The organism is Micromonospora tarensis (genome assembly GCF_016803395.1).
GTDB classification, from domain to species: Bacteria; Actinomycetota; Actinomycetes; order Mycobacteriales; family Micromonosporaceae; genus Micromonospora; species Micromonospora tarensis.
In genome coordinates this window covers 54,598-109,526 of the sequence record NZ_JAEVHL010000002.1, presented here as the reverse complement: position 1 = coordinate 109,526, position 54,929 = coordinate 54,598, and the positions used below count along the sequence as shown (strand labels likewise).

Sequence of the window (54,929 nt, the reverse complement as noted above, 5' to 3'; positions counted from 1 at the left end):
TGGTGGCGGAGAGCCCGGCGAGCATGGCCACCCGGGCGGCGGCCGCGACCGGGTCGGCCGCCGGTGCCGCGTTCGCCACGGGGGTGACGACCGGGGCGGTGGCGAGAAGCATTCCGGCGAGCGCGCCGGCGAGTATCCGACGGCGCGTGCGGGCGGTGCGGGGGACGGTGCTGGGCGCGCCGGTTGGCGGCGTGCCTCGTCTGGTGCCGGTCCTGGACATGGGGTCGCTACACCTCTTTCGGGGGTGGGTGTGGGTGCGTTGCCCGGCGACGGGTGCAGGGGTACGCCCGCCGTTCCGCGACAGGTGGGGGCTAGCTGGAATAGACCTCGAACTCGCTGAGCTGGCCGGCCGGCCAGCCGCTGTTGCCGGTGACGGTCAGCCGGAGGTACCGCTGGGTGGTCGCCGTGAAGGTCACGGTGACCGTGTTGCCGCTGGCCGGATTGAAGGTGTAGCCGGCGGACGCCTTGAGCGTGGTGAAGGTCGAGCCGGTGGTGGAGCCGAGCACCGCCAGCGTCTGGGTACGCGTCTGCCAGGCCGATGACGGTGGGAGCTTCAGCACGACCCGGGACACCGAGCGGTCGGCGCCCAGGTCCACTGTCAGCGACTGCGGGAAGGCGTTGTTGGCGCTCTCCCAGTAGGTGTTCGGGTTGCCGTCCACCACGTTGGGGGCGGCGTACACGTCGGAGTGGCTGGTCTCGGTGATGGACCGCCCGGCCGCCAGGTTGCCGCTCGGCGGCGGGGTGGTCGGCGGTGGGGTGGTCGGGGGCGGCGTGGTCGTCGTGCCGCCGTACACCTCGACCTCGGAGAGCTGCGCGGCCGGCCAGCCGGTGTTGCCGGTGACGGTGACCCGGAGGTAGCGGCGGTCACCGGAGGGCAGCCCGATCGACACCGCGTTGCCCGTGCCGGGGGCGAAGACCCGACCGGCGGACGACGCCAGGGTGCTGTACGACGAACCGTCGGTGGAGCCGAGCACCGACAACGTCTGGGTGCGTTGCTCCCAACCGCTGGGCAGCTTCAGCACCACCCGGTCGACGGATCGGGACGCGCCCAGGTCGATGGTGACCGACTGCGGGAACGCGTTGTTGGCGCTCTCCCAGTAGCTGGCCGCGTTGCCGTCCACGACGTTCGCCGCCGTGTAGCTCTGGTTGGTGCTGGTCGCGGTCGTCGACGGCCCAGCGCCAGATTTCCGCTGGTGGGAGGCGGCGTGGTCGGCGGCGGCGTGGTGGGCGGCGGGGTGGTCGGCGGCGGCGAGGTGGGCCCGCCGCCCCACTGCGGGTTCGGCCACGGGCCGCAGTACGGGGTCGGGGTGTACCAGCCGGAGTTACCGGAGCCCTGGGTGATCTGGAAGCCGGCACCGACGCAGTTGTGCATCGGGTTGCTCTGCGCGATGTTCGTGGCCCGCACGTTGGTGAACGACACCTGGCTGTTCGCCTGCACCTGGAGCGCGTACGTGCCGGCGCCGTCGATCCGGACGTTGTTGAGGTTGATCCCGTTGGTCTGACCCTCGATCCAGTGCAGCGCCGCGTAGGAGCTGTCCAGGATGTCGGTGTCGGTGATGTTGATGGTGGGGTTCTGGAACGCCTCGTTCAGCGCGGAGAACCAGATCGCGCCGACGCCGAAGTTCCAGTTGTAGTCCGAGTTGCCGTTGCGGATCAGGGTGTTCCGGGCGATCGTCCAGGTGCCCTGGACCCCGGTGGCGCCCTGCACACCGGGGTAGCGGTTCGCGACGTGGATGCCACCGCCGTTGGTGAGCGAGTCGGCGGTCACGTTGTCGGTGATCTTGATGTCCCGACCGCCGTAGCTGACCAGGTGGTTCGCCAGCAGGGTCACCCCGATGGTGTTGTGGGTGAACGAGTTGTTGACGTTCGGGACGTTCTGCGCCCACATCGCCAACGCGTCGTCACCGGTGTTGCGGACGAAGGTGTTGGTCACCGTCGAGTTGGTCACCCCGGTGTGGAAGTTCACCCCGTCCGCGGTCTGGTCCAGAATCCGGCTGTTGCGGATGGTGAAGTTGTCCATCGGGCCGTCCATCCACGCCCCGACCTTGGTGTTCTCCAGCCACAGGTTGTCGACCACCGAGTTGGTCATCGCGCCGCCCAGCGCGTTGACCTGGTCGTCGTCGACCCGCTCGCGGATGTCGCCGATGATGGCGAAGTCCCGCAGGGTGACGTTGCGGCTCGGCCCGTTCGCCTCGTGCGCCCGGACCGGGCCGGTGTAACCCCCACCGGGGACGTACTTGCCGTAGATGCCGACGGACCTGTTCCGCTCGGTGGGGTGCCGGCCACCGAGCACCGAGTACCAGGGCCCGGCGCCGCGCACTGTCACCCCGTCGACCACCACGTGGTCCCAGAGGGTGAACGTGCCGGTCGGAATCCAGACCGCTCGGCCCTGGGCCTTGCCGGCGTCGATCGCCGCCTGGAACTTCGCCGTCGAGTCGGTCGCGCCGGTCGGGTCGGCGCCGAAGTCGGTGACCACGTCGATGACACCGGAGGGCTTGGCGATCGGTGCGACCAGCTCGAAGTCGGCCAGATCGATGGTGAAGGTGGGCGACTGGGCGGTCGAGGAGACCTGCAACCGGATCTTCGTACCGGCCGGCTGGGTGCTGCCGAACAACGCCCGGGTCTCGTCGAAGAAGTGGTGCGGGTTGGTGTCGCCCGGGTTGTTGTTGAACGGGTAACCGCCGTAGTACCAGCCGTACCTCGACGTCACCGGTACCGACTTCAGCAGGTTTCCGTTGGCTCGCAGGTCGATGGCGGCGTCCCGGCCGGTACCGGCCGGGCTGTCCGGCAGGCTGTACCGGAAGGTGACCGCGTTGGCCGGGGCGGTGAGGGTGAACTCGACGTACTCGCCGACGGCGTCGAGGGTGACCGCCTCCCGGCCGGACGCCTCGGACGGCAGGGTGCCGTAGCGCCGGTCCGGGCCGATCTTCGTGCCGTTGTGGGCGGTCTTCTCCGCCTCGTGCTCCACGAACGGGACTGTCGCTCCCCGGCCGGGGATGTCGAAGGGGGACAGGCCGGCCGCCGCCGCAGGGGTGGCGTTGCCGGTGACCGCGAGGGCGGTCAGTGTCGTCGCCGCGAGCACTGTGGCGGCGATGGCGGCCAACAGTGCCCGGGTCGGGTGTCGAAGGTGGTGCGGGGTGCCGGTGGTGTGGTTGGCCATGAGCTGCGCTCTCCCTTTCGTCAGGCAGGCCAGGTCCCCCCGTGTCGGTGCGGTGTCGCGCGTCCCCCCTCGGTTCTCCCTTCTTGGTGGTGTGGGGCCGGCGGCCGGGACGGGCCGCCGGCACCACGGCGAGCAGAGTCAGGTCAGGCCGGGTCCGTCCGCCGCGCGCGGCCCGTCCGCCGATTCGGTGGTACGAAGCCAGACCGCGGTGTCGGACGGCAGCAACCCGTCGTCGAGCGGCCCGCTGGCCAGCAGCAACTCCCCCTGAGCTGGCATCGGCACCGGTACGGCGGAGAGGTTGACCAGGCAGCTGAAGCCACCGCCGCGGCTGAACGCGAGCACCCCGTCCGGGGCGGGCAGCCAGGTCAACTCGCCGTCGCCGAGCGCCGGGTCGGCCCGCCGGACCTGGATCGCCGCCCGGTACAGCTCCAGCATCGAGGCCGAGTCGCCGGTCTGCGTGCTGGCCGTCCGGTCCTTCCAGTCGGCTGGCTGTGGCAGCCAGGGCGCGGCGGCGCCCTCGGGACTGAACTCGAACGGCGGCTCGTCCCCGGCCCAGGGCAGCGGTACCCGGCAGCCGTCCCGACCGGGGTCGATCCGGCCGGACCGTTCCCACATCGGGTCCTGACGCATCGCGTACGGGATGTCCTCGACCTCGTAGAGGCCCAGCTCCTCGCCCTGGTAGACGTAGGCGGCACCGGGCAGCGACAGCGAGAGCAGCGCGGCGGCGCGGGCCCGACGGGTGCCCAACTCCAGGTCCGTGGGGATCCCCTCGCGCTTGGCGGCGAAGCTGAACCGGGTGTCCGCCCGACCGTAGCGGGTGACGTGCCGGGTGACGTCGTGGTTCGAGAGCACCCAGGTGGCCGGCGCGTTGACCGGCGCGTGCGCGCTCAGCGTCCCGTCGATGCTCTCCCGCAGCGCCGAGGCGTCCCACGCGCAGCCGAGGAAGTCGAAGTTGAACGCGGCGTGCAGCTCGTCCGGGCGCAGGTAGTTGGCGAACCGCTGCCGGTCCGGCAGCCACACCTCGCCGATCAGCGCCCGGTCGGGGTACTCGTCGGCGACCCGACGCCAGCCCCGGTAGATGTCGTGCACTCCGTCGAGATCGTGGAACGGGTGCGGCTGGTCGGGCTGCACCTCGGGCAACGTCCCGTCCTTGACCAGCAGCCCGGCCGAGTCGATCCGGATGCCGTCCACGCCCCGGTCGAACCAGAACCGCAGGATGTCCTCGAACTCCGCCCGCACCCGGGGGTGGTCCCAGTTGAAGTCCGGCTGCTGCGGGGCGAAGAGGTGCAGGTACCAGTCGCCGGGGGTGCCGTCCGGGTTGGTGGTCCGGGTCCAGGTCTCGCCGCCGAACTCGCCGACCCAGTCGGTGGGCCGCTGGTCGCCGTTCGGGCCCCGGCCGGGACGGAACCAGAACAGGTCCCGCTCCGGTGCGCCGGGCCCGCCGGCGAGCGCGGCCTGGAACCACGGGTGCGCGTCCGAGCAGTGGTTGGGCACCACGTCGACGATGGTCCGGATGCCGAGCTCGTGCGCCTCGGCGATCAGCGCCTCCGCCTCGACGAGAGAGCCGAAGACCGGATCGATGTCGCGGTAGTCGGACACGTCGTAGCCGGCGTCCGCCATCGGCGAGGGATACCACGGACTGAACCAGATCGCGTCGACGCCGAGCGCGGACAGGTGATTCAGCCGGGACCGGATGCCGGCGATGTCGCCGATGCCGTCGCCGTTGCCGTCGGCGAAGCTACGCGGATACACCTGGTAGATCACCGCTCCACGCCACCACGGACTGCTGTCTGCTGTGGACACGAGCACCTGCTTTCTGGGTCAGTACGTCGGCGGGTTCGCCGGACCTGAAGGTGTGTCGGGCGAACGCCAGTCGCTCGCCACGGGACGTTGCGCTGGCGGCTACCCCTTGAGGCTGCCGGTGGTCAGCCCGGACATGATGTTCCGTTGGAAGATCAGGAAGATGATGACGGTCGGGATCGCGGCGATCACCGACGCGGCGATGACCACGTTCATGGGGGTGCCACCGGCGAAGGCGTAGATGCCGACGCTCACCGTCCGGGTCTCGGGCGAGGGCATGACCAGCTTCGGCCAGAGGAAGTCCTTCCAGACCGCCGTCACGGCGAAGATCGAGACCACGCCGAGGATGGGGCGCGACAGCGGCAGGATGATGGACCAGAGCGTGCGCAGCGCGGTTGCCCCGTCCATCAGGGCGGCCGCCATCAGCTCCTCGGGGATCGAGTCGAAGAACCGCTTCAGCAGGAAGATGTTGAACGCGTTGGCGACCAGCGGCAGCCAGATGGCGAACGGCGAGTCGAGCAGGTTGATGTGCAGGATCGGCAGGTCGATCACTGTCACGTACTGCGGGACGATGAGCACCATCGCCGGGATCATCAGCGTGGCGAGCATCAGGCTGAGGATCACGTTGCCGAAGATCGGCCGTAGCTTCGACATCGAGTACGCGGCGGCGGTGTCGAGGACGAGTTGGAACAGCACCGCGCCGGCCGCGTAGTAGAACGTGTTGAACAGCAGCTTCGCGAGGTCCAGGTTGTTCCACGCGTCGATGTAGTTCTGCGGTTGCGGGTCGTTCGGGAACAGCGTGGGCGGGGTCTGCGCGATCTCCTGACCGGACTTCAGGGCCCCGGTGACCATCCAGTAGAGCGGCCCGAGGAAGACGAGGGTGAAGCCCACGACGACGATGGTGAGCAGCGCCCAGTAGATGAACCTGCCGCGCCCACGGCGAAGCTGCGCGTGAGAGATGAGGGTCCGGGTGCCGGAGTCCTGTGCCATGTCTCGCCCGTCCTAGTCCTGTTTCGCGCTCAGCCGCAGGTAGGCGGCGGAGAAACCGGCCAACACCACGAGCATGATCACGCCGAGCGCCGCAGCGCCGTTGAGGTCGTTCTGGAAGAAGCCGTGCTGGTAGATGAGGTACGCCACGGAGGTCGCGGAGTCCTCCGCGCCGGCGCCGTTGGCGAGGATCAGCGGCTCGATGAAGAGCTGCATGGTGGCGACGATCTGGATCATCGCCAGGAGCGCGAGGATCAGCCTGGTCTGCGGGATCGTCACGTGCCGGATGCGCTTCCAGATCCCGGCGCCGTCGAGCTCGGCCGCCTCGTAGAGTTCGCCCGGAATGTTCTGCAACGAGGCCAGGTAGATCAGCACCGCCCCGCCCATGTTCATCCAGGTCGACGCCAGCACCATCGCCGGCATCGTCATCTCGGGCGACTGCATCCACTGCGAGGTGGGCAGGTGCAGCGCCTTCAGGATCGCGTTGAACAGACCCGCCTCGCTGGGGTCGTACGCGTAGAACTTGAACAGGTAGAGCGCCGAGGCCGGCGGCAGCATCACCGGCAGGTAGACCAGGATCCGCAGGTACCCCTTGGCGTGCCGGAACTCGTTCAGCAGGATCGCCACGAAGAACGGCACCGCGTATCCGAGGACCAGCGCGAGCAGGGTGAAGTAGATCGTGTTCTGCCAGGCCGGCCAGAAGCTCGGGTCGGCGAGGATGCGGGAGTAGTTGTCCCAACCCACCCAGGTGGTCTCGCCGCGCCGGGTGCGCTGGAAGCTCATCACGATGCCACGGACCATCGGGTACCAGGAGAAGACGACGAAGCAGAGCACCGCCCCGATCAGGAACGCGTGACCGGTCAGGTTGTCCCGTACTTTGCGCCCGAGGCTCGTACGCTGCGTCCTCGCGGCGTACGGCGACGGCGAGCGGCCCGGTTTCCTGGGGGTCTCCGGGACGAGGATGGTCGTCAAGGCAACTCCTGGTGGGTCGGCGACGTCGAGATGCGGTGCGGTTGGCGTGGGGGCCGGGTCGGCGTCCCGGCCCCCACACGATCGGTCAGCTCTCGGCGGCGAGGAGCTGGTTGACCTTCTCCTCGGCGGTCTTGAGCAACGCGTCGATGTTCGAGTTCGGGTTGGTCAGCACGCCGGACATCGCCGCGTCGAGCACCGCGTAGACGGCCTGGGCGTTGCGCGGCTCACCCTTGATCGGCACCGGGGTCGCCTCGAAGAGCGCGAAGTTCGCGGTGTCGAGGTTCGCGTTGGCCTTGCGCAGCTCCAGCTCCTGCTTCTGCGCGTCGCTGCCGTTGGCGAAGAGCAGCGGCTGGGGCAAACCCACCGGGTAGTTCTGCGGCTTGGCGCGGACGTAGTCGAACTGGCCCTTGCCCGGGGTCAGCTTCTGGTAGGCGATCCACTTGAGGCCGGCCTTGACCTGCTCTGGGGTGAGGTCCTTCTTGAAGAAGTAGCCCTCGCCGCCGCCGAGCGTGCCCTTCGCCGGACCGTCCTGGCCGGGCAGCGGGCTCATCGCCCAGTCCTGGAACTTGCCCTGGAACTGGCTGACGATCGCCTGGGTGGCGTCCGGCGCGCCGATGAACATGCCGACCTTGTTGGCGCCGGCGTTCGTCAGCAGGTCACCCCACTGGAGCAGCTGGCGGGAGCCCATGCTGTTGTCGCCGTACCGCATGTCCTTGAGGTTCTGCAGGACCTGCTTGCCCATGGCGTTGTTGAAGTCGGCCTTCTTGCCGTCGGCGGTGAGCACCTGGCCACCCTGCGAGTAGAGCAGCGAGGTGAAGTGCCAGCCGCCGGTGTTGCCGGCGCTGTACTCGGAGTAGCCGGCGATGCCGTTGCCGAGGGCGGAGATCTTCTTGGCGGCGGCCCGTACGTCGGCCCAGGTCTTGGGCGGGTTGTTCACGTCGAGCCCGGCCTGCTGGAACAGCACCTTGTTGTAGACCAGACCCATCGAGTAGTTCTTCACCGGGACGGCGTAGAGCTTGCCGTTGTCGGTGAAGACCTCCTTGAGCACCGGGTCCACGCTGTCCCAGGTGGAGATCGCGTCCTTGTTGGCGTACTGGGTGATGTCCATCGCCTGGCCGGAGTCGAGCACCTGCTGAAGGTCGGTCATGTAGCCGTAGAACACGTCGGTCACGGTGCCACCGGCGAGGCGGGCGGTGAAGTCCGGCGGGTTGTTGCACTGCTCGCCGACGCTCACGCTCTTGATGACGATGTCCGGGTTGAGCCGCTGGAACTCGGCGACGTCGTCGTTCCAGTTCTTCAGCAGCTCCTTCTGGGCACCGACCGGCTGGCAGTCGACCGTGATGGTGACCTTGCCGCCGGCGTTGGTGCCCTTGTCGTCGCTCTTCGTGGAGCAGGCCGTGAGGCTGAGCCCCAGGCCGGCCACGAGCGCGACCGCCGCAGCCTTTCGATATTGCGGTACGGACATCTGTCCATCCCTTCGGGAACGGGTGTCTCCAATGACCTTCGCTGATCTGCGGTGATGCGACCTGACGCCCAGTAGCTGCGTCGGAGCCAGGTGTGAGTGGAGTCACTGTAACTACGCCGACTCATTTCGGCAAGGTATCGACCTCATTCCGAAAGGACACGACGCGATGACGACAGATGTTGGCAACGGCGTGAAAGAAGCCGGATATGTTGAAGCTTGTCCACTTATGGCGCTTCATTTGGCACTGTCGATGCCGCCGGGCCGGACAACAACGAGAAGGCCGCCGACCGCGCGAGGCGGTCGACGGCCGAGGCGTCGTCTCAGGGGCGGTTGGCGGCGCTCGCCGCCGAAGGTCGGGCAGCGGCCGGTCAGCGCCCGGGGGCGGGAGCGGTGGACCCCCGCACCACCAGCTCGGGCTCGAACAGCAGCTCGTCCTGCAACACGCCGGCACCCTCGATCTGGGTGACGAGCAGATCCACGGCGGCCTGCCCCATCGTCTCGATGGGCTGCCGCACCGTCGTCAACGGCGGGTCGGTGCAGGTCATGAACGCCGAGTCGTCGAAGCCCACCACCGACACGTCGGTCGGCACCGAGCGACCGAGCCGCCGGGCCGCGCGGATCGTGCCCAACGCCAGCACGTCGCTGGCGCAGATGATCCCGGTGACGCCGCGTTCGAGAAGCTTCGTCGCGGCGACCCGCGCTCCCTCCATGGAGAAGCTGGAGCGCTCGACGCACTCGGCGTCGCCCGCACCCCAACCCGCGGCCCGGATCATCGCGTCCAGCTTGCGTCGGGACGGCACGTGCCCCTCCGGGCCGAGCACCATCCCGATCCGTTCGTGCCCGAGCGAACGCAGGTGCCCGTACGCCTGCTCCACCGCCACCGCGTCGTCGGTGGAGACGCGGGGGAAACCCAACTCGTCCACGCCCGCGTTGACAAGCACCACCGGAAGCCCCCGGTCGGTCAGCCGACGGTAGTGGTCGTGCCGGGCGTCGGCGAGCGCGTACGAACCGCCGGCGAAGATCACCCCGGAGACCTGGTGGTCGAGGAGCATCTCCACGTAGTCCATCTCGGACACCCCGCCGATGGTCCGGGCGCAGAGCGCCGGGGTGTAGCCGCGTTGGGCGAGGGTCCCGGTGACGACCTCGGCCAGCGCCGGGAAGATCGGGTTCTGCAACTCCGGCAGCACCAGCCCGACCAGCCGGGCGCGCTCGCCCCGCAGCTTGGTCGGCCGTTCGTAACCGAGCACGTCCAGCGCGGTCAGCACGGCGGTCCGGGTCGCCTCGGAGACTCCGTCACGGCCGTTGAGCACCCGGCTGACGGTGGCCTCGCTGACGCCCGCCTTCTTGGCGACTTCAGTCAACCGCTTGGTCACGGCCGCAATCGTACGTCACGTTGATGAAAGAAATGAACAGCCGAATGCCCTGCGTTTGCCGTCCAGTTGCGTAAAGGACCGACAGCCCGGCCGGCGGCGGGCGCGCGAGCCGGCCGGTCAGGACAGGTCGCGCAGGGCGTCGCCGATGGCCCGGTGGAAGGTCGGGTACGCGTAGATCATGTGCCGGAGCTGACTCAGCGGCACCGCCGCGTGCACCGCCACCACCAGCGCGGAGAGCACCTCGCCGCCGGCCGGGCCGACCGAGGTCGCGCCGATCAGCACGCCCTGGTCGGCGTCCGCGACGACCTTGATGAAGCCCTCGTCGCCGACCCGGTGGATCCAGCCCCGGGTCGAGCCGCTCAGCTTGGTGAAACCAACCTGCACGTTGATGCCGCGCTCGCGGGCCTGCTGCTCGGTGAGGCCGACCGCGCCGACCTCGGGATCGGTGAAGGTCACCCGGGGCAGCGCGCGGTAGTCGGCGCGCGGGACGGTGCCGGCCGACCCGCTCGACCCGCTGGCGGCCAGCGCGCTGGACGCGCCCATCGCTCCGCCGACCACACTGGCGGTACCGCTGGCGTCCGCCCCGGCCTTCGCCTGCCGGGCGCGGGCCAGGATGTCCGCGATCACGATCCCCGCCTGGTACATGGCGATGTGGGTGAAGGCGCCCTCACCGGTCAGGTCCCCGACCGCCCAGAGGTGCTCGGTGACGTGCAGACGATCGTCCACCGGCAGGTACCGCTGGCTGCCGTCCAGCCCGATCGTGTCCAGACCCAACTCGGCCAGGTGCGCCTTACGCCCGGTCACCACCAACAGCCGCTCGGCGGTGAACTCCGCGCCACCGCCGCGCACTGTGAACCGGCTGCCGTCGTGGTCGACGCGCTCGGCGCGTACCCCGGTGTGGATCTCCACGCCGTCGGCGCGCAGCGCGGCGGCGGCGACCTCGGAGGCCTCCGGTTCCTCGACGGCCAGTACCCGGTCCAGTGCCTCCAGCACGGTGACCTGGACCCCGAAACGGGCGAACACCTGCGCCAACTCCAGACCGATCGCGCCACCGCCGAGCACGAGCAGTGACTCCGGCAGCTCCTCGACCTCGATGGCCTGGTGGTTGGTCCAGTACGGGGTGTCCGCCAGGCCGTCGATCGGCGGCACCGACGGACGGGTTCCGGTGCCCAGCACCACCCCGTGCCGAGCCTCGAACACCTGGTCACCGACCCGAACCCGGCGCGGACCGTCGAGTCGACCGCTGCCCCGCACCAGCCGGCCGCCCTTACCGATGAACCGATCCGCCGCGACCGTGTCGTCCCAGGTGTCGGTGGCTTCCTCGCGGATCCGCTTCGCCACCGGCGCCCAGTCCGGCTGGACCTGCGCCGTCCCGGCGAGCCCGTCGACCCGGCGGGCCTCGGCGAGGGCGTTGGCCGCCCTGATCATCATCTTGCTCGGGATGCAACCCCAGTAGGGACACTCCCCACCGACCAGGTCCCGTTCGACACCGACGACGCTCAGGCCGGCCTCGGCAAGCCGTTCGGCCACCTCCTCGCCGCCGACCCCGAGCCCCACCACGACCACATCCACCAGCTCCGGCTCTGCCACTGCAACAGCATCCCCCAGTCGCCCGGCCCCGATAACCGGGGTCGGTGGAAAAGTCGCCGCGCTCACCGGCCCGGGCGCTTACCGTGGCCGAATGCACGCACGCTTCGCCCCGGTCCGGGACTGCTTCCACGACCTGTTCGCCGCCGGCCGGGAGACCGGTGCCAGCCTGACCATCTGGTACGACGGGCAGCCGGTCGTGGACCTGGTCGGCGGTTCCCGGACCGGCGACGGCCCTGGCGGCGCGGACTGGCTGCCGGACACGCTGGTGAACGTCTACTCGGTCGGCAAACCGGTGGCCGCGCTCTGCCTGTTGCTGCTCGTCGACCGGGGAGCTGTCGACCTCGACGCGCCCGTGGACCGGTACTGGCCGCAGTTCCGCACCCCGGCCACCGTGCGTCAGGTGTTGTCGCACACCGCCGGGCTGCCCGCCTTCCCGGTGCCCCGGCCGGCCACCGCGGTCGCCGACTGGGCGCTGCTCGCCGGTGACCTGGCCGGTGCGGAACCCGAGTGGTCACCGGGCTCGGTCGCCGCGGAGCACGCCTGGACGTACGGGCATCTGGTGGGTGAACTGGTCCGCCGGGTGGACGGACGGTCGGTGGGTCGCTTCCTGGCCGAGGAGATCAGCGCCGGATGGCAGCTCGACCTCGGTTTCGGGCTGGCCGAGGCGGCCCAGCAGCGCTGCGCGGACCTGCGGTACGGCGACCCGCGGTGGCCGGATCGCAAGCTCGGTGAACCGGGCTCACTGCGGGCGCGGGCGCTGGGCAACCCGGCCGGCGGGCTGGACCTGGCCGTCGTCAACAGCCCGCTGTGGCGCGGCGCCGAGATGCCCGCGGTCAACCTGCACGCCACCGCGTCGAGCCTGGCCCGGCTCTACGCGGGCCTGCTGGCCGGTGGTGTCCTGGACGGCGTCCGGCTGTTCAGCCCCGAACTGTTGGCGGAGGCGACAGCGGTCCAGTACGACGGACCGGACCTGCTGCTGGACCGCCCGGTCCAGTGGACGCTGGGCATGCAACGGGAGCCGGACGGCAGCTGGGGCATGGGCGGCATCGGCGGCAGCAGCGCCTGGGCGGACCCGGAGCGCGGCTACGCCTTCGCGTACACCACCGCCCGACTCGCCGAACACGACCGGGTCGACGAGCTGGTCGAGGCGCTGCACTCGGTGCTCTGACCCGCCCGTCAGCGCAGCCAGACCGGGTCGGCGCCGGGGACCGAGAGCGGCGGTGGATAGTCGAGCGCGGCCCCGAGCTGGTCGGGCAGTCGCCACGGTTGGTGTACGGCCTTGCCCCGCACCCCCGCCAGCTCCGGCACCCACCGGCGCACGTACTCGCCGTCCGGGTCGTACCGTTCGGCCTGCCGCACCGGGTTGAACCCCCGGTAGGGCTTCGTGTCGTTGCCGGTGCCGGCGACCCACTGCCAGTTGCCGGAGTTGTTCGCCACGTCCCCGTCCAGCAGCCAGCGGAAGAACACCGCCACCCCGGACCGCCAGTCCTGCCCGAGGTGCTTGGTCAGGTGACCGGCGGTGATCAGCCGGGCCCGGTTGTGCATCCAACCCTGCGCCCGCAGTTGCCGCATCCCGGCGTCCACGATCGGCACCCCGGTCCGCCCCGCCGCCCAGGCCGACAGCGCGTCGTCGTCGTAACGCCACCGCTCGGTGGCATCCCGCCGGTACGCCGCGGTCGAGATGTCCGGGAAGGCGGCGGTGACCTGGTAGTAGAAGTCCCGCCAGCAGAGCTGCCGAACGAACGGGCCGGACCGGTCGCCGGCGCGGTTGGCCACCGCCAGCGGCGACAGGCAGCCGAAGCGCAGGTACGGGCTGAGCCGGGAGGTGTCGTCGCCGGCCATGTCGTCGTGCTGATCGTCGTACCGGGGCAGGTCGGGCAGCCAGTCGGTGAGTCGCTGCCGGGCCGTCCGCTCGCCGCCGACGGCCGCGTCGGGCGAGTCGCCGGCCGGCAGCGTCGGCAGCCGACCCACCCGGACGCCGTCGGGCAGCGCGATCCGGTCCGGCGCGGCCAGCTCCTCGCGCCACCGGTGGGCCGCCCAGGCCCGGTGGTACGGGCTGAACACCCGGTAGTGGTCACCACCGCCACCGGGACGTAACGTGCCGGGCTCGACCACCGTCAGTCCGGGAAAGAGTCGCAGGTGCAGTCGGTGCCGCTCGCACTCGGCCCGCAGTCGCCGCTCCCGGCGGCGGGCGTAGTGGCTGACGTCGGCGGAGAGGGCGACACCTGTGGCGTCGACCTCGCCGGCCAACCGGATCGTCTCGGCCACCGGGTCGCCGTGCCGCACCACCAGGTCACCGCCGCGTTCGCGCAGTTCGGCGCGCAGCTCGGCGAGGGCCTGGTGCAGGAACCGGGTGCGGTTGGCCGACAGCTCGGCCAGGGCCGGGTCGAGCACGTACAGCGGCACCACCCGGTCGAAGGCGGCACAGCTGGTGGCCAGCGCCGGGTGGTCGTGCACCCGCAGGTCGCGGGTGAGCAGCACGACCGCTGTGCTCCCGGTCACCGATCCTCCGGGGGGTGGACCGTCGGCCCGGGGATGACGACCGGCGTACCGGTCGAGCTGAGCAGGGCGCGCGCGGCCACCGCCAGCCGTCGCCGCTGCGGCACCAGGGCCCGCCGGACGAAGACGTCGTAATCCTGCGCGGCCACCTCGTCGAGGATGCCGCCGTAGAGCGCGTACGCGGTGCGCATGCAGGCCTGCGAAGCGGGCGCCAGCATGGTGATCCCCGGTGCGGCGGCGGCGTAGTGCGCCTGGGCGCGGGTCACCTCGTACTCGATCAGCTCGCGGAGTCGGGGCGCACCGCGACCCCGGGCACGGGCCTCGAGAAGGTCCTCCCGGGTGACCCCGAACTTCGCCAGGTCCTCGTCCGGCAGGTAGGTGCGGCCCCGGTCGAGGTCCTCGGCGACGTCCCTTATGAAGTTGGTGAGCTGGAAGGCGAAGCCGAGTTGCCGGGCCGGCTCCCGGGCCGCCGCCGGGTCGGAGCTGCCCAGGATCGGCAGCATCATGGTGCCGATGACCGCCGCCGAGCCCTCCATGTAGTCGAGCAGGTGGTCGTAGGTCGGGTACGCGGTGACGGTCAGGTCCATCGCCATGCTCTTCAGAAACAACGCGAAGTCGTCTCTGTCGAGATCGAAGACGGCGATCGTGTGCAGCACGGCCGGCAACAGGGGGTCGTCGACGGGCGCGCCGTGCAGACCGGCCACGAACTTGCTGGCCCAGTCGTTCAGTCGGGCGGCCCGCTGGACCGGCGGCAGCTCCTCGGTGCGATCGACGATCTCGTCCGCGTAGCGGGTGAACCCGTAGAGGGCGTGTACATGCCGTCGTTTCCAAGCGGGGAGCAGCCGGGTAGCGAGATAGTAGGTGCGCCCATGGCGTTTGTGCAGCTCACGGCACCGGTCATAGGCAGCGGTGAGATCTGTTTCCACCGGCCCTCCTCATTTATCGACGCACCAATCGACGCAACTCGTAGCCTAGGGTACGCTCAGTCGCATGGCCAACGACGCAGTTGCGGGCAACGCGACCCGCGTGGCGCCGGCAGGGCCGGGTGACGGGGACGATCCGGTCCGCGCCGTTCTGGCCGCGTACACCCACGACCTGGTCACGGCGGTCGACGAGACCCTGACCACCTTCCTCAACGCCGAGGTCAACTCGCTCAACGAGATCGACGCGTCGATGGGCAGCTTCGCCGCCGCCGCGCGCGACGCCGTCCTCGCCGGCGGCAAGCGCATCCGGTCCACGTTCGCCTACTGGGGCTGGCGCGGGGCGGTCGGCGGCAGCGCCGCACTGCCGCCGGTGCTGCCCGCGCTGGCCGCGCTGGAGCTGCTGCACACCTTCGCCCTGGTGCACGACGACGTGATGGACGCGTCCACCACCCGCCGGGGCCGACCCACCGCACACGTCGCCCTCGCCGAACAGCACATCGCCGCGGGCCATCGCGGCGACCCCGGCCGCTTCGGCGAGGCCGTCGCCGTGCTCATCGGCGACCTCTTGATGGTCTGGGCCGATCAGCTGCTGGCCCACGCCACGGTGCCGTCGTCCCGGCTGTTCGAGGTGCGCCGCTGCTACGACCAGATGCGGGTGGAGACTGTCGCCGGGCAATATCTCGACGTGCTCGGCGCGAACGACCCGGCCAACTGGTCGGTCGACAGGGCGCTGCGGGTGGCTCGCTACAAGACCGCCAGCTACACCGTCCAGCGACCACTTCTCTTCGGCGCCTGCCTGGCCGGGGTGCCCGCCGACGATCCGCTGGTGTCCGCGTACACCCGCTACGGCCTCGCTGTCGGCGAAGCGTTCCAGCTCCGCGACGACCTGCTCGGCGTCTACGGCGACCCGGCCGCCACCGGCAAGCCGGCGGGTGACGACCTCCGCACCGGCAAGCCGACCACGCTGCTCATGCTGGCCCGTGAGCTGGCCACGCCGACCCAGCTCAGCGCGTTGGAGCGGCCACCGACGGACCGGTCGACCGGCTCGCCGGACTGGTCGCCGAGACCGGCGCGGTGGCCCGGGTGGAGCAGATGATCACCGAGCGGGTGAGCGACGCGCTCGACGCGCTCGACGCCGCACCAGTGGACCAGACGGCGCGGACCGCGCTGACCGGGTTGGCCACCGCCGCTGCCAACCGGCGGGCCTGATGAGCGACTTCTTCGAGGAGGTGGTCACGTGCGGACGGTGACCGGACGAACAGACCAGGTGGTGGTCGTCGGTGCCGGGCTGGGCGGGCTCGCCTGCGCGTTGCACCTGGCCGGCAGCGGCCGGCAGGTGACAGTGCTGGAGCGCGAGTCGGTGCCCGGCGGGCGGGCCGGACGACTCGGCGTGGACGGCTACGAGTTCGACACCGGCCCGACCGTGCTCACCATGCCCGACCTGATCGCCGAGGCGCTCGGCGCGGTCGGCGAGGAGCTGCACGACTGGCTCGACCTGACCCCGCTCGACCCCGCCTACCGGGCGTACTACCCGGACGGCTCGACCCTCGACGTGCTCACCGACACCACCCGGATGGCAGCGGAGATCTCCCGGGTCTGCGGGCCCCGGGAGGCCGATGGCTACCTGCGCTTCGTCGACTACGCCCGGGAGCTGTGGCGGCTGGAGCGGGCCGACTTCATCGAGCGCAACCTGGACGCGCCGACCGACCTGATCACCGGCAACCTGCTCAAACTGCTCACCGGTGGGGCCTTCCGCCGCCTCCAAACGAAGATCAACCAGTTCTTCCGGGACCCGCGTACCCAGCGGATCTTCTCGTTCCAGGCGATGTACGCCGGCCTCGCGCCGCACGACGCGCTGGCCATCTACGCGGTCATCGCGTACCTCGACTCGGTGGCCGGGGTCTACTTCCCGCGCGGCGGCATCCACGCGGTCTCCCGAGCGATGGCCGGCGCGGCCGAGAAGCACGGCGTGCGGTTCCGCTACGACACCACGGTGACCCGGGTGGAGACCGCGAACGGCCGGGCCACCGGCGTGCTCACCGCCGACGGCGACCTGGTGCCGGCGGACGTGGTGGTGCTCAACCCGGACCTGCCGGTGGCCTACCGGGACCTGCTCCCCGCCGTGCCACGACGCCGACTCACCTACTCGCCGTCCTGCGTCGTTCTGCATGTCGGCTCCCGACAGGCATATGCAAAGATCGCCCATCACAACATCCACTTCGGACGGGCGTGGAAGGGCACCTTCGATGAGGTCATCCGGCGGGGCGAGTTGATGACCGACCCGTCGCTGCTGGTGACCAACCCGAGCCGAACCGACCCGACGGTGGCGCCACCGGACCGGCACACCTACTACGTGCTCGCCCCGGTGCCCAACCTGCACCGGGCGCCGTTCGAGTGGCGCGGCGACCTGACCCAGCGCTACACCGACCAGCTGATCGGCACCCTGGAGGAGCGCGGCTACCTCGGCTTCGGTGCCGGCGTCGAGGTGCTGCGGGCCATCACCCCCGCCGAGTGGGAGGAGCAGGGGATGGCTGCCGGCACTCCGTTCGCCGCCGCCCACACCCTCTTCCAGACCGGCCCGTTCCGCCCGTCGAACCTGCATCGCGACCTGTCGAACGTGGTGTTCGTCGGTTCGGGAACCCAACCCGGCGTCGGCGTGCCGATGGTGCTGATCTCCGGCAAACTCGCCGCCAACCGGATCACCGGGGAAGGCCGATGAACAGCCGAGAGGAGCACCTCGTCGAACTGGTCGACGAAACCGGCAACGCGCACGGCGAGACGACCGTCGCCGCCGCGCACCAGCCTCCGGGTCAACTGCACCGGGCCTTCTCGGTGCTCCTGGTGGACCCGGACGGCCAGGTGCTGCTCCAGCGCCGAGCCGCCGTCAAGACCCGGTTCCCACTGCGCTGGGCCAACTCGTGCTGCGGCCATCCCCGGCCGGGTGAGTCGCTCGCCGAGGCCGCCAACCGACGGCTCCGCGAGGAGCTGGGCGCCGGCCCGGTGGAGCTGACCGAGGTCGGCGTCTACGCCTACTACGCCGAGGATCCGGCGACCGGTCGGGTCGAGTTCGAGTACGACCACGTGCTGCGGGGTGAGTTCCGGCCCTCCGCTCCGCTGTTGCCGGACCCGAACGAGGTGGCCGAGCTGCGCTGGGCCGACCCCGCCGCCCTGGAGGCCGAGTTGGACCTGGACCCACGGTCGTACGCGCCCTGGTTGGGCGGGGTGGTCAGCCGACTGCTGCGCCCCACCGGTTCCGCGGCGGCGGCAACCGGCCCGGCGACGACCCCGCCCGGATCGGCGGCGGATGACACGGCGGAGCGGTCGGGTGGTCGATGAGGCGCTGAGCGCGGGCGCTGTCGCACGCCGGCTGGGGGTCGCGGTGACGACCCTGCGCACCTGGCACCAGCGCTACGGGCTCGGGCCCAGCGAGCACATCCCCGGTCACCACCGCCGCTACACCCCGGCCGACCTGGCCCGTCTCGAAATCATGCGACGGCTCACCGCCGAGGGGGTGAGCCCCGCCGAGGCGGCCCGCTGGGCTCGCCAGGCACCCGACCCGATGCCCACCAGCACCGTCGCCCCCACCCGGATCCACCCACCCGGTCGCGACGTGGCGGCACCATCCCGGTCGGCCGCGCCGGCCCGGCGGCACGTGGATTGGCCCGGGCCGCCATGCGGCTGGACGCGGCGGCGATCAGCGAGACGATCGCGCACACGCTGGCCGCCGGCGGGGTCATCGCCACCTGGGAGGGCCTGCTGCGCCCAGTGCTCGCCGGCATCGGCGAACGCCACGCCGCCACCGCCGGGCTGATCGAGGTGGAGCACCTGATGTCCCGCTGCGTCTCGGAGGCCCTCACCGCGGCCAGTCGGGCCAAGGTCCCCACCGGGCCAGCCCGGATCCTGCTCTCCTGCGCCGACGAGGAACAGCACACGCTCCCGCTGGAGGCGTTGGCCGCGGCGCTCGCGGAGGCCGGGGTCAGCTACCGGATGCTCGGTGCCCGGGTGCCGGTGGCCGCCCTCGTCGAGGCGGTCAACCGGACCGGACCGGCCGCCGTGGTGCTCTGGTCGCACACCCGCGCGACCGCCGACCCGGCCCAGCTCAGCGCAGTGCTCGCCGCGCCCCGCCGCCCGCTGCTGGTGCTCGCCGCCGGTCCCGGTTGGCGTGCCGACACGCTGCCCGCCGGGGTGGTGCGCCCGGTCGACCTGGCCGAGGCGGTTTCGCTCGCCGTCGCCGTCCGTGACTCGCTGGACCAGTCGAGGCGTGACTGATCGCACTGTCGCCGGCCGGCGACGTGAACTACCGTCGTGCGGGTCCGCCTACCCCGACCCTCCGGGAGCGAGCAAATGCAAGCCCGCGCCGCCCTGGCGTCCGTCCTCGCCGTGGCGCTGATCTTGTCCGGCTGCGCTCGACCGCACCGCACCATCGCACCCGTCGGCGCTCCGCAGCCGGTGCGGTCGACCGCGCCACCCACCCCCTCGCCACACCCCGCCGCCACCAAGCCGGCCAAGCCGCCGCTGCGGCCGTTGCCGGCCAAGCTCCCCGCCGGCCTGGGGCGCAACACCGGCGTACGCCCGGTGGCCCTGACGTTCGACGACGGACCCAACCCGGCCTGGACACCCAAGGTGCTCGACCAGCTGAAGGCCGCCCGGGTGACCGCCACCTTCTGCGTCGTCGGCCGTGAGGCGCAGCGCCACCCGGAGCTGATCCGGCGGATCGTCCGGGAGGGACACCAGCTCTGCAACCACAGCTGGCGGCACGATCTCGATCTCGCCCGGCGACCGGCCGCGGAGATCCGATCCGACCTGGCCCGCACCAACAAGGCCATCCAGACAGCTGCTCCGGGCGCGAAGGTGCCGTTCTACCGGCAGCCGGGCGGTCGGTGGACGTCGGAGGTGCTCGGGGTGGCCAAGGAACTCGGCATGCGCCCGCTGCACTGGTCGGTCGACCCGCAGGACTGGGACAAGCCGAGCGCGGCGACGATCGGCAAGCGGATCCACGCCGCCACCCGCCCCGGGGGCATCGTGCTGCTGCACGACGGGGGTGGAAATCGGGCCGCGACACTCGCCGCCTGCCCTCGGGTGATCGCCGACCTGAAGCGGCGCTTCGGCATTACCCGACTCCGCTAGACCTGCTGTGAACTGCGGTTATGCCGCGATCGAAGCCCCAGCGGATACCGATTTTGTCGACCGACGGAGCATCACGTATGCTTTCGAAGCCTCCGGCGGGGCCGGATGGGAGCAAGTCCGCTTGAAGTTGCGAGTGTGCAATGATGGCGGGGCCGCCCTCATCGTCTAGCGGCCCAGGACGCCGCCCTTTCAAGGCGGTAGCACGGGTTCGAATCCCGTTGGGGGCACGACCGGCGCAAGCCGGAGCAACACAAGCTAGGTCCTGTGGAGCAGTTGGAGTGCTCGCCGCCCTGTCAAGGCGGAGGTCGCGGGTTCAAGTCCCGTCAGGACCGCAGCGCTGACGCCGCGCCCCGCGCGGCGTTCTGCGTATCGGAGCAGGTCACCCTGCCACCGGTTCGTCCGGTTGCCGGGTAGCATGAGCCGAGCAACACGGCCAGGTAGCTCAGTTGGTACGAGCGTCCGACTGAAAATCGGAAGGTCGGCGGTTCGACCCCGCCCCTGGCCACATAGCCTTTCGCCGGGCTATCCAGGGGAAACGCCCCACCGAGGTCAACTCCGGTGGGGCGTTTCTCTGCGTATGGGGACACCCTGGGGACAACCAGGCCTATCCCTGGGGTCGGTCGCCGGTCTTCGGCAGGGCTGCCGCGAGCCGGTCCACCGTCTCGCGTACGCCCTGGACGTACGCGGCGGAATCTCCGAGCAACAGCCGGATGCTCACCATCCCGAGCAGAGTGGCAGCGACCCCGCCGAGGACGAACAGGTCGCTGGTGACCGGGTGCCGACAGCCGATCGCGTGCACGGCCAGGGCCAGGATCAGCAGCAGCGCTGCAACCGCCGAGATCCAGCCGATGATCCGTTTGGTGCAGAGGTGGTGGTACATGGGGTCAGCTCCTCGTTGCCGATGTGCTGTGGGGAGGGTGGAGGTCGGGGACACCTCCAGCCGGTCGAGTGGCCGGCAACCGATACCCGCCGCCACGGCAGCGGGTGGGCGTCATCAGGCGGGGCGGGGATCCAGCCCAGTCGACCAGCCTGCCGGGATAGTCGACCGGGCACGCAGCGCCGTCAACCTGTCCAGGACGGGCCAGATCAGTGAGCCTGGAGCGTCACTGAGCACCTGGTCTGTGCTAGACGACCCCGGGTTGTGAGCTGCGGTCAGGATGGTGACGCCTGTGTCGGGCCCGGCGGGCGCAGTGGGGCAGGGCCGTGATGCGCGGTCTGCCGCTTCGTCCAGCGTCCGGGTGATCTCGGCTACCAGGTCGCGCAGCGTCTTGCGGATCTGCTTCGCGATCGGCGTCCTTTCGACGCAGTCGCCGATCGGCGTCGGCCGGACCGGCTCGGCCGGGCGGATTCCGTCGTCGAGGGTGCGGCCGATGATCGGGCCGATGATCGGGGCGGTGAGGTTCGGCACGTCGGTCGGCGCTGCCACCACCGAACGAGTCGACGCGGGCGCGGAGGTGGCGGCCGGCGGTTGCGTGTCCGCTGCTGTCGTCTGGTCGGCTGCGGGCTGCGTCGGGCTGATGACCGGCGGGGTGACGGCGATGGGCGCGGGCTGCTGGCTGGGCGTCGGAGCGGGCGCGGCCGGGCGCGGCTCGGGTGTCTCGGGGGCGGCCGGCGGTGTGACCACGGTGATCGGCGGGACCACGGGCAGATCGACCGGGACCTCGACGGGTGGCAGCTGGGTTACCGGCTCGTTCTTCGGCGGGTCGCTGCGAGGCTGGGCCGGTGCCGGCTTGTCGCTGTCGGTGTGCGGGGATTCGCCGGCGGGCTCCTCGGCGGGTGCCGGCTTGTCGCTCGGCGTGGGTAGTACCTCGTCGACGGCGTCGCGGACGCCACCGAGCACACCCCCCGGCTGCTCGGTGGTCGTCGTGGGTCGGTCGTCGGCGTGGGCGGTGTCGGGGTTGAGGGCGGCGAGTGCGCACCAGGCAGCTCCGGCGAGGCCACAGAGGAGTGCGGCGCGGATGATGGCTGGTGATGCGCGCAAGCTGCCTCCCCCCGGTGGCTGCGCCGGTCCCATGTGCGGGATCTCCGGCAGGCAGCCATCGTGACGTAAACGGGCAGCTCGCGCACTACTGGTGAGATCGATTCGGTTCGACGCGATGAGGTTTTGCGCCGTTATCGATGCCTTAGCGGGGCAGGCATAGCGTCATCTGCAAAATGCAGCGTGTCACCCAGGCAGGACAGATCACCCAGCCGGGAACGATTCGCTACCGACTCATTCGCAAGATCGACGATCACAGGAAGCTGAGTTCAACCCGGTCCGCCGCGTGCACACCCCGCACCCGGCCCCCGAGCGTGATCACCATGACCGGCACCACCGAGCCGGGGTCGATTCCCAGCTTCACCCGCTCGGCCTCGGTCGGCATCCGGGACCGCACCCTGGCGCCGCGCGGCACCGACACCACCTCGCGCGGCTGCTCGTCGACGACGCGCGTGCCGTGGCCAGAGCCGGTCACGACCAGACCCTCCGTCCGCAGCACCGCGAGAGTGCGGCGGATCGTCTCCCGGCCGACGTCGTACTCCTGCTCCAGGCGACGGATCGACGGCAGCAGCGCGCCCGGAGCGATGTCGCCGGAGGTGATCCGATCCCGCAGGATGTCGGCGAGCTGCCGATACGCGGGCCGATCACTGTGGGGATCGATCACCCTGCGCACGGTACGTAGACGCCAAGGGTGGGGTTCCCGGGGTCCGGGGGCCCCGGGGCCCCCTGTACGTGGCGGGGGGCCCGGTGACGCGTACCGGACCCCCCGCCGCCCGACCCGCGTCGAGGGGCAGCTTCCAGGGTATCGGGACGCACCGACGGCGGTCACTACGCCGGAGCCTGCGCGATGAGTACGCTCGATGCCGTGCCGACCGGCATCATTCGATTCGGCAAGGAGGCCCGGTTGACCCCCAACCCGCTGGCCAGAACGCGCAGGCTCGGTGCCGCACTGCTCCAGCTGCGCACCGAGCGCGGCTACAGCCACGCCGAACTCAGCCGCAAGAGCGGCGTCAGCGCATCCGTCATCAGCCGGACCGAGAACCCGCTTGGCGACCCAGGCCGGAAACCGGGCTTGCTCTCGGTACGGCGGCTGCTCGACGCCCTGGACGTTCGCCGACACAGCCGAGAGTGGACCGTCATCGAGGGCTACGCGGAGGACGCGGCCAGCAGCCGGTGGTGGGATGCCGCGGCGTACACGCGGATGGGCGACGGGCAGCGCACCTACGCACTCGTCGAGGCCGGCGCGAGCACGATCCGCGAGTACAGCGGCCTGCTGTTGCCCGGCCTCGTCCAGACCGCCGCGTACGCCCGGCACCGGGTCCTGGCACTGACCGGCGACGCGCCCGTTGCCGATCCGGAGCCGATCGTGCGGGGACGACTGGAGAGGCAACGCCAGAGCATCGGCGGCGGCCTGGCCCGCTACCAGCTGGTGCTTGAGGAACAGGCGATTCGCCGGCGGCCGGTACCAGCGGACGTGATGCTGGAGCAGCTGCGTCACCTCCTGGACCTGATGGTCGATCCCGACAGGGTGAGCGTGCGAGTGATACCGGTCGACGCGCAGCCCGGCGATGGTTACGCCCCGAGGGCGCCATACGCCCACGTGACCTACCCCGACACCCAGGATCCGCCGATCGTGGTGGTCGACAACGTGACCCGCGCCCTGCTGGTCACCGACTCGGTAGAGGTGTCGGGGTACGCGCAGCTGCATCAGCGGTTGCGTGAGGCCGCACTGTCTGACGCGGACAGTGCGGCGTACATCCGAGAGGCGGCGGCCGAGCTGGCCGCCACGACCCGAGAGGGATAACCGATGTCCGACCCGCAGCACAACACCGATCCGCGCTTCGTCACCTGGATGAAGTCGCCGGAGTCCGGAGGTAACGAGGGGTGCCTCTACGTCTCCGTCGCGAACGACGGCTCCGGTGACGTGGCCCTGTCCGAGAGGACGGACGCCGACGCCGACGCTCCGATCCAGGTAATCCCGAGAAGGTCATGGGACGCGTTCCTGGCGGGCGCGCGCAAGGGCGCGTTCGACCACATCTGACCTAGTTCAACGTGAGGGCCGGCACCGATTGGTGTCGGCCCTCTTCTATATCGCTGCCCGTGTCGGTCTTGTGACCTTGGGCGAACGATGCCAGTGTGGTGGATGCCAGAGCGAATGATTCTGGCGCGGAGGATGCGACGGCACGAACCCTCAGCACCCGAACCTCCGGCTGCGGTCGCATCCACCAGCTGGGCGCGGAGTGAGCGACGGTCCCCCCGTCCGCGAGCACCGGGCCCCGGGTAGCGGCGGCGGGCACCGACCCCCGTGCGGAGTCCGCCGCCGTGCCCACCCAGGAAGGGCAGGGGTGGCCGTGCCGAGGGGGCCGGCCACCTCGGTCCCTGGCAGAGGGGACGCACCGATGTGGAACCCGTTCCGCCGGCGCCGCCGGCAGCTCGACCAGACCAGCCCCACCACGGCCTCGGCGTGCGTGACGCCGCCGGGCTGGAACGCGCCGACACTCATCCCCACCACCGCCCCGCTACTCACCCCCGGGCAGAAGACCCGCACGTGTGGAGACATGCGGTGAGCCAGGACCTGGCCGAGACCGTCATCCGGTGGGAGGAACCGCCGCCGATTGCGCCCCGTCTACCTCGGGCCCAGACCGACGGAGCAGCGCGGGCGAGACGGATCGCCGCAGAACTACGGAGCAGACCCGGCGAGTGGGCGGTGATCGCCGAAGGTGCCCGGAGCCACGTGCTGCCCAGCCGGATCCGACAGGGATCGCTGGCGGTGTGGCGGCCTGCTGGCGCGTATCAGGCAGCAGTCCGGACCGTGGACGGCGTGATCGTTGTCTACGCCCGCTACATCGGAGCAGCACAGTGATGGCAGAGACTCCGACCACCATCCACGAAGCCCAGGCTGCTGACCGTGCCCGAGGGCTGCGGGCGGTCGCCGCACTGGACGGACGACTCAACGGGCAGCACATGCCACGCCGACCAGAGTGGGACTGCACGACCTGTGGGCAGGACTGGCCGTGCGCCCAGGCGCAGGTCCGCCTCTCCGAGACCTTCGGGCGGGACCGGGTCGGCTTGGCCATGTACCTCGGGGCGGTGTACGCCGCCGCCGTCAACGAACTACCTGTGACGACGACGGGCGCGACCTGGTTCCGGTTCGTCAGCTGGATTCGCTGACCCCCGAAACGTGAAGTGGCCCCACTCCCTTCGAGGGAACGGGGCCGCTTCACGTTTCGGGTTTACTGGGTGGCTGCTCGGCGTTGGATCAGACTCTCCACGGACTGGGCTTTCACCCGGCGGTGTCCACCGCGTTCGGTGCGGTACGACTCCAGGTCGCCGTCATCGATCATCCGGCGGACCGTCGACTCGCTCTCGCTGAATCCTGCTGCCCGGAGTCTGGCAATCACCTCGCCGATCGATAGCCACGTGCCGTCGCCTACCACCGGACCCCCTGTCAGACCTGCCGAGTTGACCAAGTCTGGCAGATCGCGCGGTCGGGGGGCGACAGCCGGGCCGGGTGCGTGAGCGAGCTTCATGACGTCCGAGTCTGTCAGAACTTCCAAATCTGTCAAACCTGTGCGATGCTGGCCCGCATGACGATCGACGACGTCCGCGAGGCGGCCACCACACTGGCCGGCCTCGCCCAACGACACGGACAGCCCGTGCTCTTCGGCGCGGGCGCGGTCGGCGCGCTACTCGCCCTGGTCCTGGTGTGGCGATTCCTGCAGACCGGCTACGTACACGAAAAGCTCGGCCGAGTCGCGGTCGCCCTCGCCACCCTGTTCGCGATGGAAGGCATGTTCGAGGTCGCCCACGGACCCCTTGGCCTGAACGTCCCCGGCAGCCTGATGTTCTGCGCCACCTTCGAGGTGGTCATGCTCCACCAGGGCAGCCTCGCCGCGCACAAGCTCGCCGCTCACGTTGGCGACGGACCGGCACCCGACATCAGCCGACACATGCGCTTCGTCTGGCTCGTCGCTGGCGCGTCCGGCCTGGTCGCGTCCACCGCGTCCGACTCAGTCACCGAGGTGGTACTTCGTCTGGCAACGCCGCCGCTGGCCGCCGGCATCTGGTACATGAGCCTCTACGCCGACAAGGAGCCGGCCAAGCGCCAGGAGTCCCGGTGGATCTGGACGCCACAGCGCATCGGGGTCCGACTCGGGCTGCTCAAGCCGGGCACGGTCGACGACCTCGCCGAAGTGTTCCGGCAGCGCACCGTGCGCAGCGTGGTCGACGCCGCTGTCGTGGTCTGGCATGCCGACCGGCCGCCAGAGTAACCAGCAGATCGACGACGCCACCGCCAAGCGGGCCGAGAAAGCCGCGCGCCGGCTCGACGACCTGGCGAAGACCGTGGACGAGGCGACGATGGCTGCCGCGCAGAAGCAGCTCCGGCTCACCCTCGGCATCCGGCAGCAACTGTTCGCCGGGATCGGCGGCGGCGAGGTCGACGAGTGGACGCGTCAGCAGCTCGACCGGACCAGCGCCGAAGCTCGCCGCGCTGCGCTGCGCTCGAAGATCACCCTCCAGCGCGGGCACGCCGCCCTGTCCCGGCCCCGGACTGAGCCGACGGTCGACCTCGGATTGATCCGGGTGCCGGCTCACCTCGCGGCGCGGATCGGCTCAGGTCGTGAGCCGGAGCCGACTCAATCCGGCGGTGCGCTGGACGCGCTCGTCGACGTAGTTGCTGAGCCGGTCGCTGGCTCACCGCCCGGCTCAGTCGCGGCTCACCGTTCGGCTCGCGGCAAGTCCGTCACCGAGCCGGTGCGTGAGTCGGCTCAGCGCGACGACAAGAAGCTGGCTCAGGCGTACGCCCGGCTCACCAAGAAGCTCGGCCACCCGCCGACCGGCGAACAGCTGGGCACCGCGGCGGGCGTGTCCAAGGCCACCGCGAACCGCTGGAAGCAGCACCACACACCGACCTCGAACAAGGAGAAGTGATCATGGCTGAACAGGCCAAGGGCCGTTCGTTCTTCGCTGGCGCCGACGCGCTCACCGACAACGTCGCCCTGTTGGAGTGGTGCGAGAACTCGCGCCGCATCCTCCACGCCGGGGCCCTGGAGTTGGGCATCTGCGCGTCCGAGCTCGACGCCCGACTCCGTGCCATCAAGGGCGGACCGATGGGTGGGCTGTCCGGGCGGGCCCGCGCCCGTCAGGTCGCCCGGCCGATCCAGCAGGCGTCCGAGTCGCTGGTGATCGCGTGCCAGTACGTGGTGACCGCGTCCAGCCGATTCCAGGCGGTCTACCTGCCCGAGCTGGAGGCCGCTGGGCACCGGCCGCGCCGCAACGATTTCCGCTTCAAGGCCTGACCCGAACAGGAGCACATGGTGAAGACCACCACCCGGATGCCGAAGAACGCCGGTTACGACGGCGTGGCCACCGTGCACACGGTGAAGGTTCCGTTGTGGCCGTACCTGGTCACCCCGGTCAGCGCCGTTGGTCTCTGGGCGGCGACGGCCGGCGCACACGCCTACTGGAGCGGCAACCCGGCCACGGCCGGCGCCGCAGCGGCCGGGCTCACCTTGGCCGGCACCGCGCTTTCCGCGCTGACGTGGCGAGCAGCTGCTGCCCGTGGAATCGTCCGCCAGGCGGTGGCCACCGTGACGTGCGTCGCCGGGGGCGCGTGGACCATCGGGGCGACGTTGTCCGCTCCGTGGTCTCGGCCGTGGCTGGACTTGTGGCTGATCGGTGCGCCGACCGCCTCGATCGCCATGGGCGTCATCCGGGTTCTGCGCTCCGGGCAATCCGGCGACGGCGAGCAAGGCGGTGGTCTGGCCGAGGCGGTGAAGAGCTTGCGCGGTGCCCGCCTCGGCCGCGCCACCATCGACGGCGCCCGGGCCACCGCCCCGGTGGTTCTCGACGCGGGCACCACCGCCGGAGATCTCGCGGGCGACCGGGGAGCGCTGGCGTCTGCGCTCGACGTGCCGGCGACGGCGGTCCGGGTCATCCCCAACCCGGATTCGGCGCGCCGGGCCAAGGTGTCCGTGGTGCCGGTCGATCAGCTGCGCGAGACCCGCTACTGGCCCGGACCGTCCGCGCCTGGTGCGTCGATCGCCGACGCGCCGGTCGAACTCGGTGTGGTCGAGGATGGTGAGCCGCTCAGCCTGTGGCTGCCCGGTGACCACAAGGCCGGTCGCAACTCGGCTCACCTGTCCGTGGTCGGCATGTCCGGCGCGGGCAAGACCGAGTTGGTGTTGAACCTGTGCGCCGACGTGCTCACCCGCAACGACGTCAAGCTGATCGTCACCGACACCCGCAAGGGCGACCAGCTGCCCGAGTGGCTGCGCCTCGGTGCGCACGAGACCTACCTCGACCCCGAGTCGGCGGAGGACTACATCGAGGACCTGCCCCGGCTCATCGCGCAGCGGGCTCGGCACCTCGGGCAGCGCGGGCTCAAGCAGTGGGTCAAGGGCTGCGGCCTGCCGTACCTCGTCGTGGTGAACTTCGAGGCCGCTCGGCTCGTGGTCGACAACGGCACCTTCGTCGACGTCAGCGAGTCGGCGCGGTCCGTGGGCATCTTCCTCTTGGTGGAGTTGCAGCGGGCGACGCATGACCGGTTCCCCACCTCGGCGCGAGCGAACATCTCCGCGAAGGTGTGCCTCGGCGTGGAGCGAAACACCGACGCGGAAGCTGCCCTGTCGGAGAGCACCCTCGACGCCGGCGCCGCCCCGTGGGAGTGGAAGAACAGCCGACCCGGCTACCTCTACGCCGAATTTCCGGGCGTCGACAAGGAGCGGTGGTCGATGCCGGCGCGGGCGTTCATCGCTCGCAGCGAAGACGACCGCGCAGCTGCCATCGCCCCGTACCGGCCAGTCACCGCACCAACCTCTCCCCCTCAGCCACCTCCGACCCAGCGCCAGGAAGGGCACCCCGTGACGCAGCCCGACGACCAGGACGAGCGCGAGCTGAACAAGCGCTCGACCTGAACGAGCCACCGGACGACGTCGATCCCGCGCAGCCGATCGCGGTCCCCGCCGATATGCCGCGGCTGGCGTTCGGGCAGCTGCGCAAGCCACCGATGGGCACGACCGAGGCGCGAGCGTGGACCCGTGACTATCTGCTCCGGTTGCACGCGGCCGGAACCACCGAGTTCAGCCCGGCCGAGCTGGGCGACGTCATCGAAGCGACCGGCCTGACCGCGAGCTGGGTGAGCAAGGAGCTGCGCCGCCTGTGCTCCGGCCCTGACGCGATCCTGCGCAACACCGAGCGCGGCATCTACAAGATCCGGATCACCGAGCCGGCGTGACTATCAGCGATCATCAGGCCGTACGGACCGTCCGGACACTTCCCCGTCCGGACGCCGTCCGTACGGCCTCCCACCTGGAGCGGGCGGGAATCGTGCGGACAGTCCGCACCGCCCGTCCGTTGATCACGGAAAGTGAATCATGAGAGGCCTGCTCATCGCGTTCAGCGCCGGAGTGCTCGTCGGCGTACTGGTGACCTGGGAGGCCGCCCGCCGGTGGGAGCGAGCTGCGTGGGCGTGGTCCTGGGCGTGGTCGTGGGTGGTTGAGGCTGCCTGGCTCGCCGGTCAAGCAGCCGGCTGGATCGCCATGGTGCTGCTGACGCTGACGGTAGCTGGCGCGGTGATCTGGGTCGCGCTGTGAGCGTCGGGATCCCGACGATCCGAGGCCTGCCGTTGACTCCCATCGGTACGGTGCCCGGCATGACCCGCGCCCACCGCCTACTGCTCCCCGCGGCGCTGCTCGCCGCCGCCCTGGCCGGTTGCTCCAGCGACACTGAGCCGGCGACCGCTGCGCCGACCACGTCCGCAACGCCCAGCCGCGCACCGCTGCCGCTTCTCGTACGTGGCACGTTCACCCTCGAACTTCCGAACTTCGTCTGGTCGGAGTCAACCCACACGTGCGCCGGCTCCGAGAGCCACGACGACATCCAGGTGGGCACGCAGGTGATCGTCACCGACCCCGCCGGAGTGAACATCGCGGTAGGCAACCTCGGCGAGGGGCAGCCGGTCACCGATCCAAACGACTCGACGCGGGCCACCTCGTGCCTGTTCCTCTTCGACATCGCCAACGTCCCCAGCGGCAAGGGGATCTACGGCATCGAGGTGTCGAACCGGGGCAAGGTCCAGTTCAAAGAGACGGACCTGCGCGACCGGGTCGCCCTCGGCCTCACCTGACAGTCCGAAAGGAACCGCCCCCAACCCGATTTGGTTGGGGGCGATTCGTTGCTTGGTCGGCACCACCCGGGACGTCACCGGGGGCACCGCGCCGAAAATCCTACTGGTTACCTCCGACAAGGCTCGGGGAGTCCTGCTCCCCGGACACCTTCGCACTGACCAACGAAGTCAGCACCGACAGCACTGCCGCACCAGAGGCGATGCCGCCGGCCGCCGCCCAGTCCGCCTGCCACGCGTTGAACACGACGTCAGCGCCCCAGTAGAGCAGCAGACCCTGCGCGGCGCTCTTCACCGCCCGCTCGGCGGCGGCCTTCCAGAACTTCGTGGTGAACATCGAGCCTCCTCAAACTCTCGTTAGAGCGGATCTTCGGGATCAGCCTTGCGAGCGCCCAGCGCGGCACCGTACGCAGCGAGCGCACCGGTCAACGCCGTGTCGAGGCTGACGTACATCAGGAACGGCACCGACTCCCGCCACCAGAGCATCCCGGCGGGGAAGAGCAGCACCCACTTCGCCGCGTTGGCAGCGTGGAACCACTGCCAGAACCTCGGGTTGGTGAGCCAACCAGCCAGGCTGTGAAGCACCGGCGAGCCGGCTGGCCGCAAGGTAGGTGGCGAGTGCATCGGCATGAGTCCTAGTCCGCGACGCAGGCGGCGATCTGCCGCGCGCCGGTCGTCGTCACCACCGTGACCGTCTCCGCCGTTGTCCCGTCCGGGCACTGCGCGCCCGCCGGCCCGGCCTCACCCTGCGGACCCTGCTCACCGCGCGGCCCGGCCGGGCCCTGCGGACCATCTGGTCCCTGCGGCCCCACCGCACCAGCCGGGCCGCCGGACCGGCCGGACCGGAATCTCCCGCTGGCCCGTCAGCGCCCGACTGACCGATCTCGCCGCGCGTACCAGCCGGCCCGGTCGGACCCGGTGCACCGTCGGACCCGTCCGCGCCGTCGAGGCCGGGAACGCCGGGCGGCCCGGGTGGACCGGCGGGCCCGGCCGGACCGGGATCGCCACGAAGCTCGGCCGGGTCGACCACGCACGTGCCGCCGAGCTGGCGCACCTGCTGGCACAGCTGCTCCGCCCCGGACACGGCGACGTCGGCGCGTTGCTGCTCGGCGGTGGCCTGACGGCCGAGGGAGGCCGCCCACCACGTGACGGCAGACGCGAGTAGCGCGGTGACCGCCACGGCCACGACCGCCCGGCGTCGACCCCGACGATGCATCCGCCGCCGCAGCTGCAGAGTCTCATCCGTCACGGCTGGCCACCGTTCTGCTGCGTCCGCTCGGCCGCGGCTGCCCGGTCCTCGGCCGTACGACGTGCGGCACGCTCGGCGTCGACCGCCTGCTGGAGCCCGTCGACCCGGGCCTCGGCGGTGGCCCGGCGCGCTTCGGCCGCATCGGCGCGGGCTTCCGCCCGGTCGACGGCGTCCTGGTACTCCCGGCGATCGACGCGGTTGGCGTTGAGCAGGTACACGACGACGGCAAGGAGAGTGCCGCCGACGGAGACCGCACCGAGGCCGCCGGCTGGGATGAGGGTCGCCAGGTCCACACGACGTCAGGCAGCCAGTCGGCGGACCAGTTCGTCCGCGACCTGCTGCGCCATGGTCGGCGGGATCGCGGCGGCGATCTTCTCCGGCGTCAGCACACCGAGTAGGTCACGGGCCACCGCGGCCTCGTCGACGACGTCCCGCGTGGCCAGCGCGGTGAGCGCGGTCTGGAGCGCGGTCAGCTGCCCTGCGATGCTCGTGAGGGTGGGGTGGTCGACCTGCTTCGCGCCTTTCACGTCGTCGACGCCGCGGGCCAGCCGCAGGTACGTCTGCCCGATCGGGGTCCGCCCGTCGAGCAGCGTCAGGTTCTTGTGCACGGTGGCGAGCCAGTTGTGCTCTTCGGGCGTCATGTCGTCGTCCTCCAGGAGTCCGATGGTCTTGAGGTAGCGGCGGAACAACGGCCGCTGGTCGCGGCCCGCCTTGATGGCGTCGCGGAAGAAGCTGAAGTGCGTGTGCCAGCGGTGCGAGCTGTCCCCGGTGGTGCGCTTGCCGAGGCGGTCCCACCGCTTCACGGTCTTGCCGTCGGGGCTGTAGATGATCTCGCGGATATCCCGGGTGTCGGCCGCGCCGGCAGCGCACTGGCCCACACACCACAGCGAGAAGGTGGCCAGGGTGTGGGTGCGGTCGCCGGCGCGGACCTCGAACTGGCCGACGTCGAGCGCCGCCGCGTCGAGCGTCAGGCCGGCCCGGTCCCGGGGCGACTCGCGCACCGAGTAGTCGTCGGCGTCCACCCGGTCGGAGCCGCAGTGGTAGCCGCCCCGGTGGGCCGGGTCGCCGACGATGCCGACCTCCGCCGGCTCCAGGTCGTCCGGGCCAGGCGCGTTGTCGAGGTGGGTCAGGAGCAGGGAGCGGGCGGCCAACAGGGTGCTCGGTGCGCGGGTCATGGCGTCACGACCCGATCCGGTAGACGACCAGCGTCGCCGAGGACACGGTCGTCGCGGTCGCGCAGTACAGGTCGGCCCTGATCACCGCACCGGCGGTCAACCGGCGGATACCGGCCGCGCCCCAACCGGACTCTCCCGCGCCACCGAACGGGGTGCGGAACTCTCTATTTGCCATGACGACTTGCGCGAACGCCCGCCCGGACTGCCCGTTCGACACCAGACCCTGCACGGTCGCCGCGTACACGCCACCAGTCGGCACGGTCCACTCCGTGGTGTTCGGCTTGCCGAACCCGCCGACGTTGGAGGTGGCCGCCTGCCAGCGCAGCGGGGTGCCCGCCGCCGCGGGGATCGACTGCGGGCTGACCTCGGATGCCGACTCGAATCCGACCATGGCGCCGTCGAGGCGAGCCACCTGAAATTCAGCTCGTTCGGCGAGCGCCTGCGTGGCACCACCAATGTCCGGCGGATCAACCTCGTTCACCAGATAGGGGAACCCGTAGATGGGCGTCGATCCAGGCATGTCACTTCTCCTTGCGCAGTTCCGCTACCGTGGCGCCGAATAGATCGGGAGGCGACGATGCGGGGTGTCATCGGCACAGGCGTAGCCGCCGCGGTGCTCAGTGCGGCGGCGACGATCGTGTGGGTGGACGTGCTCCAGGACCAGCACGCCGGAACCACCGCGCCTGCCCCCGTCGCCGTCTCCTCTCCGACGCCGGTTGTCTGGTACGCGCCGCCCATCGTCGAGGTCGCTAAGGATGTGGACGTCGACCAGGCGGAGGTCGCCGCTTTCGTGGAGCGGGTCGTCAACGACCCGCGCGGCTGGCGCACCGACCTTGACCGGTTCACGTTCCGGATCGTGAAGCCGGGCTACCGGGGCACCTACGGCTTTGGACAGGACGTCGGCAGGGCGTTCGTCGGCGAAGACCTGGCGGTGATGACCGCCGACGCGTGGGTGCGGGTAGGAACAACGTTCGGGGCGACCGGGGGCACGCTCAACGACCAACGCACCCAGGTTCTGTTGCACGAAATGGGTCACCTGCTCGGCCACTACAACCACACCGAGTGCCCCGGGTCGGGGCCGGCGCCGGTCATGCGCTCCAACACCTACGGGCTGGGTAACTGTGACCTCAACGTGTGGCCAAATCCCTGACCTGGTCATAGCGGGAACACCACCAACACGCGGTCACTGAAGTCGGCAACCGAACCGTTCTGTGCGCCGTACTTCATTGTGAATGTGGTAACCCCCGGATTGAGCCCGGCGAGGTAAAACGTCGCCCCAAACTGGTCGACACGGAAGGTGCTCGGCGCACCAGTGTTCATGCCCATGTTGATGGACCGCTGTCCGGACGTGGCGATGGTGTTGGCCCCGGACGCCACGAAGGACGCCTTGCAGCCGCCCGTGGCGGTGGCCGTGGCGTAGCCCATCTGCGAGCTGAGGATGACCAAACATTTTCCCGTGGCCCGAATCGTCACGGTCGCCGAAGGCCCCACCGTCGCCAAGTCCCCGTACGTAGTGGAGGCGGTCGACTGCTGGGTGGTAACGACGCCGACGGCGATACCACTGGACACCTGCGACAGCAGAGATTCAGCAGCGGGGGTACCGGGCATGGTGACCCGGCCGAGGATCATCCAGGAGTTGGCCGACGTCCCGGTGGTCAAGATGCCCACCACGTCACCGGGAGCCAATTGAAGCGCGTCGTTGTTGGTGTTGAGGATTGGCAGATTCTCAATAAGCGTCCCGCCGACCTCGACGGTGTTCTCAGCGTTCAGTGCGTTCCACGCGCGGAGAATGCCTTGCCGGTAGCCGAGGCCAGCCGAGGGCTGCTGCGCCAGCAGTGGCGTGAGGTCGTCCGACCCGTAGGTGGCCATCACGCGCCCCCGAGCAGCGTGGTGGTCTGCTCTCGTGTCGCCGCCGAGATCGGCTGCTCGACGGTCAGCGGCACGGTCAACCGGTCGATCACGTGCACCTCAGACCGACCCCGGTACCGCAACCGCACGGTGTCGAACGGCTCCAGGGCCGGGTTGGGTACCGCCTCGAAGTCGACGCTGTACGGCAGCCCCAGCTCAGCCATGAGCAGCGAAGCCGCGGCGGTCCACGCCTGTCCGTCGGTCGTGATGAACGGGGACGAGTAGAACCGGGGGACCTTGCCGAACCGGCCGCCCCACTGAGTCGGCGAATCGCGGGTGGCGTCGACAACGAGGGCCCGCGCGGGGGCAGCGGTATCTGCGCCCTCGCCGCTCGCGATGACGCCGTTGTGCGCACCCACGCGGGTCAGCCGCCGCCCGAGGTCCAGGAGTACACCGAGCTGCCCGTGGCTGGCTTCCCACACCGGTTCGGTCGACAAGGGCGGGGTGCGCACGACCAGGACGCCCCGGTGGTCCCACCACCAGATTCGTCCGACGCTCTTGACCAGTTCGGCGCAGGCCGCGTACCGGTCTTCCTCGACGAGGATCTGCCGGCCGATCGCCGCGTCACGGACCCCGGTGCTGTCCCATTCGATCGTGGCCCACGGGTAGATCTCGGTGATCAGCGCGGAGAGCAGCGCGCCGCGGGTGGTCGAGGCCGCGAACTGGCGGGGTGCGGTAAGCCGCCCCTCGACGATGCCCGCCATACGGTCCTGACCGAGGACGCGGATCGGCCCGTCCGGGGCGTCGTCCTGCTCGGTACTGTCGATCCGGTAGTAACCCAGGGACACCCACTCCGTCAGGCCGATGGTGTACCGGATGCCGCGCCGGACGAAGACCTCGTTGCCGTACGGGGCGAGTAGGTCAGTGGCCCGGACTGGCCACAAGGTGCCCGAGGTGGTCAGCTCCAGCGTTGACCGGACCTGCGCCGTGCCGTCGAGAGTGACGTCGCCGTCGGCGATCGTGATGTCGGTGCCCGTCGGGGCGACGCCGGTCTGGCCGGGTGCCACCACGGTCGCGGAGAACACCGCCTCGTGCGAGCCGCGGATCGCGTCGAGGAAACGCTCGCTGACGGGCCTCACGGGACGATCACCTCCGTCGGGTCGCCGATCAGCTCCATGACGGAGAGGCAGGTCGGGTGCGCGGCCAGCAGCGCCGCGCACGTCGCGTAGGTGTTCAGGACGGTTTGGCAGGTCGCGGTCGCGCCCACCACGTCGGCAGTCGGCGCGGCCACCTCAGTGCACGGCAGCTCGAACACCCGGCGGGGACCGAGCCGAGACGTGCGGCGCTGTCGAGTGTCGCCCACGTGCACGTACCCGGCGGGGACGTCGGTGCCGGCCGGCGCCTGGACGAGCAGGACGTCCCCGGAGGCCAGGAGCAGGTCAACGTCTCGGGCGGCGGTGGCGTCGTTGGTGAGGACTTCGAGGGTCCATCGGCGGGAGCTGCGTACGTCGGTCACGGCGACCGGGGCGGTGCGGCCGGGCACGGTGAACAGGCCGCCGCGCGCTGGCCGCTCGATGTCGGAGTAGTCGAGGACGGTCACGGCCCGGTTCAGGAACGGACGGCTGACCGACTTCAGCCAGACGTGGCCGGCCAGGTCGGGAGTGATCGCACCGGAGAACACGGGGGTGCCGCCGATGACGACGAAACAGGCCTCGTCGACGAGCATGGTGTGGCCCACTGGTGGCGTTCCGCCCATCGAGGCGGCGACGAACGTTGCTTGCGTCGCGCTGGCCGGGGCTTGCCCGGTGACCTCGAAGTACGTCCAGACGCCGGCGGCCAGGGCCACGGTTGACCCGAGCGTCTGGGAGAGGATCCCGCCCCCGGCGTCCCGCCAGATGATGGCGATACCGGCGGTGCGGGCGACCGTTGAACGCAGCCAGGCGGCCCCAACGTAGAAGTTCGCGGCGGTGACCGGGCCGTTCGCGACGCGCGCCTGCACAGTCGCGGTGGCCCCGTCGGGGGTGAGGAGGAGCGACGCGACGCCCTCGTGTGGGGTGCTGGTCGACCGGGCTACGGTGCCGCCCACCGCCGTCCACCCCGAGGTGTCCGTCTCGATGTAGGGGTTGCTGTTGCGCGACGCGCCGATCTCGAAGTCGTTCGCCATGAACGCGCGGACCCGGTACCAGTTGGGGGTGTCGGGGGTGAACTCGTAGTCCGAGAGGGTCACCCATCCGCCGGTGGTCGGGACCACCTCGGTGCCGCCTCGCACGGTGACCCAGCGGACCTGATCGGTGGACCGCTCGATCCGCGCGTACGCGGCCGGCGACGGGATCTGCACGGACAGGCGTACCCGCGACAAGATGGGGTCGTAGGACAGGCCGGCGGGGGCCGGACCGGAACCGCTACCGGCGGGCACGGGCATCGTGCGTTCCCCCTCTCATCGGGTCACGACCGCGGTAGCGATGTGGTCAGCGATCAGCCCCTGGCCCTTGTCCGTGTTGTGCGCCTCGTCGACGTACAGCCCCAGGGCGGTGGCCTCAGCGGTGCCCTGGTCAGGGATGCGGGAGCGCAGGTCGAGGGTGGTGATGTCGGGGTCGGCAGCGGCGATGGCGTCCATCTGCGCCAGGTACGCCAACCAGGTCACCTCGGCGGCGCTGCCGCGCTTCGGCAGCTTGAGCAGCAGGATGCTGCCGGTCCACCCGGCGGTGCGGGCGTTGGCGATGAGCAGCTCCAGGCCGGCCTTGAAGGCGGCCGGGGTGGTGCCGGTGGTGGAGTCGTTCGCACCCCACGCCAGGACCAGCAACCCTTTGCCCTCGACCGCACCCAACGCCCCATGCCACAGGTTCGAGCCGGTGAACGTGGCGAGGGTCGCGCCCGACCTGCTCGCGTCGAGGACCCGCACGCCGCCGGACTCGTCGCCGTGGTACGTGACCAGCCCTTCGAGCAGCACGTTGCCCGGCGACGCGGTGGTGGTCGACGACCGTTGCACCAGCACCGTGTGCGCCCCGGCGGTGAGTGCGCCGGAATCCCACAGCAGCACCCCGCTGGAGGTGGACGCCGCGGCCCCGTCGACGACCACCTCGGCCGCCCCGTCGAGGCGGATGCCGTACTTCCCGACCGCCGCACCCTTGGTGCCGTACACCTTCGCCCGGCTGCCCGTGAAGCTGAACGTCACCGACTCGCCTGCGGGGATCACCGCTGAGCGGAGACCGAGGCCGTGGTCCGACTGGGTCACCCCGGCCGTCGCGGTACGCGGGTAGTCAGCGGGGATCGGCGACACCCGGGGTGACGCGCTGATGTACGGGTACGCCGCTCCCGCGACGCCGGCTGGTTGGAACCGGGAGCGCAGCTCGGATTGCAGCACCTGCAACCACCGGCGGGTCACCGAGGTGGCCCCGTAGCCCTCGCTGATGGAGTCGCCCATCACGACGACGGAGGCGATCGACCCGTACCGGCCGGCCAGGGCGGCGTACCACCGACGCAGGGCCGGGTTGTGTCCGACGTCGAGGCTCTCGATGAGGCCGGTGGGGTCCGCGTCGATCGGGAAGATCGGCCCGTTGCCGACCCGCGCCCACAGCCGGCGGACCCGGTCCGGAAACCAGATCAGCGACAGTTGCCCCACGGTGTCCGTGGGCACGATCGACCCACCGACCGCAGGGCCGGGTGCCGTCGACCCGTCGTAGGAGCGGATGTCGGCCGGGACGGTGCCGGCGGCGTCGGCGTAGATGACGGCGGTACGGTTCGCCGCGGGCGCACCGGTCACCTGGTCGTAGCAGTACCGGGTGGCGGCGGACGGGCCGAGAGCGCGAGCCACGGCTTACTTCCCCGCCCCGGCGCCGACGCGCCGCTTTAACGCCCTGTCCCGCTCCCGCAGTTGGACTTGCACCACCCGCACGACCTCGCCCCCGATTTCGATGTGCGCCTCCAGCACCGTCGGCGCGGCCGAACCACCCCCGCCACGGCCGTCCCACGCGACGTCACCACCCAGCCAGTCCCGGACCACCGTTTCGGCGATGCCCCGCGACCGACCCAGGTCGCCCCGCCGTGGGATGAACGCCTCCCCGCCGGTCTCCCGCTCGCCGTAGAGCACGGTCGGGCTGGTGGCGAAGTGAGCGCCGATCGCGCCGCCGCGGGCCATGGCGTAGTCGATGCCACCCCACCGGCGCAGCTGCGTACCCTGCCCGACGATCCGGTGATCGCCCTGCGTGTTGACCCTGACGGTGTAGTTGATGACGGTGCCGTTCGCCTTCTTGACCTTCTTGGTGAAGGAGTCCAACCGGGCGGACGCGGTGGCGGTGTTGACGTTGACCGGGATGTTCACGCCCTTCGGCATGGTCAACAGCCGATCGGCCAGCTCCTGCGCTTTCTTCCGCGAGTTGCCGGCCTGCTCCGCCATCTTGATCAGGGCGGCGCGGTTCGTGGAGTACGCGGCGGAGGCCTTCCCGGCGCCGATGCCGCTCTTCTCACCGGCGGCCGTTTCCTGGTTGAACGCGTCCGCCATCGACAGCAGCGCCGACATGTTCTCGTCGGCCCGCTGCCGGTTCGACATCTTGGCCTTGCTGTTCTCCTTGATCGCCTCGGCGGCCTGCCGGGTGGCGTCACGAGACGCGATCTGCGCCCGGGCGAGGGAGATGTTGCCGTTGGCCAGTTCGTCTGCCTGCTGCTTGGCGTTGGTCATCCCGGCAGCTGCGGCGTTGGCGTCGCCGGCCAGTGCCTGGAATCCGCCGGCGAGGTTGAACGCGCTGGACTTCGCGCCGTCCTGGCTGGCCGTCATCGAGTCCAGCAGCTTGCGGCCACCAGGGATCTTGGAGACGAAGAACTCGAACGCCTCGATGAGCAGGTTGAGCGCGCCGCCGACACCGAGGATGGTCAGCTTGACCAGCCCGAACACACCCTTCAACGCGAGGGCCATGGAGTTGCCGTTGTCGGACAGGTCGCCGAACACCTTGCCGACCGAGGCCAGGATCCCCTCGACCCCCTGGCCGACCTGCGTGATGATCGGCCCGGCCTTGGTGATCGCCTTGGTGATGCCGGACAGGGCCAGTTGCGCGCCGCGCCCCACCGACCGGGTCAGCCCCGGCAGCCACGTGGCGGACACGTCGAAGATCCGCTTCAGGTCGGGCAGCATCCCCTTGAAGGCGGACCGGGCCTCCTTCGTCGCCTCCAGCGTGGCGGGCACGAACCGGCCCGCCGCCGCCTGGAGATCCGCCCCCGCTTCCTTCCCCAGGTCGTCGAACGCACCCTTGACCCGGGCGTCCTTCGACGCGATCAGCACACCCCCGACCAGACCGCCCAACCCGGCGCCGCCGACCACCGCCGCGCCGACCGCCGGAGCTGCCGACACCGCCGCACCGACCAGCACCGCCGACACGGCCAACGCAACCTGCGGGCCCGCCGCCGACACAGCCTTGACGACGCTGCCGCCGACCGCGCCACCCAGCTCGGCGGCCTTACCCAGCCCGTTGCCGATGCCCCGCGCGAACCGCTTCCCCGCGCTGTCACCCGAGTTGGCCCACTTGCTGGCCGCGCCGCCGAGCTTCGCGATTCCCCGCCCCCACTGGGCGACGCCCTTGTTGAGGCTGGCGGTCATCTTGTTGGACTGGTCGGTGGCCCGCTTCAGATTCCGCTCGACCGACTGGATACCGGGGCTGGTCTTGTCCCGGACGAGGATGTCCGCCTCGACGTCTCTAGCCACGGCGGATCACCTCCAGGGCGTCATCGAGGGCCACATCAGCAGCCGTGCGCCACTGCTCCACCTCGGTCGACGGCTCGGAGAAGAACCCCGGCGTGACCGTCTGGAAATGCCAGCTGGCAGCCGTACGGTGCCCCCACGACGGCGCAGCGGCCCGGCCCTGGTCGATACGCCGCAGGTCGACCTTCGGGTCCTTGTCCGGGTAGCCCTTACGCCGACCGACCAGCTTGACGCCGGCGGCCCGCCCCTGAAGCTTCACCCGGGCCGTGACGCTGAGCTTGGACACCCACTCGCCGAACCCGCCGCCCTCGGGCAGCACGGCCAGGGCCCGCTTCCGGATGAGCTTCCGCACGGCGGGGACCGGCTTGCGGAGTTCGCGTGACAACCGGTTGGTGACCTCCTTGCGGCGGTCGAAGTTACGGAGGTCGCGGATCAGGTCGTCGATCGAGCCCATCCCCTCACCCCCTCGCCGCGCGGCGCCTCGCCGCGGCTTCCTCGTGCAGCAGATCGGAGAGGGTGGCCACATCCCTCGGATGCCAGTTCTCGAGACCGGCCGGCCCCGTCAGCGGTTGACCCGTACGCCAGGCCAGCACGACAAGGTCTAGGCGGACGGAGCCGGCTGGCCAGGGTCCTCGGCATCAGCCGGCACAGCCGACTCCTCGTCGTCGGGCATGTCGATGACCTCGACACAGGTGGCGTCGAACTTGGGCCACGTCAGCTTGGTTTCGCCCCGTCGGGTGAGCACCGACCAGGCCATGAACCGGTAGGCCGTCGAGATCCGCGACATCATGTCGACCGAAGAGCAGCCGAACTCCTGGACCTCGAAACGGGCGACGTCCCGCTGGTCAGCGACCACGTCATGCGTGGTGCCGTCCTCCATCTCGACGCGCAGCTCGAACGTGGTGGCCATCAGGCGCTCGATCCGAACACCGGCTGCCCGTCCACCGGGAACGACAGCTCCTGCTCCAACCAGGAGCCCTGCTCGCCACCGAACGCCGGCATCAGGGCGGTGATGGTGAAGGTCGCGGTCTTCTGCCCCGTGCCGGCCTTCGGCTGGAGGACGACTTCGAGCTTGCCGCCGTTCGCGGCCCGCAGCGCCTCAGCCAACCCGCCAGCAGTGTTGATCTGAAGGCCAGAGGTCTCGAAGGTCCACACCGGGGTGTCGACGTCGGTGATGACTCCGTCCGGTACGAGCGGCCGGTAGGTGGAGACCGGCTGGTCGGGCACCAGTCGCGCCACCCGCAACTGGTTGGCGTACTCCACTTCGTCGATGGTGACGATGGCGTTCCGGAAAATGTGGGCGCCCGCAGCTGGCCCTGTCATGTCATTCGCTCCTCATGGTGATCTGGGCGGCCAGCAAGTCGCCGGCCTCTGTGGTCACAGCCACCGGCAAGATCTGGTCGACGAAACCCACCGGCAGCAGCGCCTCGACGAGTTCGTCGACGTGGGCGTCGAGCCACTCACTGGCCTTGACCTCGTCCGAAGGGATGATCACGAACACTCGCCACGTCGCCGTGAACGAGTAACCGCTGGCGCGGTCGAGCGGGCCGAGGAGCGGCCAGGCATCCCCGGCCGCGAGAACCGATGGACGGCTCGCGTACCCGGTCACCCCGTCGATGGTCGACAGGACGGCGGCGATGGCAGCGCGGTCTCCGACGAGGCTCATCCGATCGGCAGCCGTCTGTGCGGTGCTTCCAGGCGGCGGACCTCCGGGTCGCGGCCGGGCAGCACAGTGGATCCGGTCTCGGCGTCGCCGCGCAGTACCGCGAGCGGCACACCCCGCAGCGCCAGGTTCCGCGCGACGCGGCGTAGCAGCGCCTCCCGCAGGTCCGGCGGGTAGATCGCGCCGACCCGGCACACCGCCGCCTGCGCGAACGTCTCGGCCGCCAGGGCGTCGCCGACGGTGTCCTGGGTAGCGCTGATCTGGCCGAGGTAGGCCACGACCTTCGGCACGTCGAGCACGGGCCCGGCGGTGACCTCCAAGGCCTGCCCGGCGAAGTCGACCACTGCCCCGTCGAGGCTGGCCCGGGCCACATGCCGGCCCGGCTCCGTCACCTCGTACGAGGTCTCCCACCGGCCGGCGCTGGTCTGCTCCGGGGTGACCGGAACCGGGTCGCCGGTGGGAGGGGTGACCACCACGCTGGGCGCGGTGTCAGCGTCGACGAGCAGCTGCCAGACGCCACCAACCGGCAGCAACACCGACGTCGACGACACGGCCCGCATGATGGTCACCCCCTTTCCCCTCCGCCCGGATTACTGCTTGTCGCGCGCCGGTGCCTGCTGCTTGGCCGGCGTCTTCGCGTGCTCCTCGGCCGACACCGCCCGCGGCTTCTCGCCGGGCTTGCCGGTGCCGAGCTGCGGGGTACCGGTGAACGGCGACGTCGTCTTGCCCGTCGCCAGCAACTCCTGCCGCTGCCCCTCGGACAGGCCGAACGACGGCTCGACCGGCCGGTTGGTCAGCCGGCCCGCCGCGCGGAGCCGCCGCTGCACGTTCTCCGGCACGGTCGCACCGCCGAAGTTGAGCGGCTTACCGTCGGCCAGGGCGTCGACCAGCGCGGTGACGTACGCCGGTTCGGTCGTCGAGCTCGTCGACGTCTTCGGCCTGGTCTCGCCCTGGTTGAGCAGTCGCTGGCGCTCGGCCTCCAGTTGCGTGACCACGCCGCCAACGCGCGTGTTCTCGGCTTCGAGTTCGTTCGCCCGCTCGGTCTCGGTGGCCAGCTGCTCGCGCAGCTCGGCAACCTCGGCCTCCAGCGCCTTCACGCGGTCGTCGGCCGGCTGCTCCGGCGACGGGGCCGGCGTGGTGTCCGTCTTCTGGGTCGGCGGGGTGCTCTGCGCCCCCGCGACCGCGATCCTGCTGGCGCCATGCGCGCCTCCCTCTGCTCGTCTCGGTCAGTCCGGTCCGGGGCTTACGGGGCCACCGGGTCGTAGGTGATCTCGCGGACCCCGGCCAGGTCCGAGATCGCGGTGGCGCCGTAGCCCCAGATTGCGATCTCCACCGACTTGACCTGGTATTCGAAGTCGAGCCGGTTCGGCGCGGACGCCCAGCCGTGCACGCTCTCCGAGTCGAAGAGGTACGAGCTGGCCACGACCGCGCCAGACGCGGCGAGCGCCCACGCCGGCAACGCGGCGATGCCGTTGATGTCAAGCGCCGACCAGCGGGCCCGGGCGGCGCCGGACGCGTTGGCCGGGCCGAGAGCCGGGTACAGCTTGCGGCCGGTGGAGTCCTCGGCGGCCGCCAGCGCCTTGTAGAGGTCGACCTGGGTGAACAAATTGTCCATCGAAAATCCGCCCCGCACGAACTGGAGCAGCACCAGGGCCGCGGTCAGCTCGTCGTCCAGGACGTCGTCCTTGACACCAGCGGTCAGCGCGATGGCGGTCGGCGTGGCCGCATCGAGCACGGCGACGGCGCGGGCCTCCAACGCCTCGTACCAGCCCTTTTCCATCTGCCGCCAGATCAGGCCAGACACCTGAGGGTTGCCGCCCTGGTCCCAGACCTCCCTGGTGATTTCCGCCTTGCCCGACACGGCGGCCGGAGTGACGGTTTGGCTCGTCACGGTGAAGGTTCCCGGGGTGGGCTCGACGCCCTCGGTGTGGTTGTTGACCAGGCCGCTGGCCGAGTTGAACTTGGGGAAGACGAACGGGGTGACGTCGGTGAGGGTGCCCTTGTTGATGGCCTCCCAGACCGGGTACCGGTAGGTCCGCTGGTCGACGTACATGTCGGGCCGCTGGCGCGACGGGTTGAGCGCGCCGGTGTCCGCCCGGTCGGTGTCGAAGGCCCGGCTGACGTCGAACCGCTCGCTCACGACGGAGAGCGCCCGGTCGTAGGCAGCCTTGTCACCAGACTTCAGCCCAGCGATCAGGTCGGAGCTGAAGTCGTGGCTGCCACGCATGATGTTGCCCTTGTGGTCGAACCGGTACGGCGCTGGCTCGGTGACCGAGGCGGTCAGCGCGACGGCGCGAGTCGGGTCGACGGTCTGCCGCTCGACGACCGGCGGCGCCGGATTGAACAGGGCAGCCAGTCCGCCCGGCCGGGCGGCCAGGGCGAACAACTGCTCGGCGGTCAGCGCGACACCGGTACCGCCGGTGGCCGCAACGAAGGACGCGAGCTGGTCGATGCTGAGAGTGACGCCCGGCTGCGCGGCAGGCGGCGCGGCGACCGTCTCGGTGGCTGCCGGCTGGGTCGGCGCGGCGGCCGGTGCGGCGGGAGCCGTGGTCGGCTCGGTCATGGTCTCCGGCATACCGGACTCCTTTGCAGATCGGCTCGCGGCCACCTTGGTCACGCGGGCGTCGTCGAACGCGGGCATTGGCGTGGTCGACGTCTCACGCCAGCTGGCGCGCTTCACGTCGTAGACCTGGTCCTTCTCGTTCCACTCGACATCGCCGGCCTTCGGATCCATCGAGAAGTCGACGCCGATCGACAGGCCGTCGTACAGGCCTTCCTTCGCGTCGTAGAGCAGCTGGTCGCGCTCCAACCGGGTAGCTGATCCCTCGGGACCGCCGAGCACCGAGAGCTTCACGATCGGGCCGGCCTTGGTCTCCTCGACCGACAGCGTCACGCCGACCGGGGTGTAGTGGTCCTTCAGGTGCTTGATTCGGCTCACGTCGCTGTACTCCAGCGACCCGGGAAGGAACCGGAACTTCAGCCCGTACTTGCGCGCCACCGCGTTGTACGGCACCGCCATCCCGGTGATCGTCCGGCTCTCCAGGTCGACGGTCGGCGGAGTAGCTGCCGCAGCGAAGTCGAACGTCGCGAACGTCATCCCCTTGGCCGGCTCGTCGTCAGCGAACGTCACGCCAGCCGGACGAAGAGCGACGACATTCCCGGGCTTCGCGGTGCGCTTGGTGCCGGCAGGCAGCGGGGGCTTCCGCTCGGCGTCCCGGATCTCCTCGGTAGTGATCACATCCATGGTCTTCGCCTTCTCGTAGACCTGCCAGCGGGTCAGCGGGTCAGCCCGCATGTAGTCGTCCAGGTCGAACCGGACCAGGTGCCCGGGCCGAGTGACGTCGCGCATCGACAGCCGGTCAGTGATCGCGGACATGAACGGCGACAGAACGTCGTTGATGCGGTCCTGCCGCCGGTCCGTGTCGTTCTGATAGGTGCGGCTCGTGGTAGATATCCCGAGGTCCTCGGGGTCAAGGCCGAGAGCGTTGGCGATGTCCAGCGCAGCCCGCTTCTGCAACTCGACCAACTGGAGGTCGGCGGGGGTGGGCTGGTCGACGGTGTTGTACTTCAGCGCGGCCGGCACGTAACCGGTGGCCCGTGCCTTACGCGCCGTGATCCACTTCCGGATCATGTCCTCGACCTCGTCGTCCGTGACGGGGTCGGCGTCGAGCGTCGGCGTGAAGTAGTCGAGGGGCCTCGGGTCGTCGGCATACAGCGCGGCGGCCTGGTCGAGGAGGATGGCCCGCCGAATCGCCCGCCCGGCCGTCTTGAGCAAGCCCGGGTTCGGTGAGTCGAAGCGGATGATCTTCGACGCCGAAACCTCTTCACCGGCGACGTACACCACTGCTCCGCGCGGCTCCTCACCCGACGGCAGCGGCGCCGGTGGCTGGCGGTTACTCGGCGGGTTCAACGACACGCTGGTGACGTCCAGGTGCCGTGCCGCCGTCGGGAAGCCCTTGTCGGTGCCGTCCGTCGTTTCGGTGATCCGCCACCAGGAGATGCCCTCGAAGAGCAGGTCTTCGATTGTCTGCGCGAGGGTGACGACGTTGGGCACGTCCGGGTCGATCTGCTCCAGCAGCGGCAACGGCTCGACCTGCCAGTTGCGGGCGTACTGCACGAGCGGAAGCGTCGAGATCGAGCAGATCAGGTTCCGTCCCCGCAGGACGGCCGGCACCGAAAGCGCCGACTGTCGACTCACCTTCGGCGCGATGCCTCCGCCCATCATCTCACCGATCACCCGATCGACCGGACGGGGCGGAGTCTCGTCGTCGGCGTCGAACTGGGCGTACCCGGGCGGAAGCGAGGGCAGCCGGAACAGCTCCCTCACCTGCGCCCACAACCCCATGACCGGCAGATTACTCGACAGTCAAGAGATTCGGTATCGAACCATCCGGCGCGGAACTAGTTTGTGACCACCACCACGCGCGGCTTGCCCACCGGTGCCGGCAACGTCCGCGCGAGATGGACGGCGCCAGCGGCCGCGTAGACCGCGTCGACGTGCCCACCACCGGGCTGCTCTTCCCCGTCCTCATCGGCCTTGGCCGACTTGGTCTCGGCGGCCTTGATCTGACGGCTGAACACCCACGTGTCCCCGCGCCGCAGCCGCTCCGCCGACCCGACCTGACGATCGAGCAGCGGGTCACCCGAGTGCGCCAACCGCCGCGCAGTGACCTCCTTCTCGAAACCCATACACACCGCCGCGACGTCACCCCTGATCGCCTCGACCTTCACCCCCGGCGGAGGCCAGCCTTTCCGCTCGGCGAGGTCGGCGGCCGACGCCGCAGCCGGTCCCGCCGGGAGCCAGCCCAGCACCTTCGGCCGCAGCCGCGCCACCAGGCCTGGCAGCTCGCGGCGCATCTTGTCAGTGCATCCCTGCCCGACCCAGTCCTTCACGAAGTCGACCCGCACCCGCCCGTCCGGCAGCACCGCCGCGGCGTAGAGCGTGGCGTGTAGCTGGTCCGGCGCGACGTCGAGACACATCGCCACGCGCGACCGGACGGCGTCCAGGCCGCCCGACCTCAAGGCACCGCTTCCACGCGCCCGGGTCGATCGCCGGGTTCATCACCTTCACACGGATGCACATGTGCTCGGTCTTGAAGCCGTTGAGCGCCCTGCCGCCCCGAGCGACCGCGCGGCGCGCGTTGGCCAGCAACTTCCGGGCGTTCTTCCGCGTACCCAGGTTCGGGTTCGCCTGCGCGAGCGCCGCCAGGTCAAACGGATCGGCGTCCTCGGGGGCGGACCACTCCGCCAGCATCACGTCCCCGTCGCCCTCACCGCGCTCGATGAAGGCCAGCGCCGACTCCCGCAGGTCGTTCAGCACGATGCTGCGATCGTCGCCCGCGTTCGACAGGGCGAAGGTCTGCGAACCGTCCACCGCGCTGGTCGCCGGCTCGGCCGCGTCCCACGCCTCGTACGAGTGGTGCTGGCGCAGCTCGTCGGCGATGAACCGGCCGATCGACAGCGACCGGCCGCCCTCCTCGTTCGCGGCGGCGATCTTGTACCGGCACGCCTCCAGGTCGTCCGGGTCATCCGGGTTCGCCGCGTCCAGCGGCACCACGACCAGTTCCTGCTCGCCGTTGGCCTTCCGCACCCCGCTGCGCTTCGGGATCTCGGCGGAGAGCTCCAGGATGGACCGGGCGAGCTTGACCGCCTTCTTCCAGGACTCCTTGGCGTAGTCGAGCTTCGTCGACGTACCCAGCACCAGGGCGATCCGCGCCACGTACAGCCAGTAGAGGGCGAGCACCACCAGCAGTTCGGTCTTCCCGTTCTGCCGGGCCACCAGGATCAGCACGATGCTGAACCGCGGCGAGCCGTCGGGTAGCAGCTCGCCGGCGTGGACCGCCGACCACCGCTGCCACGGATCGAGCGGGTGCCGCAGCACGTCACGCGCGAACTCGTCGACGTCGAACCCGTAACTGGTCTCCGGCGTCAGCGCACAGCCGCAGCCACACGGTCCGGGCGGGCCGGTCACCAGCGGCGGCGTGAACAGCCGCGGCGTCGTACTACCCCTGACGCTGCTGACGTCGAGCTCGGAGTTCGTCGAGCTTGGAGGCGACGGGGCTGACAGGACCGACACCGCCACCGGTGGCTCCCTTCGTGTTGCGACCCGCAGCCGTCATGCCGAGCGCGGTCAACGCCGCGAGCAGCTTCGGCCCAAGATCAGACGCTACTGAATGCGCGGACAACGCCGCCTCGATCTTCGCCAGGTGCTTCTCCGCGTTCGGGTCGCTGCACTCCCGCACGGCCTGTCGCAACGCCCGCAACGGCTCCTCGTACTTCGCCAGCGGCGCCGCCTCGTCAATGAGCGCCGCGTACCGGCGGGCCAGCGCCCGAGCACCACCGTCCTGCTTCGGCACGTCCGCATCCCGTAGCGCGGCGGCCACCGCCCGGAGCATCGGCCCTTGCGTCGTCACAATCTGCTCCTACCTGATTACTGGACTGCTTTCGCAAACTCGGTGAAGCCCTCAGAGAGAGGGAAAGGACACGTACATCGGGGTGTCCCGCCCCCTCAGGATGGGAAAAAACGGACATCATGACCGCCACCAGATCAGTCGAAGCCAACGATGCCGACCACCGTGATAGGCAGGCCAGCCTCGCCCCGTGCACCGCAGTGGGCCGAGGCGTACCGAGCAGCGGGGTCTCACCACTGGACCACCGCTCCTGCCTGGTGGCATGCAACTGAGCGCACGTGGCACCGCAGGTCGTTGACGCATCGGTCAGCGAGGAAGCAGCCGTGTTGCCCCTCGCCAGGGCGCAGTGGTGGCCGCTTGATGGTGACGCCGGGCCGCGCCTCGGTCTGCTCACGCCACCTTGCTGGTGGTCTCCATCCCCAGGGTGGTGGCACCTGCCATACGCCGTCGATCTCCTCGGCGTTCAGCGTGACGTCGAGGTCGTGTGCTTCGTCGTAGATCCAGATTGGCCAGGTCACCATTGGGTCACGCTCCTGCCTGGCGGGTCGGGTAATAGGGTGGGGTCTCCGATGTGGAGGTTGCACGCGGCGCACGCTGCCACGATGTGGTCCGGGTCGTCCCCTGTGACGGTGCGGCCGAGGGTGTGGTGGGCGTGCCCGGCCTCCGGTCCGGTGAGGGGTGCGAGGCCGGTGCACTGGTGGTTGCCGGGTACCTGGTCGCACCATCCGTCGGCGTGGGCGCGGCAGCGGTAGAGGTCGCGAGCGAGGACGTAGGCGCGGAGTACGCGCCACGCCCTGGTGCTGCCCTTCGCCCACGCCTCGCTCATCGCCGGGTCAGCCCACCGTGCTCGGCTTGCTGGCGGCGAAGACGTGGCAGCACATACCAAGCGTCTGATACGCACCCAGGGTGTCCTCGCGGCCGAGGTATTCGCCGAGGGTCAGACCCGCGCGGTCGGCCTCGTCCTGGGCATGCTCAATAACCCACTCATCAGGGTCGGGGTGGTCGGTGGCGTTGACGAGCACGACGTGGTCGCCCATCTCGATCAGCCCTGCCGCTCAGTCGCCTGAGCGTTGACCGGCGCTGGCGGGTAGCCGCGGTCGTAGGCGCTGTGGCCCAGTGGGGTGACGGTGCTGTGCGCCTTGTCGATGATCTGGAATCCCGTTGCTGGTGCGGTTGGCTCGGGGCCGGTGGTGGCTTCGAACAGGCTGAGCGCCGCCGCTCGTAGGGGCTCCAGCTCGCCGTCGTGGTCGACGATGATGTGCCGGCCTCCGGCGTTGATCTCGATGCGGCTCATGGTGGGGTGTCCTTTCGGGTCAGGCCGGCAGGGGCACGTTGACGACGGTCCGGCCGAAGCGGGGTTCGTCGTGGTGCGGGCGGGTCGGGGTGGTGTCGAGCCGGGCCGGCCACTTCACGGCGGTGAGGGCTGCGCGCTGGGTGGCGGGCAGCTGGGCGTCGGGGTGGTCGAGGTGGTCGAGGCCTGCGGCGCGGAGCCAGAGCGCGTCGACCTGGTTGTCGTCGGCCAGCTCGCGGTTGAGGCGTTTGTACGCGGCGACGGCCATCTCGGGCTTGCCCGCGTTGCCGCGGCCGGTGGCGTACTTCTTGAGGGTGGCGGGGGTGGCGAGGGCGTAGGGCACGGCATGGTGGCGGAGCCAGGCGCGGATGGTGCCGTGGACCATGCCGGTGATGCCGGCGGACTTGGCGTTGGCGGGTAGGTCTTCGATGACGACCAGGTCGATGGTCCGGCCTTCGATGGCGCGGGAGATCTCGGATTCGATTTCGAGGAGTCGGGCGTCGCCGTCTCGCTTCGGTTTGATGGTGTAGGTGGTGCCGTCTGCCCATGCGATTCCGGTTGCGGTCATGGAGAGGTCGAGTCCGATTACGCGCGGCTGTGTCACTGGCTTTCCTTCACGAGGTCGTCGAAGGTGAGTTGGGTGGGGCCGTTGCAGTGGTGCTCGGCGTGGATGGTGCCGCGCAGGGTGTTGGCAGTGATTCGTTCGGGGGTGCGGTAGACGAGGTGCCGATTGTTGGTGTGGGTGTAGGTCATGAGGCCTTGGATGAGTGCGTCGATTTCTGCCTGGCGGTTGGGTAGCGGGGTGGCGTTGACGCGTGCGGGGATGCCTTCGTCGAGCGCGGTGAGGGTCGGCGCGTGGCAGCGGGGGCACCGGGTCGGTGCGGTGAGGGTGCTCTTGAAGGTGTCGCTCATCGGTGTGTCCGGTTTGCCTGGCTGCCCGGGTCGCCCATGCTGCTGCCCGGGTCGGAAACGGTGCGTGAGCTGCGGTAACCCGGCTGCCCGGGTCGTTTCCCTATCTCGGCTGCCCTGTTGACCCTGCAACAAGTTGTGTTAGGGCCACCTAAGTGACTTGTTTTGTTCTTGCGCCTTACGCGCAAGATGTTGACAAGTACCTGGGCAGACGTGGGTTGCTGCTGGTCAGATGCCGTTTTCGACCCGGGCAGGACCTGGGCGCTACCCGGGTAGCGGCGGGTAGGACCTGGGCAGTCCGGCAATTCGGACACGATCGGGGGGTGGCTCATTGGTCGTTCGCCTCCAGGAGGCCGCCGCCGAGCCAGCGGTGACGCGGCTGGAATCCTCCCGGCTCCTGTGGGGTCAGTCCGTAGACCCACCGGGCGCGTACCCCGTCGACGGTCTCCCGCTTGACCTGGATGCGTCCGTTGCCCACTGACCGCAGGTCGCGAGCGAACACCATCTTGGTGCTGACTCGGTCTCGCCCCTCTTCCTCGGCGCACCATTCTCGGTAGACGGCGAAGAGATTGTCGAGCAATACAGGTGGCGCTTCCGCGCTCTCGACTGCCCGATCTTCGATGAAGCCGTAAACGGGCGAGGTAAGCCGCATGATTTCCCGTTCGGCTTCCTGACTGCTGGTCGGCGCTTTGAAGTGTCCGCGTTTAGTGAGTCGGTCAAGTCCGTCAAGAGACCAGTTCAGGATTCCGGGTAGCTCTTCCAGGAGTGTCGAGGTGAGGTGCGGGTCTTCTTTGCCGAAGAAAGAGACTCCGAATTTGACGTGAATCATGCGGCCGGCGAGCGCCCCGGATGCGTCGGTGAATTTCGGCATGTCGTTTCCGAGGACGATGAATCGGGCGTTCAGTTTTCCGTGCCACGCTTCGCGGTTCTTGCGGTGCACGTCGCGGGAATCTTCGCCGCTGATCTTTTTCAGGATTTCGACGGCTTCGCCGACGTCGCGGATGTTCCAGTTGACATCGCTCAGGACGGCGAGGGCCTTGCCGATGAGGGGCTGCTCGCCGAAGTTACCGACGAGGCTGGACAGGCTGGGTGACGCGACGGCTTCAGGGCCGAGGAGCGCTTCGAGGATGCGGGCGATGGTCCCCTTGCCGGACCGCTTGGCGCCGAACAGGCTCGCGATCTTCTGGAGGTCGGTGCGGCCCGAAACGACGTAGCCGAACCACTCCTGGATGAACTCCTGCGCCTCGTGGTCGTCGGGCAGCACCTGGTGGAGGAACTTCTCCCAACTGCCGCAGGTGGCGTCGGGGTCGTAGGCGAACGGCAGTGACGTCAGGTTGAACCGCTTCGGCGTGTGGGGCAGGAGAGCGCGCTGCTTGACGTCGAGGACGCCGTTGGCGACCGCTACGCACTTCTCCTCTTCCTCATCCCATGGGCGGGCGAGGATGGCAGGGCCGAGAGCGTCACGGAGGTTGGCGATCTTCCCGATGGTCGGTTCCCACCGTTTGATGTCGTCACCGGCGTCCCACCGGGCGTTCTCGGTGTGGAGGTACAGCCACCGGTTGATCGCGGCGTCCTGCTGATGCGCCCACTTCGCGCCGGTCCACTCGTAGAAGTCGCCTCGCCACCAGGCCATGTGCGGTACGCCGTCGGTGGTGGTGAGCCGGGAGACGAGGACCCGCGCTACGGCCATGGGGTCCCCGGGGCTGGGGAGCAGCTCACCGGTTGCTTCGGCGGCGGCGATCTGCCCGGCGAGTTCCTGCTGGCGGCGTTGCCGTGCGGCTTCCTTGGCCTGCTCGGCTTGGCTGCGGCGTTCTTCGCGGACGATGGCGTCGAAGTCGCCGCGGGTGACTGCGGGTACGACTCGGCGGATCGCGTCTCGCCAGTCCTGGCGGGCGGTTGCCTCGAGCACGGCGACGCGGCGGATCAGCTCGCGGGCGGCGGCGAGCTGTTGATCGGCGGGGGTGTCGGCGATGGCGGCGAGCTCGGTGTAGAGGTCGCCGGGCGGCTGGGGTGCGGCTGCCTGCTGCGGGGCCGGAGTGGGGACAGGTGCGGGTGCGGTGATGCCGACGGTGAGGTCGGGGTCGTGGCCGAGGATCGCGCGGAGCAGCTCGGCTTGGTCGTGGCCGGGCTCGGGCAGCGGCGAGCCGAATCCCATCCGTCCGAGGGCACGCGCTGCGGCCTTGTGGTCGCCGCCGAAGTGCAGCGCCGTGTACGCGCCGAACTTGCTGTAGGACTCGTCGCCTTCGAGGGGGCTGGCGCTGGTGGTGAAGACGTGGAGCTTGTCGGTGCCGAGGGCGTTGGTCGACGCGCTGATGCCGCTCGGCTTGCCCGGGCGGGTCCAGTAGGTGACGTCGTCGTCGGATCGGTAGTGCTCCCGCCACCCGGCCGGCGTCAGGATCTGCGACCACTCGGCCCGCTGGTTGAAGTCCTCACCCGGGGCGACCTGGCCGGGCGCCCGGGTGCCGGTCGGGCGGCGATGAGCGGCGTGCCGGCGGCCGGGGTGGGCTCGGGCGGGGCGATGCGGGCCATGGCGGTGTCGAGGGCGGCCTGGAGCTGGGCGACGGTGTATCGGTGCTGTGTGGCGCCGATGATGCGGCAGGGGCGGGCGAGGCCGGCCTTGCGGTTGACGGTGCCGGGGATGCGGAGCACGCGGGCGAGGTCGCCGACGCCGCGCCCGTATCGCCAGCCGAGGGACGCCGCGGCGTGCTCGATGACCCGCTGCCAGTCCTTCGCGAGCGTCTTCGCGGCGTCGAGGTTGCCGGCGTTGAGGTGGTGGGGTTCGGCCAGGAGCCAGATCGGGTAGAGGCCACCGCCGGAGTGCACCCAGATGGTGGGTTCGGGCAGGCCGGTGGCCGCGATGACCGCTTGGCCGGCGTCGACGGTGGGCGGGAGATCCTGTTCGGCGTGGCCGGGGCCGGCGAGGTCGATGTCGGCCCAGAGGGCGGGCAGGGCGGCGGAGTCGGTAGCACCACCGCGGCCGCCGGCGGGCCGGTCCGTGAGCAGGGTGGTGACGCGGAGGTAGATGCCCTCGCGGCCGGCGGCGTCTAGCTCGGTGACGTAGGCGGCGGCCTGGTCGAGGTGGGTGGCGGGGAACGCGCGGCCGGCCCAGTCGCCGGTGGAGCAGATGTGTACGTGGCCGGGGCTGTCGCCGTGGAGAATGCCGAGCCAGCGGCGTACGGCGGTGGTGTCGAGGGTGACAGCCGTGCCGTGCCCTGCCGTGACGGTCATCGATGCTCCGATCTTGGTGGACCGGCCCCCACCCCGACAGCGCGGGACGGGGGCGTGTTGAGCGGGTTGAGCAGGGTGGAACGGTCAGGCGGGTGTGCCACGCAGGACGGGCACGGGCACGGCGGCGTCGATCTCGGTGATGACGCCCTCGAACGCGGTGGCGATGACGTCGGTGAGCTGGTCGAGGATCACGCCGATGCGGAGCCGGCCGTCGCCGTCGATGCGGTACCGGAGTCGGGCGGTGACGGCGTCCGCGACGGTGGCGCCCTCGTAGACCGCGATGGCCAGCTGCAGGTGGTCGGGGATGAGGAGGTCACCGCGCTGGCCGCCCGAGGCGTCGATCTGCTCGACGTAGCTGAGCTGCCGCTGACCGGACTTGAGCAGGTTGCTGGACTTGAACGACACCTTGGTGGTGGCCTGGAAGGTCTGGGCCAGCTCCAGGAGGTCGGCGGCGGTGGGGTCGAGCACGTCGGTGCGGTGGTCTTCGACGAACTCGGCGAAGGTGGTCTGCGCCATGAGGTCCCCGCTGGCCCTGTGCCAGGCCTTGAACGCGTCGCTGTGCCGCAGGGCGAGGGTGACCCGGTGCTGCTGCCATTCCGGCGCGCCGCCGTGCGGGGTGTGGGCGTCGAGGATTGCGGTGACGGTGTTGCGGTCCCGGTCGGCGTACACCTCGGCGGTGGGGCTGGCGTGCTTGGCGTAGTAGGCCAGGAACGAGGGCACGTCGCGGACGGTGGCGGTGCCGGTCTTGCGGCGGGGCTGGTCGCGGTACTGGTCGCCGGTGAGGTCGATGCGCTCGACGCCGTGCGGGGTGTTGACGATCCAGTACCCGCCGAGGGCCAGTTGCTGCGGTGCGGCGGCGGTGAGGGCGGTGTCGACGATGGTCTGGGCTTCGGTGGTCATCAGGCGCTGGCCTTTCCGGGGCTTTCGAGTCCGCGCAGCGGCAGGCTGGGCTGGTTGGGGTCGTTGCGGGTGAGGTTGCCGGCGGCGTCGGGGAAGAACACCGACGACGGAGCGGCGTCGTCGCCCTCGGGTGCCTTGCAGGTGGTCTTCCCGGTGACGATGAGGGTGCTGGTGTTGCCGGCCTTGATCGGCGCGACGGTCACCTGGAGGGTGAGGGTGCCCTTCTTGCCGGTGGAGGTGACCGCCTCAACCAGGTCGGCGAGCTGCTCGGAGAGCCGGTCGTGGGTCTTGCCGCCGCCGATCTCCTGGAGCACGGCGGCGAACGGGCGGATGGTCCGCTCGGCGGTGGTTTCCTGTGTCACGGGCTGCTGTTTCCTTCCTCGGGCCCACGCCGCCGGGTGTGGCGGCGTGGGCTCTGCTGGTGGGCGGGGGTGGGTCAGAACGGGGGGGTCTGGTTGGCGGGCTGCGCCATGGCGGCGGAGATGGCCCGCTGCTGCGTCTCGGGCAGGGCCGCCCACTTCTCGAGGTCCATGCCCGGCGGGCACGGGATGGCGACGGCGGCGGG

The 54,929-nt window shown here is 70.3% G+C and carries 61 protein-coding genes, 3 tRNA genes and 2 pseudogenes (2 of these 66 only partly in view); 21 read left to right on the top strand and 45 right to left on the bottom strand.

The window, feature by feature from the left end; genetic code table 11:
* The 9 genes from JM949_RS01210 to JM949_RS01175 form a co-directional block, all read right to left on the bottom strand.
* A protein-coding gene (locus JM949_RS01210) for a discoidin domain-containing protein (RefSeq protein WP_203146605.1) crosses the window boundary here: on the bottom strand, window positions 1-220 show its 5' portion. The gene continues 3,479 nt to the left of window position 1, outside the view; the window shows 220 of its 3,699 coding nt (coding positions 1-220); its start codon is at window positions 218-220; its stop codon lies off the left edge, out of view.
* 91 nt (window positions 221-311) lie between these two features.
* The gene (locus tag JM949_RS40135) at window positions 312-1,121 is read right to left on the bottom strand and encodes a discoidin domain-containing protein (RefSeq protein WP_456320228.1); all 810 of its coding nucleotides are present in this window, start codon (window positions 1,119-1,121) and stop codon (window positions 312-314) included.
* A complete protein-coding gene (locus JM949_RS01205) occupies window positions 1,016-3,160 on the bottom strand; it encodes a glycosyl hydrolase family 28-related protein (protein WP_238432352.1) in 2,145 nt (714 codons plus the stop codon). Before JM949_RS01205 ends, JM949_RS40135 begins: the two co-directional genes overlap by 106 nt.
* A gap of 138 nt (window positions 3,161-3,298) precedes the next feature.
* On the bottom strand, window positions 3,299-4,963 hold the full coding sequence (locus JM949_RS01200; RefSeq protein WP_203146604.1) for a glycoside hydrolase family 13 protein: 1,665 nt from the start codon (window positions 4,961-4,963) through the stop codon (window positions 3,299-3,301).
* 99 nt (window positions 4,964-5,062) lie between these two features.
* Entirely contained in the window at window positions 5,063-5,950 is an 888-nt protein-coding gene (locus JM949_RS01195; RefSeq protein ID WP_203146603.1) for a carbohydrate ABC transporter permease, read from the bottom strand.
* Between the two features lie 12 nt (window positions 5,951-5,962).
* Entirely contained in the window at window positions 5,963-6,919 is a 957-nt protein-coding gene (locus JM949_RS01190; RefSeq protein WP_203146602.1) for a carbohydrate ABC transporter permease, read from the bottom strand.
* 85 nt (window positions 6,920-7,004) lie between these two features.
* The gene (locus JM949_RS01185) at window positions 7,005-8,384 is read right to left on the bottom strand and encodes an ABC transporter substrate-binding protein (RefSeq protein WP_203146601.1); all 1,380 of its coding nucleotides are present in this window, start codon (window positions 8,382-8,384) and stop codon (window positions 7,005-7,007) included.
* 368 nt (window positions 8,385-8,752) lie between these two features.
* Window positions 8,753-9,757, bottom strand: a complete 1,005-nt coding sequence (locus JM949_RS01180; RefSeq protein ID WP_203146600.1) for a LacI family DNA-binding transcriptional regulator — start codon at window positions 9,755-9,757, stop codon at window positions 8,753-8,755.
* Window positions 9,758-9,874: 117 nt separating this feature from the next.
* Window positions 9,875-11,347 carry a dihydrolipoyl dehydrogenase family protein gene (locus tag JM949_RS01175; protein WP_203146599.1) on the bottom strand — a complete coding sequence of 491 codons (1,473 nt, stop codon included), beginning with the start codon at window positions 11,345-11,347 and terminating at the stop codon, window positions 9,875-9,877.
* Between the two features lie 91 nt (window positions 11,348-11,438).
* Between JM949_RS01175 and JM949_RS01170 the strand changes: the two genes are divergently transcribed.
* A complete protein-coding gene (locus JM949_RS01170; protein ID WP_203146598.1) occupies window positions 11,439-12,515 on the top strand; it encodes a serine hydrolase domain-containing protein in 1,077 nt (358 codons plus the stop codon).
* Window positions 12,516-12,523: 8 nt separating this feature from the next.
* Here the strand turns inward: JM949_RS01170 and JM949_RS01165 are convergent, their stop codons facing one another.
* Both JM949_RS01165 and JM949_RS01160 read right to left on the bottom strand, forming a co-directional pair.
* Complete coding sequence (locus JM949_RS01165) at window positions 12,524-13,849, bottom strand: cryptochrome/photolyase family protein (RefSeq protein ID WP_203146597.1); 1,326 nt, start codon at window positions 13,847-13,849, stop codon at window positions 12,524-12,526.
* The gene (locus tag JM949_RS01160) at window positions 13,846-14,772 is read right to left on the bottom strand and encodes a phytoene/squalene synthase family protein (RefSeq protein ID WP_203146596.1); all 927 of its coding nucleotides are present in this window, start codon (window positions 14,770-14,772) and stop codon (window positions 13,846-13,848) included. Before JM949_RS01160 ends, JM949_RS01165 begins: the two co-directional genes overlap by 4 nt.
* Window positions 14,773-14,836: 64 nt before the next feature.
* On the opposite strand from JM949_RS01160, the pseudogene JM949_RS01155 reads away from it, so the two are divergent.
* The 8 genes and pseudogenes from JM949_RS01155 to JM949_RS01120 all read left to right on the top strand — a co-directional run bounded on the left by JM949_RS01155 (window position 14,837) and on the right by JM949_RS01120 (window position 20,401).
* A pseudogene (locus JM949_RS01155) lies at window positions 14,837-15,978 on the top strand (polyprenyl synthetase family protein).
* Window positions 15,979-16,006: 28 nt separating this feature from the next.
* Entirely contained in the window at window positions 16,007-17,488 is a 1,482-nt protein-coding gene (gene crtI, locus JM949_RS01150; protein ID WP_203146595.1) for a phytoene desaturase family protein, read from the top strand.
* Window positions 17,485-18,105 carry an isopentenyl-diphosphate Delta-isomerase gene (gene idi / locus JM949_RS01145; RefSeq protein WP_203146594.1) on the top strand — a complete coding sequence of 207 codons (621 nt, stop codon included), beginning with the start codon at window positions 17,485-17,487 and terminating at the stop codon, window positions 18,103-18,105. Before crtI ends, idi begins: the two co-directional genes overlap by 4 nt.
* A pseudogene (locus JM949_RS38910) lies at window positions 18,095-19,038 on the top strand (MerR family transcriptional regulator). The gene idi and the pseudogene JM949_RS38910 overlap by 11 nt, the downstream one beginning before the upstream one ends.
* Window positions 19,039-19,113: 75 nt before the next feature.
* Window positions 19,114-19,896 carry a polysaccharide deacetylase family protein gene (locus tag JM949_RS01135; protein WP_203146593.1) on the top strand — a complete coding sequence of 261 codons (783 nt, stop codon included), beginning with the start codon at window positions 19,114-19,116 and terminating at the stop codon, window positions 19,894-19,896.
* Between the two features lie 154 nt (window positions 19,897-20,050).
* Window positions 20,051-20,123 (top strand) — tRNA-Glu (locus JM949_RS01130).
* 31 nt (window positions 20,124-20,154) lie between these two features.
* Window positions 20,155-20,228 (top strand) — tRNA-Asp (locus JM949_RS01125).
* Window positions 20,229-20,327: 99 nt separating this feature from the next.
* A tRNA-Phe gene (locus tag JM949_RS01120) sits at window positions 20,328-20,401 on the top strand.
* 99 nt (window positions 20,402-20,500) lie between these two features.
* Here JM949_RS01120 and JM949_RS01115 read toward each other — a convergent pair.
* From JM949_RS01115 to JM949_RS38905, 3 genes are all read right to left on the bottom strand, one after another.
* The gene (locus tag JM949_RS01115) at window positions 20,501-20,776 is read right to left on the bottom strand and encodes a hypothetical protein (RefSeq protein ID WP_203146592.1); all 276 of its coding nucleotides are present in this window, start codon (window positions 20,774-20,776) and stop codon (window positions 20,501-20,503) included.
* Window positions 20,777-20,890: 114 nt separating this feature from the next.
* Window positions 20,891-21,877: a hypothetical protein gene (locus tag JM949_RS01110; RefSeq protein ID WP_203146591.1), complete on the bottom strand. Its 987-nt coding sequence runs from the start codon at window positions 21,875-21,877 to the stop codon at window positions 20,891-20,893.
* Window positions 21,878-22,127: 250 nt separating this feature from the next.
* Complete coding sequence (locus tag JM949_RS38905) at window positions 22,128-22,538, bottom strand: GntR family transcriptional regulator (protein ID WP_203146590.1); 411 nt, start codon at window positions 22,536-22,538, stop codon at window positions 22,128-22,130.
* Between the two features lie 183 nt (window positions 22,539-22,721).
* Here JM949_RS38905 and JM949_RS01100 point away from each other — a divergent pair, with 183 nt between their 5' ends.
* From JM949_RS01100 to JM949_RS01085, 4 genes are all read left to right on the top strand, one after another.
* Window positions 22,722-23,678: a helix-turn-helix domain-containing protein gene (locus tag JM949_RS01100; protein ID WP_203146589.1), complete on the top strand. Its 957-nt coding sequence runs from the start codon at window positions 22,722-22,724 to the stop codon at window positions 23,676-23,678.
* Between the two features lie 3 nt (window positions 23,679-23,681).
* Window positions 23,682-23,915, top strand: a complete 234-nt coding sequence (locus tag JM949_RS01095; protein ID WP_203146588.1) for a DUF397 domain-containing protein — start codon at window positions 23,682-23,684, stop codon at window positions 23,913-23,915.
* Between the two features lie 358 nt (window positions 23,916-24,273).
* Window positions 24,274-24,441, top strand: a complete 168-nt coding sequence (locus tag JM949_RS01090; RefSeq protein ID WP_203146587.1) for a hypothetical protein — start codon at window positions 24,274-24,276, stop codon at window positions 24,439-24,441.
* 295 nt (window positions 24,442-24,736) lie between these two features.
* The gene (locus JM949_RS01085; protein ID WP_203146586.1) at window positions 24,737-25,045 is read left to right on the top strand and encodes a hypothetical protein; all 309 of its coding nucleotides are present in this window, start codon (window positions 24,737-24,739) and stop codon (window positions 25,043-25,045) included.
* Window positions 25,046-25,107: 62 nt separating this feature from the next.
* Here JM949_RS01085 and JM949_RS36185 read toward each other — a convergent pair whose 3' ends face one another.
* On the bottom strand, window positions 25,108-25,404 hold the full coding sequence (locus JM949_RS36185; protein WP_238432369.1) for a helix-turn-helix domain-containing protein: 297 nt from the start codon (window positions 25,402-25,404) through the stop codon (window positions 25,108-25,110).
* Window positions 25,405-25,461: 57 nt separating this feature from the next.
* On the opposite strand from JM949_RS36185, the gene JM949_RS01075 reads away from it, so the two are divergent.
* The 7 genes from JM949_RS01075 (at window position 25,462) to JM949_RS01045 (ending at window position 30,002) form a co-directional block, all read left to right on the top strand.
* Window positions 25,462-26,145, top strand: a complete 684-nt coding sequence (locus JM949_RS01075) for a hypothetical protein (RefSeq protein ID WP_203146584.1) — start codon at window positions 25,462-25,464, stop codon at window positions 26,143-26,145.
* Entirely contained in the window at window positions 26,123-26,806 is a 684-nt protein-coding gene (locus tag JM949_RS01070) for a hypothetical protein (protein WP_203146583.1), read from the top strand. The genes JM949_RS01075 and JM949_RS01070 overlap by 23 nt, the downstream gene beginning before the upstream one ends.
* A gap of 2 nt (window positions 26,807-26,808) precedes the next feature.
* The gene (locus JM949_RS01065; protein ID WP_203146582.1) at window positions 26,809-27,174 is read left to right on the top strand and encodes a hypothetical protein; all 366 of its coding nucleotides are present in this window, start codon (window positions 26,809-26,811) and stop codon (window positions 27,172-27,174) included.
* An 18-nt stretch (window positions 27,175-27,192) separates the two neighbouring features.
* Window positions 27,193-28,791 (top strand): FtsK/SpoIIIE domain-containing protein, encoded by a 1,599-nt coding sequence (locus tag JM949_RS01060; RefSeq protein WP_203146581.1) that lies wholly within the window; start codon window positions 27,193-27,195, stop codon window positions 28,789-28,791.
* A 53-nt stretch (window positions 28,792-28,844) separates the two neighbouring features.
* On the top strand, window positions 28,845-29,111 hold the full coding sequence (locus JM949_RS01055) for a hypothetical protein (RefSeq protein WP_203146580.1): 267 nt from the start codon (window positions 28,845-28,847) through the stop codon (window positions 29,109-29,111).
* Between the two features lie 139 nt (window positions 29,112-29,250).
* On the top strand, window positions 29,251-29,469 hold the full coding sequence (locus JM949_RS01050; protein WP_203146579.1) for a hypothetical protein: 219 nt from the start codon (window positions 29,251-29,253) through the stop codon (window positions 29,467-29,469).
* A 59-nt stretch (window positions 29,470-29,528) separates the two neighbouring features.
* On the top strand, window positions 29,529-30,002 hold the full coding sequence (locus JM949_RS01045) for a hypothetical protein (protein WP_203146578.1): 474 nt from the start codon (window positions 29,529-29,531) through the stop codon (window positions 30,000-30,002).
* 100 nt (window positions 30,003-30,102) lie between these two features.
* Here the strand turns inward: JM949_RS01045 and JM949_RS01040 are convergent, their stop codons facing one another.
* The 5 genes from JM949_RS01040 to JM949_RS01015 form a co-directional block, all read right to left on the bottom strand.
* The gene (locus JM949_RS01040; protein WP_203146577.1) at window positions 30,103-30,336 is read right to left on the bottom strand and encodes a holin; all 234 of its coding nucleotides are present in this window, start codon (window positions 30,334-30,336) and stop codon (window positions 30,103-30,105) included.
* A gap of 20 nt (window positions 30,337-30,356) precedes the next feature.
* Window positions 30,357-30,584 carry a hypothetical protein gene (locus JM949_RS01035; RefSeq protein ID WP_203146576.1) on the bottom strand — a complete coding sequence of 76 codons (228 nt, stop codon included), beginning with the start codon at window positions 30,582-30,584 and terminating at the stop codon, window positions 30,357-30,359.
* A 660-nt stretch (window positions 30,585-31,244) separates the two neighbouring features.
* Window positions 31,245-31,541 (bottom strand): hypothetical protein, encoded by a 297-nt coding sequence (locus JM949_RS01025; protein WP_203146574.1) that lies wholly within the window; start codon window positions 31,539-31,541, stop codon window positions 31,245-31,247.
* Window positions 31,542-31,547: 6 nt separating this feature from the next.
* Complete coding sequence (locus tag JM949_RS01020) at window positions 31,548-32,423, bottom strand: hypothetical protein (RefSeq protein WP_203146573.1); 876 nt, start codon at window positions 32,421-32,423, stop codon at window positions 31,548-31,550.
* A 4-nt stretch (window positions 32,424-32,427) separates the two neighbouring features.
* On the bottom strand, window positions 32,428-32,943 hold the full coding sequence (locus tag JM949_RS01015) for a hypothetical protein (RefSeq protein ID WP_203146572.1): 516 nt from the start codon (window positions 32,941-32,943) through the stop codon (window positions 32,428-32,430).
* A 57-nt stretch (window positions 32,944-33,000) separates the two neighbouring features.
* On the opposite strand from JM949_RS01015, the gene JM949_RS01010 reads away from it, so the two are divergent.
* A complete protein-coding gene (locus tag JM949_RS01010; protein ID WP_203146571.1) occupies window positions 33,001-33,573 on the top strand; it encodes a DUF3152 domain-containing protein in 573 nt (190 codons plus the stop codon).
* Between the two features lie 5 nt (window positions 33,574-33,578).
* Here the strand turns inward: JM949_RS01010 and JM949_RS01005 are convergent, their stop codons facing one another.
* The 25 genes from JM949_RS01005 to JM949_RS00885 form a co-directional block, all read right to left on the bottom strand.
* The gene (locus JM949_RS01005) at window positions 33,579-34,292 is read right to left on the bottom strand and encodes a hypothetical protein (RefSeq protein ID WP_203146570.1); all 714 of its coding nucleotides are present in this window, start codon (window positions 34,290-34,292) and stop codon (window positions 33,579-33,581) included.
* Window positions 34,292-35,410 (bottom strand): DUF5047 domain-containing protein, encoded by a 1,119-nt coding sequence (locus tag JM949_RS01000; RefSeq protein WP_203146569.1) that lies wholly within the window; start codon window positions 35,408-35,410, stop codon window positions 34,292-34,294. Before JM949_RS01000 ends, JM949_RS01005 begins: the two co-directional genes overlap by 1 nt.
* Window positions 35,407-36,693, bottom strand: a complete 1,287-nt coding sequence (locus tag JM949_RS00995) for a hypothetical protein (RefSeq protein ID WP_203146568.1) — start codon at window positions 36,691-36,693, stop codon at window positions 35,407-35,409. Before JM949_RS00995 ends, JM949_RS01000 begins: the two co-directional genes overlap by 4 nt.
* Before the next feature lie 15 nt (window positions 36,694-36,708).
* Window positions 36,709-38,085 (bottom strand): SGNH/GDSL hydrolase family protein, encoded by a 1,377-nt coding sequence (locus JM949_RS00990; protein ID WP_203146567.1) that lies wholly within the window; start codon window positions 38,083-38,085, stop codon window positions 36,709-36,711.
* A 3-nt stretch (window positions 38,086-38,088) separates the two neighbouring features.
* Window positions 38,089-39,966, bottom strand: coding sequence for a hypothetical protein (locus JM949_RS00985; protein ID WP_203146566.1), 1,878 nt, complete (start codon window positions 39,964-39,966; stop codon window positions 38,089-38,091).
* A complete protein-coding gene (locus JM949_RS00980; RefSeq protein ID WP_203146565.1) occupies window positions 39,959-40,417 on the bottom strand; it encodes a hypothetical protein in 459 nt (152 codons plus the stop codon). The genes JM949_RS00985 and JM949_RS00980 overlap by 8 nt, the downstream gene beginning before the upstream one ends.
* Before the next feature lie 147 nt (window positions 40,418-40,564).
* Complete coding sequence (locus JM949_RS00975; RefSeq protein ID WP_203146564.1) at window positions 40,565-40,873, bottom strand: hypothetical protein; 309 nt, start codon at window positions 40,871-40,873, stop codon at window positions 40,565-40,567.
* The gene (locus JM949_RS00970; RefSeq protein ID WP_203146563.1) at window positions 40,873-41,286 is read right to left on the bottom strand and encodes a hypothetical protein; all 414 of its coding nucleotides are present in this window, start codon (window positions 41,284-41,286) and stop codon (window positions 40,873-40,875) included. The genes JM949_RS00975 and JM949_RS00970 overlap by 1 nt, the downstream gene beginning before the upstream one ends.
* 1 nt (window position 41,287) lies before the next feature.
* Window positions 41,288-41,629, bottom strand: a complete 342-nt coding sequence (locus JM949_RS00965) for a hypothetical protein (protein WP_203146562.1) — start codon at window positions 41,627-41,629, stop codon at window positions 41,288-41,290.
* On the bottom strand, window positions 41,626-42,186 hold the full coding sequence (locus JM949_RS00960; protein WP_203146561.1) for a hypothetical protein: 561 nt from the start codon (window positions 42,184-42,186) through the stop codon (window positions 41,626-41,628). Before JM949_RS00960 ends, JM949_RS00965 begins: the two co-directional genes overlap by 4 nt.
* Before the next feature lie 30 nt (window positions 42,187-42,216).
* A complete protein-coding gene (locus JM949_RS00955) occupies window positions 42,217-42,723 on the bottom strand; it encodes a hypothetical protein (RefSeq protein ID WP_203146560.1) in 507 nt (168 codons plus the stop codon).
* A gap of 146 nt (window positions 42,724-42,869) precedes the next feature.
* Window positions 42,870-45,971, bottom strand: coding sequence for a phage portal protein (locus JM949_RS00950; protein ID WP_203146559.1), 3,102 nt, complete (start codon window positions 45,969-45,971; stop codon window positions 42,870-42,872).
* Window positions 45,972-46,027: 56 nt separating this feature from the next.
* Window positions 46,028-46,483 (bottom strand): hypothetical protein, encoded by a 456-nt coding sequence (locus JM949_RS00945; protein ID WP_203146558.1) that lies wholly within the window; start codon window positions 46,481-46,483, stop codon window positions 46,028-46,030.
* A gap of 4 nt (window positions 46,484-46,487) precedes the next feature.
* On the bottom strand, window positions 46,488-47,597 hold the full coding sequence (locus JM949_RS00940) for a hypothetical protein (protein ID WP_203146557.1): 1,110 nt from the start codon (window positions 47,595-47,597) through the stop codon (window positions 46,488-46,490).
* A 31-nt stretch (window positions 47,598-47,628) separates the two neighbouring features.
* Entirely contained in the window at window positions 47,629-48,039 is a 411-nt protein-coding gene (locus JM949_RS00935; protein WP_203146556.1) for a terminase small subunit, read from the bottom strand.
* Between the two features lie 227 nt (window positions 48,040-48,266).
* Window positions 48,267-48,557: a hypothetical protein gene (locus tag JM949_RS00930; protein ID WP_203146555.1), complete on the bottom strand. Its 291-nt coding sequence runs from the start codon at window positions 48,555-48,557 to the stop codon at window positions 48,267-48,269.
* Between the two features lie 312 nt (window positions 48,558-48,869).
* Complete coding sequence (locus tag JM949_RS00925; RefSeq protein WP_203146554.1) at window positions 48,870-49,073, bottom strand: hypothetical protein; 204 nt, start codon at window positions 49,071-49,073, stop codon at window positions 48,870-48,872.
* A gap of 5 nt (window positions 49,074-49,078) precedes the next feature.
* Entirely contained in the window at window positions 49,079-49,330 is a 252-nt protein-coding gene (locus tag JM949_RS00920) for a hypothetical protein (RefSeq protein WP_203146553.1), read from the bottom strand.
* Window positions 49,331-49,349: 19 nt separating this feature from the next.
* A complete protein-coding gene (locus tag JM949_RS00915) occupies window positions 49,350-49,895 on the bottom strand; it encodes a RuvC family protein (protein WP_203146552.1) in 546 nt (181 codons plus the stop codon).
* Between the two features lie 32 nt (window positions 49,896-49,927).
* Window positions 49,928-50,239 (bottom strand): hypothetical protein, encoded by a 312-nt coding sequence (locus JM949_RS00910; protein WP_203146551.1) that lies wholly within the window; start codon window positions 50,237-50,239, stop codon window positions 49,928-49,930.
* 325 nt (window positions 50,240-50,564) lie between these two features.
* The gene (locus tag JM949_RS00905) at window positions 50,565-52,391 is read right to left on the bottom strand and encodes a DNA primase family protein (RefSeq protein WP_203146550.1); all 1,827 of its coding nucleotides are present in this window, start codon (window positions 52,389-52,391) and stop codon (window positions 50,565-50,567) included.
* 236 nt (window positions 52,392-52,627) lie between these two features.
* The gene (locus tag JM949_RS00900; protein ID WP_203146549.1) at window positions 52,628-53,464 is read right to left on the bottom strand and encodes a hypothetical protein; all 837 of its coding nucleotides are present in this window, start codon (window positions 53,462-53,464) and stop codon (window positions 52,628-52,630) included.
* Between the two features lie 84 nt (window positions 53,465-53,548).
* Window positions 53,549-54,364 (bottom strand): DUF2303 family protein, encoded by an 816-nt coding sequence (locus JM949_RS00895; RefSeq protein WP_203146548.1) that lies wholly within the window; start codon window positions 54,362-54,364, stop codon window positions 53,549-53,551.
* Window positions 54,364-54,726, bottom strand: coding sequence for a hypothetical protein (locus tag JM949_RS00890; protein ID WP_203146547.1), 363 nt, complete (start codon window positions 54,724-54,726; stop codon window positions 54,364-54,366). The genes JM949_RS00895 and JM949_RS00890 overlap by 1 nt, the downstream gene beginning before the upstream one ends.
* A gap of 74 nt (window positions 54,727-54,800) precedes the next feature.
* A protein-coding gene (locus JM949_RS00885) for a hypothetical protein (protein WP_203146546.1) crosses the window boundary here: on the bottom strand, window positions 54,801-54,929 show its end. It continues 540 nt past the right edge of the window; 129 of the gene's 669 nt are visible here — the last part of the coding sequence; its start codon lies off the right edge, out of view — the gene reads right to left on this strand; the stop codon is at window positions 54,801-54,803.

What these genes read in the sequence shown, in the direction of transcription:
- JM949_RS00895 (WP_203146548.1), bottom strand. Translation starts at nt 54,364, where the DNA reads ATGACCACCGAAGCCCAGACCATCGTCGACACCGCCCTCACCGCCGCC.
- JM949_RS01095 (WP_203146588.1), top strand. Translation starts at nt 23,682, where the DNA reads ATGTCCGACCCGCAGCACAACACCGATCCGCGCTTCGTCACCTGGATG.
- JM949_RS01085 (WP_203146586.1), top strand. Translation starts at nt 24,737, where the DNA reads ATGGCAGAGACTCCGACCACCATCCACGAAGCCCAGGCTGCTGACCGT.
- idi (WP_203146594.1), top strand. Translation starts at nt 17,485, where the DNA reads ATGAACAGCCGAGAGGAGCACCTCGTCGAACTGGTCGACGAAACCGGC.
- JM949_RS00910 (WP_203146551.1), bottom strand. Translation starts at nt 50,239, where the DNA reads ATGAGCGACACCTTCAAGAGCACCCTCACCGCACCGACCCGGTGCCCC.
- JM949_RS00920 (WP_203146553.1), bottom strand. Translation starts at nt 49,330, where the DNA reads ATGAGCCGCATCGAGATCAACGCCGGAGGCCGGCACATCATCGTCGAC.
- JM949_RS00930 (WP_203146555.1), bottom strand. Translation starts at nt 48,557, where the DNA reads ATGGTGACCTGGCCAATCTGGATCTACGACGAAGCACACGACCTCGAC.
- JM949_RS01040 (WP_203146577.1), bottom strand. Translation starts at nt 30,336, where the DNA reads ATGTTCACCACGAAGTTCTGGAAGGCCGCCGCCGAGCGGGCGGTGAAG.
- JM949_RS01135 (WP_203146593.1), top strand. Translation starts at nt 19,114, where the DNA reads ATGCAAGCCCGCGCCGCCCTGGCGTCCGTCCTCGCCGTGGCGCTGATC.
- JM949_RS00915 (WP_203146552.1), bottom strand. Translation starts at nt 49,895, where the DNA reads ATGACCGCAACCGGAATCGCATGGGCAGACGGCACCACCTACACCATC.
- JM949_RS00925 (WP_203146554.1), bottom strand. Translation starts at nt 49,073, where the DNA reads ATGGGCGACCACGTCGTGCTCGTCAACGCCACCGACCACCCCGACCCT.
- JM949_RS01195 (WP_203146603.1), bottom strand. Translation starts at nt 5,950, where the DNA reads ATGGCACAGGACTCCGGCACCCGGACCCTCATCTCTCACGCGCAGCTT.
- JM949_RS00900 (WP_203146549.1), bottom strand. Translation starts at nt 53,464, where the DNA reads ATGACCGTCACGGCAGGGCACGGCACGGCTGTCACCCTCGACACCACC.
- JM949_RS01075 (WP_203146584.1), top strand. Translation starts at nt 25,462, where the DNA reads ATGACGATCGACGACGTCCGCGAGGCGGCCACCACACTGGCCGGCCTC.
- JM949_RS01115 (WP_203146592.1), bottom strand. Translation starts at nt 20,776, where the DNA reads ATGTACCACCACCTCTGCACCAAACGGATCATCGGCTGGATCTCGGCG.
- JM949_RS01015 (WP_203146572.1), bottom strand. Translation starts at nt 32,943, where the DNA reads ATGCCTGGATCGACGCCCATCTACGGGTTCCCCTATCTGGTGAACGAG.
- JM949_RS00975 (WP_203146564.1), bottom strand. Translation starts at nt 40,873, where the DNA reads ATGGCCACCACGTTCGAGCTGCGCGTCGAGATGGAGGACGGCACCACG.
- JM949_RS00905 (WP_203146550.1), bottom strand. Translation starts at nt 52,391, where the DNA reads ATGGGATTCGGCTCGCCGCTGCCCGAGCCCGGCCACGACCAAGCCGAG.
- JM949_RS01090 (WP_203146587.1), top strand. Translation starts at nt 24,274, where the DNA reads ATGTGGAACCCGTTCCGCCGGCGCCGCCGGCAGCTCGACCAGACCAGC.
- JM949_RS01070 (WP_203146583.1), top strand. Translation starts at nt 26,123, where the DNA reads ATGCCGACCGGCCGCCAGAGTAACCAGCAGATCGACGACGCCACCGCC.
- JM949_RS01010 (WP_203146571.1), top strand. Translation starts at nt 33,001, where the DNA reads ATGCGGGGTGTCATCGGCACAGGCGTAGCCGCCGCGGTGCTCAGTGCG.
- JM949_RS00980 (WP_203146565.1), bottom strand. Translation starts at nt 40,417, where the DNA reads ATGGGCTCGATCGACGACCTGATCCGCGACCTCCGTAACTTCGACCGC.
- JM949_RS00970 (WP_203146563.1), bottom strand. Translation starts at nt 41,286, where the DNA reads ATGACAGGGCCAGCTGCGGGCGCCCACATTTTCCGGAACGCCATCGTC.
- JM949_RS01050 (WP_203146579.1), top strand. Translation starts at nt 29,251, where the DNA reads ATGAGAGGCCTGCTCATCGCGTTCAGCGCCGGAGTGCTCGTCGGCGTA.
- JM949_RS01100 (WP_203146589.1), top strand. Translation starts at nt 22,722, where the DNA reads ATGAGTACGCTCGATGCCGTGCCGACCGGCATCATTCGATTCGGCAAG.
- JM949_RS00945 (WP_203146558.1), bottom strand. Translation starts at nt 46,483, where the DNA reads ATGCGCCGCGAGCTGCCAGGCCTGGTGGCGCGGCTGCGGCCGAAGGTG.
- JM949_RS01020 (WP_203146573.1), bottom strand. Translation starts at nt 32,423, where the DNA reads ATGACCCGCGCACCGAGCACCCTGTTGGCCGCCCGCTCCCTGCTCCTG.
- JM949_RS01205 (WP_238432352.1), bottom strand. Translation starts at nt 3,160, where the DNA reads ATGGCCAACCACACCACCGGCACCCCGCACCACCTTCGACACCCGACC.
- JM949_RS00965 (WP_203146562.1), bottom strand. Translation starts at nt 41,629, where the DNA reads ATGAGCCTCGTCGGAGACCGCGCTGCCATCGCCGCCGTCCTGTCGACC.
- JM949_RS00950 (WP_203146559.1), bottom strand. Translation starts at nt 45,971, where the DNA reads ATGGGGTTGTGGGCGCAGGTGAGGGAGCTGTTCCGGCTGCCCTCGCTT.
- JM949_RS00995 (WP_203146568.1), bottom strand. Translation starts at nt 36,693, where the DNA reads ATGCCCGTGCCCGCCGGTAGCGGTTCCGGTCCGGCCCCCGCCGGCCTG.
- JM949_RS01170 (WP_203146598.1), top strand. Translation starts at nt 11,439, where the DNA reads ATGCACGCACGCTTCGCCCCGGTCCGGGACTGCTTCCACGACCTGTTC.
- JM949_RS01055 (WP_203146580.1), top strand. Translation starts at nt 28,845, where the DNA reads ATGCCGCGGCTGGCGTTCGGGCAGCTGCGCAAGCCACCGATGGGCACG.
- JM949_RS00960 (WP_203146561.1), bottom strand. Translation starts at nt 42,186, where the DNA reads ATGCGGGCCGTGTCGTCGACGTCGGTGTTGCTGCCGGTTGGTGGCGTC.
- JM949_RS36185 (WP_238432369.1), bottom strand. Translation starts at nt 25,404, where the DNA reads ATGAAGCTCGCTCACGCACCCGGCCCGGCTGTCGCCCCCCGACCGCGC.
- JM949_RS01005 (WP_203146570.1), bottom strand. Translation starts at nt 34,292, where the DNA reads ATGGCCACCTACGGGTCGGACGACCTCACGCCACTGCTGGCGCAGCAG.
- JM949_RS01065 (WP_203146582.1), top strand. Translation starts at nt 26,809, where the DNA reads ATGGCTGAACAGGCCAAGGGCCGTTCGTTCTTCGCTGGCGCCGACGCG.
- JM949_RS01185 (WP_203146601.1), bottom strand. Translation starts at nt 8,384, where the DNA reads ATGTCCGTACCGCAATATCGAAAGGCTGCGGCGGTCGCGCTCGTGGCC.
- JM949_RS01045 (WP_203146578.1), top strand. Translation starts at nt 29,529, where the DNA reads ATGACCCGCGCCCACCGCCTACTGCTCCCCGCGGCGCTGCTCGCCGCC.